Annotated in this window: 44 protein-coding genes and 1 rRNA gene (1 of these 45 running past the window's edge); 23 read left to right on the top strand and 22 right to left on the bottom strand. The window is 61.0% G+C overall.

Going from position 1 to position 57,671, the window contains the following annotated elements; translation table 11 throughout:
* Positions 1 to 258: the 5' end (the start) of a response regulator transcription factor gene (locus TRP66_RS21955; RefSeq protein ID WP_333407153.1), read on the bottom strand. 306 nt of this gene lie to the left of the window's left edge; only the first 258 of its 564 coding nucleotides appear in the window; its start codon is at positions 256 to 258; its stop codon lies beyond the left edge, outside the window.
* Positions 255 to 1,514 carry an ATP-binding protein gene (locus TRP66_RS21950; protein ID WP_333407151.1) on the bottom strand — a complete coding sequence of 420 codons (1,260 nt, stop codon included), beginning with the start codon at positions 1,512 to 1,514 and terminating at the stop codon, positions 255 to 257. The genes TRP66_RS21955 and TRP66_RS21950 overlap by 4 nt, the downstream gene beginning before the upstream one ends.
* Before the next feature lie 192 nt (positions 1,515 to 1,706).
* Between TRP66_RS21950 and TRP66_RS21945 the strand changes: the two genes are divergently transcribed.
* The 11 genes from TRP66_RS21945 to TRP66_RS21895 all read left to right on the top strand — a co-directional run bounded on the left by TRP66_RS21945 (position 1,707) and on the right by TRP66_RS21895 (position 16,817).
* Positions 1,707 to 2,420 (top strand): SIMPL domain-containing protein, encoded by a 714-nt coding sequence (locus tag TRP66_RS21945; RefSeq protein WP_333407149.1) that lies wholly within the window; start codon positions 1,707 to 1,709, stop codon positions 2,418 to 2,420.
* Between the two features lie 234 nt (positions 2,421 to 2,654).
* Positions 2,655 to 4,235, top strand: a complete 1,581-nt coding sequence (locus TRP66_RS21940; RefSeq protein ID WP_333407191.1) for an HET-C-related protein — start codon at positions 2,655 to 2,657, stop codon at positions 4,233 to 4,235.
* A gap of 88 nt (positions 4,236 to 4,323) precedes the next feature.
* Positions 4,324 to 5,925 carry an ABC transporter substrate-binding protein gene (locus TRP66_RS21935; RefSeq protein WP_333407147.1) on the top strand — a complete coding sequence of 534 codons (1,602 nt, stop codon included), beginning with the start codon at positions 4,324 to 4,326 and terminating at the stop codon, positions 5,923 to 5,925.
* Positions 5,926 to 6,188: 263 nt separating this feature from the next.
* Complete coding sequence (locus tag TRP66_RS21930) at positions 6,189 to 7,811, top strand: ABC transporter substrate-binding protein (RefSeq protein ID WP_333407145.1); 1,623 nt, start codon at positions 6,189 to 6,191, stop codon at positions 7,809 to 7,811.
* Between the two features lie 255 nt (positions 7,812 to 8,066).
* On the top strand, positions 8,067 to 9,665 hold the full coding sequence (locus TRP66_RS21925) for an ABC transporter substrate-binding protein (RefSeq protein WP_333407143.1): 1,599 nt from the start codon (positions 8,067 to 8,069) through the stop codon (positions 9,663 to 9,665).
* 160 nt (positions 9,666 to 9,825) lie between these two features.
* Positions 9,826 to 11,202, top strand: a complete 1,377-nt coding sequence (locus TRP66_RS21920; RefSeq protein WP_333407141.1) for an OprD family porin — start codon at positions 9,826 to 9,828, stop codon at positions 11,200 to 11,202.
* 62 nt (positions 11,203 to 11,264) lie between these two features.
* Positions 11,265 to 12,860, top strand: coding sequence for an ABC transporter substrate-binding protein (locus tag TRP66_RS21915; protein WP_333407139.1), 1,596 nt, complete (start codon positions 11,265 to 11,267; stop codon positions 12,858 to 12,860).
* 71 nt (positions 12,861 to 12,931) lie between these two features.
* Complete coding sequence (locus TRP66_RS21910; protein ID WP_333407137.1) at positions 12,932 to 13,942, top strand: ABC transporter permease subunit; 1,011 nt, start codon at positions 12,932 to 12,934, stop codon at positions 13,940 to 13,942.
* 10 nt (positions 13,943 to 13,952) lie between these two features.
* Positions 13,953 to 14,864: an ABC transporter permease subunit gene (locus tag TRP66_RS21905; protein WP_333407135.1), complete on the top strand. Its 912-nt coding sequence runs from the start codon at positions 13,953 to 13,955 to the stop codon at positions 14,862 to 14,864.
* A gap of 10 nt (positions 14,865 to 14,874) precedes the next feature.
* The gene (locus TRP66_RS21900; RefSeq protein ID WP_333407133.1) at positions 14,875 to 15,843 is read left to right on the top strand and encodes an ABC transporter ATP-binding protein; all 969 of its coding nucleotides are present in this window, start codon (positions 14,875 to 14,877) and stop codon (positions 15,841 to 15,843) included.
* Positions 15,843 to 16,817, top strand: a complete 975-nt coding sequence (locus TRP66_RS21895) for a peptide ABC transporter ATP-binding protein (RefSeq protein ID WP_333407131.1) — start codon at positions 15,843 to 15,845, stop codon at positions 16,815 to 16,817. Before TRP66_RS21900 ends, TRP66_RS21895 begins: the two co-directional genes overlap by 1 nt.
* A 65-nt stretch (positions 16,818 to 16,882) precedes the next feature.
* Here TRP66_RS21895 and TRP66_RS21890 read toward each other — a convergent pair whose 3' ends face one another.
* Positions 16,883 to 17,578, bottom strand: a complete 696-nt coding sequence (locus TRP66_RS21890) for a hypothetical protein (protein ID WP_333407129.1) — start codon at positions 17,576 to 17,578, stop codon at positions 16,883 to 16,885.
* A complete protein-coding gene (locus TRP66_RS21885) occupies positions 17,575 to 18,762 on the bottom strand; it encodes an alpha-xenorhabdolysin family binary toxin subunit A (protein ID WP_333407127.1) in 1,188 nt (395 codons plus the stop codon). The genes TRP66_RS21890 and TRP66_RS21885 overlap by 4 nt, the downstream gene beginning before the upstream one ends.
* A gap of 319 nt (positions 18,763 to 19,081) precedes the next feature.
* Here TRP66_RS21885 and TRP66_RS21880 point away from each other — a divergent pair, with 319 nt between their 5' ends.
* Together TRP66_RS21880 and TRP66_RS21875 are read left to right on the top strand one after the other, a co-directional pair.
* Positions 19,082 to 20,272 carry an alpha-xenorhabdolysin family binary toxin subunit A gene (locus tag TRP66_RS21880; RefSeq protein ID WP_333407126.1) on the top strand — a complete coding sequence of 397 codons (1,191 nt, stop codon included), beginning with the start codon at positions 19,082 to 19,084 and terminating at the stop codon, positions 20,270 to 20,272.
* Positions 20,273 to 20,313: 41 nt separating this feature from the next.
* A complete protein-coding gene (locus TRP66_RS21875) occupies positions 20,314 to 21,312 on the top strand; it encodes an alpha-xenorhabdolysin family binary toxin subunit B (protein WP_333407124.1) in 999 nt (332 codons plus the stop codon).
* Positions 21,313 to 21,361: 49 nt separating this feature from the next.
* Here TRP66_RS21875 and TRP66_RS21870 read toward each other — a convergent pair whose 3' ends face one another.
* On the bottom strand, positions 21,362 to 22,525 hold the full coding sequence (locus TRP66_RS21870) for a type III PLP-dependent enzyme (RefSeq protein ID WP_333407122.1): 1,164 nt from the start codon (positions 22,523 to 22,525) through the stop codon (positions 21,362 to 21,364).
* A 500-nt stretch (positions 22,526 to 23,025) separates the two neighbouring features.
* Between TRP66_RS21870 and TRP66_RS21865 the strand changes: the two genes are divergently transcribed.
* Positions 23,026 to 24,150 (top strand): DUF3472 domain-containing protein, encoded by a 1,125-nt coding sequence (locus TRP66_RS21865; RefSeq protein ID WP_333407119.1) that lies wholly within the window; start codon positions 23,026 to 23,028, stop codon positions 24,148 to 24,150.
* Between the two features lie 59 nt (positions 24,151 to 24,209).
* On the opposite strand, the gene TRP66_RS21860 is transcribed toward TRP66_RS21865, so the two are convergent.
* Genes TRP66_RS21860 through TRP66_RS21845 form a run of 4 tightly spaced genes read right to left on the bottom strand, consistent with a single transcriptional unit; the run spans position 24,210 to position 27,676 of the window.
* Complete coding sequence (locus tag TRP66_RS21860; RefSeq protein ID WP_333407118.1) at positions 24,210 to 25,376, bottom strand: osmoprotectant ABC transporter ATP-binding protein OsmV; 1,167 nt, start codon at positions 25,374 to 25,376, stop codon at positions 24,210 to 24,212.
* On the bottom strand, positions 25,373 to 26,026 hold the full coding sequence (locus TRP66_RS21855) for an ABC transporter permease (protein ID WP_333407116.1): 654 nt from the start codon (positions 26,024 to 26,026) through the stop codon (positions 25,373 to 25,375). The genes TRP66_RS21860 and TRP66_RS21855 overlap by 4 nt, the downstream gene beginning before the upstream one ends.
* A gap of 13 nt (positions 26,027 to 26,039) precedes the next feature.
* Positions 26,040 to 26,933, bottom strand: coding sequence for a glycine betaine ABC transporter substrate-binding protein (locus TRP66_RS21850; protein ID WP_333407114.1), 894 nt, complete (start codon positions 26,931 to 26,933; stop codon positions 26,040 to 26,042).
* Between the two features lie 29 nt (positions 26,934 to 26,962).
* A complete protein-coding gene (locus tag TRP66_RS21845; protein WP_333407112.1) occupies positions 26,963 to 27,676 on the bottom strand; it encodes an ABC transporter permease in 714 nt (237 codons plus the stop codon).
* Positions 27,677 to 28,009: 333 nt separating this feature from the next.
* Here TRP66_RS21845 and TRP66_RS21840 point away from each other — a divergent pair, with 333 nt between their 5' ends.
* A complete protein-coding gene (locus TRP66_RS21840; RefSeq protein WP_333407110.1) occupies positions 28,010 to 29,593 on the top strand; it encodes a peptide chain release factor 3 in 1,584 nt (527 codons plus the stop codon).
* Positions 29,594 to 29,641: 48 nt separating this feature from the next.
* On the opposite strand, the gene TRP66_RS21835 is transcribed toward TRP66_RS21840, so the two are convergent.
* Together TRP66_RS21835 and TRP66_RS21830 are read right to left on the bottom strand one after the other, a co-directional pair.
* Positions 29,642 to 30,538 carry a LysR family transcriptional regulator gene (locus TRP66_RS21835; RefSeq protein WP_333407107.1) on the bottom strand — a complete coding sequence of 299 codons (897 nt, stop codon included), beginning with the start codon at positions 30,536 to 30,538 and terminating at the stop codon, positions 29,642 to 29,644.
* A gap of 122 nt (positions 30,539 to 30,660) precedes the next feature.
* Positions 30,661 to 31,245, bottom strand: a complete 585-nt coding sequence (locus TRP66_RS21830) for an NAD(P)H-dependent oxidoreductase (RefSeq protein ID WP_333407105.1) — start codon at positions 31,243 to 31,245, stop codon at positions 30,661 to 30,663.
* Positions 31,246 to 31,426: 181 nt separating this feature from the next.
* On the opposite strand from TRP66_RS21830, the gene TRP66_RS21825 reads away from it, so the two are divergent.
* Positions 31,427 to 31,762, top strand: a complete 336-nt coding sequence (locus tag TRP66_RS21825; protein WP_333407104.1) for a putative quinol monooxygenase — start codon at positions 31,427 to 31,429, stop codon at positions 31,760 to 31,762.
* Here TRP66_RS21825 and TRP66_RS21820 read toward each other — a convergent pair.
* The gene (locus tag TRP66_RS21820; protein ID WP_333407103.1) at positions 31,716 to 32,480 is read right to left on the bottom strand and encodes a sulfite exporter TauE/SafE family protein; all 765 of its coding nucleotides are present in this window, start codon (positions 32,478 to 32,480) and stop codon (positions 31,716 to 31,718) included. The genes TRP66_RS21825 and TRP66_RS21820 overlap by 47 nt on opposite strands.
* Before the next feature lie 104 nt (positions 32,481 to 32,584).
* Between TRP66_RS21820 and TRP66_RS21815 the strand changes: the two genes are divergently transcribed.
* Complete coding sequence (locus TRP66_RS21815; RefSeq protein WP_333407101.1) at positions 32,585 to 33,472, top strand: LysR substrate-binding domain-containing protein; 888 nt, start codon at positions 32,585 to 32,587, stop codon at positions 33,470 to 33,472.
* Between the two features lie 87 nt (positions 33,473 to 33,559).
* On the opposite strand, the gene mnmH is transcribed toward TRP66_RS21815, so the two are convergent.
* Entirely contained in the window at positions 33,560 to 34,648 is a 1,089-nt protein-coding gene (mnmH, locus tag TRP66_RS21810; RefSeq protein ID WP_333407099.1) for a tRNA 2-selenouridine(34) synthase MnmH, read from the bottom strand.
* A complete protein-coding gene (gene selD, locus TRP66_RS21805; protein WP_333407097.1) occupies positions 34,648 to 35,682 on the bottom strand; it encodes a selenide, water dikinase SelD in 1,035 nt (344 codons plus the stop codon). Before selD ends, mnmH begins: the two co-directional genes overlap by 1 nt.
* A 348-nt stretch (positions 35,683 to 36,030) precedes the next feature.
* Between selD and TRP66_RS21800 the strand changes: the two genes are divergently transcribed.
* The 4 genes from TRP66_RS21800 to phnE are packed head-to-tail and all read left to right on the top strand — an operon-like array spanning position 36,031 to position 39,276.
* A complete protein-coding gene (locus TRP66_RS21800) occupies positions 36,031 to 36,882 on the top strand; it encodes a putative selenate ABC transporter substrate-binding protein (RefSeq protein WP_333407095.1) in 852 nt (283 codons plus the stop codon).
* Positions 36,879 to 37,676, top strand: a complete 798-nt coding sequence (locus tag TRP66_RS21795) for a phosphonate ABC transporter ATP-binding protein (protein ID WP_333407093.1) — start codon at positions 36,879 to 36,881, stop codon at positions 37,674 to 37,676. The genes TRP66_RS21800 and TRP66_RS21795 overlap by 4 nt, the downstream gene beginning before the upstream one ends.
* Positions 37,677 to 37,684: 8 nt before the next feature.
* The gene (locus TRP66_RS21790) at positions 37,685 to 38,512 is read left to right on the top strand and encodes a PhnE/PtxC family ABC transporter permease (RefSeq protein ID WP_442965246.1); all 828 of its coding nucleotides are present in this window, start codon (positions 37,685 to 37,687) and stop codon (positions 38,510 to 38,512) included.
* On the top strand, positions 38,509 to 39,276 hold the full coding sequence (gene phnE / locus TRP66_RS21785; RefSeq protein ID WP_333407089.1) for a phosphonate ABC transporter, permease protein PhnE: 768 nt from the start codon (positions 38,509 to 38,511) through the stop codon (positions 39,274 to 39,276). Before TRP66_RS21790 ends, phnE begins: the two co-directional genes overlap by 4 nt.
* Positions 39,277 to 39,283: 7 nt before the next feature.
* On the opposite strand, the gene ggt is transcribed toward phnE, so the two are convergent.
* Positions 39,284 to 41,011, bottom strand: a complete 1,728-nt coding sequence (gene ggt, locus TRP66_RS21780; RefSeq protein ID WP_333407087.1) for a gamma-glutamyltransferase — start codon at positions 41,009 to 41,011, stop codon at positions 39,284 to 39,286.
* Positions 41,012 to 41,219: 208 nt separating this feature from the next.
* Between ggt and TRP66_RS21775 the strand changes: the two genes are divergently transcribed.
* Positions 41,220 to 41,981, top strand: a complete 762-nt coding sequence (locus TRP66_RS21775) for a response regulator transcription factor (protein WP_442965245.1) — start codon at positions 41,220 to 41,222, stop codon at positions 41,979 to 41,981.
* A 29-nt stretch (positions 41,982 to 42,010) separates the two neighbouring features.
* On the top strand, positions 42,011 to 43,348 hold the full coding sequence (locus TRP66_RS21770) for an ATP-binding protein (protein ID WP_333407083.1): 1,338 nt from the start codon (positions 42,011 to 42,013) through the stop codon (positions 43,346 to 43,348).
* A gap of 124 nt (positions 43,349 to 43,472) precedes the next feature.
* Here the strand turns inward: TRP66_RS21770 and TRP66_RS21765 are convergent, their stop codons facing one another.
* From TRP66_RS21765 to rrf, 7 genes are all read right to left on the bottom strand, one after another.
* Entirely contained in the window at positions 43,473 to 45,443 is a 1,971-nt protein-coding gene (locus TRP66_RS21765) for a TonB-dependent receptor domain-containing protein (protein ID WP_333407081.1), read from the bottom strand.
* A gap of 90 nt (positions 45,444 to 45,533) precedes the next feature.
* Complete coding sequence (mmsB, locus tag TRP66_RS21760; protein WP_333407079.1) at positions 45,534 to 46,421, bottom strand: 3-hydroxyisobutyrate dehydrogenase; 888 nt, start codon at positions 46,419 to 46,421, stop codon at positions 45,534 to 45,536.
* A 29-nt stretch (positions 46,422 to 46,450) separates the two neighbouring features.
* On the bottom strand, positions 46,451 to 47,974 hold the full coding sequence (locus TRP66_RS21755) for a CoA-acylating methylmalonate-semialdehyde dehydrogenase (RefSeq protein ID WP_333407077.1): 1,524 nt from the start codon (positions 47,972 to 47,974) through the stop codon (positions 46,451 to 46,453).
* 151 nt (positions 47,975 to 48,125) lie between these two features.
* Positions 48,126 to 50,216: an exodeoxyribonuclease V subunit alpha gene (gene recD / locus TRP66_RS21750; protein ID WP_333407075.1), complete on the bottom strand. Its 2,091-nt coding sequence runs from the start codon at positions 50,214 to 50,216 to the stop codon at positions 48,126 to 48,128.
* On the bottom strand, positions 50,213 to 53,902 hold the full coding sequence (gene recB, locus TRP66_RS21745) for an exodeoxyribonuclease V subunit beta (protein ID WP_333407072.1): 3,690 nt from the start codon (positions 53,900 to 53,902) through the stop codon (positions 50,213 to 50,215). Before recB ends, recD begins: the two co-directional genes overlap by 4 nt.
* Positions 53,899 to 57,375 carry an exodeoxyribonuclease V subunit gamma gene (recC, locus tag TRP66_RS21740; RefSeq protein ID WP_333407070.1) on the bottom strand — a complete coding sequence of 1,159 codons (3,477 nt, stop codon included), beginning with the start codon at positions 57,373 to 57,375 and terminating at the stop codon, positions 53,899 to 53,901. Before recC ends, recB begins: the two co-directional genes overlap by 4 nt.
* Before the next feature lie 217 nt (positions 57,376 to 57,592).
* Positions 57,593 to 57,671, bottom strand: a 5S ribosomal RNA gene (rrf, locus tag TRP66_RS23755); the annotation flags it as partial.

Genomic DNA, 57,671 nt, shown 5'->3' with positions numbered 1-57,671 from the left:
CATGTCCGGATCGAGTTCCAGCAGTTTGGGCAGCAGCACCAGCCCCGAGTCGCCGTCCATCTTCAGGTCCAGCGCGGCGAACTCAGGAATGTCCTGCTGGGCCAGTGCCAGCCCTTCTTCGGCAGAGCCCGCGGTACTGACCCGGAAACCGCGTCGGCCCATGGCACGCGCCATGACCCGGGTGAACGTCGCGTCGTCATCTACCAGCAGCAGATGCGGCAGTTCTTCGCCATCGACCTGAATGTCTTCGTCACTCATGCTTCTTCTCCTCGTGTATCACGGGGCAGGCGCAGCTCGGTCAACGTACCGCCCTCCTCATGACTGTAGAGTTTTACCGAGCCACCCGCACGGGTGACGCTGGCCTTGCTCAAAAACAGACCCAGGCCGAAGCCTTTGCCCTTGGTGGTGAAAAACGGCTTGCCGATCTGTTCGGCGATGGCGACCGGCACGCCCGGACCATGATCGCGGATGCTTACCCAGACCTCGGCAGCATCCCAGTCCAGACTTACCCCAAGATCGTCGGGGCAGGCATCGGCGGCGTTGTTGAGCAGGTTGAGCAGCGCCTGGGTCAGATCCGGTGGCGGCGACAGCATGGGTGCGTCGCCCTTGCCCAACTGCTGGAAGCGATAGCTGACTTCAGGTCGCATCAAATGCCAGCGATTCAGTGACTCGTCCAGCCAGCGGGTCACCGGCTGGTGCTCGACGGCCATACGGCGATTGGCTTCGGCAGCCCGGACCAGTTGCTGCAGGGTGTGCTTGCACTGCTTGACCTGTTCCTGAAGGACGCCGAGATCGTCGCGCAGCTGCGGATCGCTGTGCTCCTGCTGCATTTCATTGAGCAGTACGCTCATGGTCGCCAGCGGCGTGCCCAGTTCATGCGCGGCGCCTGCGGCTTGAGTCGCGACCGCCAGCAATTGCTGGTCGCGCAAGCCTTCCTCCCGGCGCTCGCCGCGCAGCTGCTCCTGACGCCGCATCTCTTCGGCCATCTTCGCCGCGAAAAAAGTGATGACCCCTGCGGCCAGCGCAAAACTCAGCCACATGCCGTAGACCTGCATGTTCTCGCGCGCGCTGGGGTAGGTTTCCAGCGGATAGGAGCGCACCATCAGCAGGGTATAAAGGCTCAAGGCGAAGCCCGACAGGATCAGCGAATAACGCCACGGCAAGGTCGCGGCGGCGATGGTCAGGGGCACCAGATAATAGGAAACGAACGGATTGGTGGACCCGCCGGAGTAATAAAGCAGGGCGCTATGGATCAACAGATCGAGCGCGAGCTGCAACGCATATTCCTGTTCGGTAAGCGGCAACGAGGTGCGCAGTCGCAGCGCCGTCAGCACGCACAGTACCAGGGAACAGCCGAGCGTGATCGACAGCTGCAGCCACGGCAGGGGCATCACATCGAGCAGCCATGCGATGCCAACCGACCCGGCCTGGGCGGCCAGCACCAGAATGCGGATGAATGTCAGGCGCCACAGGTTTTGCCGAGTGGCCGAAAGCGTTTGTATGGGGGCGAGCATAAGCTCTCCTGATGACCGCGACAGCGAATCGCAGCGAGTATAACCAAGCGTGGCGCAAAACTGGCAAAGTGCGTCAAAGCACCACAGGCCTGAGCCCTCGGTCCAGCCTGGAACCGCCAATCCTGACAACAGTCTCATGGGTTTGCGCCGAGCGACGTTGTGTCGCAGGCGCTACGATAACAAGGAGTCACCATGTTCAACCTTCGCCCCGCCGCCACGCTTCTCGCCCTGGCCGCCACGGCCGCCGTCAGCCTTCCCGCGCTGGCTGAAGCGCCGCGTTACAATCAGATTTCCCTGCGCGCCGAAGTGAATCAGGAAGTGCAGCGCGATCTGATGCTCGTCACGCTCTATACCGAAGCGCAGGACAGCGATCCGGCCAAGCTGGCCGCGCAGATCACCGAAACCCTGAACAAGGGTCTGGCCCAGGCGCGACAGGCCAAGGACGTGAAAATCCGCCAGGGCAATCGCAACAGCTACCCGATCTATGACGACAAAGGCCAGAAGATCACCGGCTGGCGCGAGCGTGCCGAACTGCGTCTGGAAAGCACCGACTTTGCCGCGCTTTCCCGCCTGACCGGCGAGCTGCTGGGCGAACTCAAGATGGGCGGCATGGACTTCTCCATTTCCCCTCCTGCGCGCAAGGCCAGTGAAGACGCCTTGCTCAAGGATGCCGTCAGCGCGTTCAAGGCGCGGGCACAACTGGTGACCGAGGCGCTCGGTGGCACCGGCTACAAGCTGGTCAACCTGAACCTCAATACATCGGGTTATCCACAGCCTTACCTGCGTGCGCCTTCGATGATGATGAAAGCTGCCCGCGAGGATGCCGCGCCGACGCCGGATATCGAGGCCGGTACCAGTCAGGTCAACGTGGCCGCGGACGGGGTGATCGAGGTCGCCGTTCCCTGACCGCTACGGGTCCTGCAACCCACGGCGGCAATCTGATTGCCGCCGTTTTCCCTGCCTGGCCAGATCCTTTTGCCCGCCCCTCCGGCACGGCCTCCTACAGTGCCAGGCGCCCAGTCTGATTTTCAGAATCCCCTTCGAAGCCCAACATTCATACCGCACGTTTCGGTTATCGACTCGGCATCCGGTCGCCGATGCGTGACCCTCAATACCCTACTTATTATCAAGGAATCATGGATGAATCCTTCTGCAAAGACAGCCCAGGCTGTATCCGCTCCTGATGCTTCAAACCCCATTGAAACTCGTCCCGTTGAAACGCGTATCCCTGTGCCGCTTCCAATGGCAGCGCGGTTCGAAGCCGGCAAGGGCAGTGAGGAGCATGCGACTCATGGCACCATCGAAAAAGTGCTGGAGACTGCTGGCTTCAGCCATAACGAGACACGCGCCATCTATTACGGAAACTGGCTGCGCGATTATTCTCAGTTGCTTGACCCCAAGATCGTCCGCGCAGCCGACATGCCGAAGAATTTTCCGGACGTGTTGTCTCGCGAAGCGCTGACGAGGATTGTCGACATTCTGGCTGTCAGGGAATTCACGGACCTGATGAAAATCGACCGTTCTCGCTTCATCGTGACGCCAGAGCGTCTCGGGGTTTACCGGGCAAGCGAACATATCGACAACCCGAAGGCGGTCAACCCGAGCCCGGCAAATCCGAAAGATCGTGACCCGGACTTCGAGGATCCGGTATTGCCCGGCGACCCTCTGCTGGAAGTCGATTCGGACACATCGATGAAGCGCTACATCAAGCGCTCGGCCGACGTCATGAGCGACATGCTCACATCCGCCACGAATGCCGGCTTGAAGTCCACCGACGGCCTTCGGGCCATGGGCTCGGCGCTGCACATTCTCGAAGACTTTTTTGCCCACTCCAATTTCGTCGAACTGAGCCTGATCAAGGCCGGCTATACCGATGTGCTGCCTTGGACGTCGCAAGCCCCCTGCAAGCACCGGCTGCCGCTGGTCACCGGCATGTTCGGCGGCAGCGACGTCATCGCCAGCCTTGCCGCACCCTTGGGCAAGATCCTTTTTTCCAGTGAGCAGAAGCCCTTCGAAGCCACGAGAACGGGGGAGCGCTCCGAGCGGGACCAGATCATACTCATCCTGCTGAGCGAACACTCCAATCCCGCCCTGCTCCAGGCCTACGAGACCTTTCTGGCGGCGCGGGACAAATGGGCCGGTCTTCCGTTCGCCAGTCAGGTAGAGCAGTTCTATCATTTCACCAGCCTGCCCGGGCGCATCGTCAGCTCTGCAATTGGCACTGTGATGCAAGGACTCGCAACCTGGTTCGGCAACAGCATCGATGATATGCAGACACTGCTCGGCGACGATCCCAATACCAGCGGATCGACCGACCCTTCCCATTCCCAGCTTGCCAAGGATCATGCAGAGCACCCTTTGCATCTGTTGGCCGCCGAGCTGGCCCGCAAAGCGGTTCTGGACGTCGGCCAGGCAGTGCTCGCCATGGCGCACGGCAAGCAGGACGCCGAGCATCCGGCAATCCTCGCCACCCGGTATTTCACCCATCCTATGGATAGCGAGTGGCAGGACGGGATCGTTCGGCAATGGGCCAGCAAGCATCCGGAGAACGTCAAACGGGCTACGCAGAAAAGCGACCTGCTAGACGGCCAGAAACGCCTTCAGAAAAGCGCGCAAGATGCTTTGAGGAGATTCAACTCTGAAAGCTCAAGCTTCATGAATACCTTCTTCGAGAAAGTCGCTGACCTCAAGGATTTCTGGGACAGAATCACCGGCAAATGACGCCCTTGGTCCAGCAGACGGACCGCAGTGACGTTTCCATGGTCTACTCGGGAACCGGCGCGACACCGCCTTATCTCGAGAGGACCTCATGAGCCATAACCTTCTGAAGCCGCTGGCGGTGGCGACCGCCCTGCTCGCCTGCACACCTCTGGCTCAGGCCGCGACCACGCTGGTGTACTGCTCGGAAGCGAGCCCCGCCGGGTTCGATCCCAGCCAGTACACCAGCGGCACGGATTTCGACGCTTCGGCGGAAACCGTCTTCAACAGGCTGACGCAGTTCAAGCGGGGCGGCACCGAGGTGGAGCCCGGTCTGGCGACAAGCTGGGAAACATCCGCAGACGGCCTGAGCTACACCTTCCATCTGCGTGAAGGCGTGAAATTCCATACAACGGACTATTTCACGCCGACCCGCGATTTCAATGCCGACGACGTGCTGTTCACTTTCAATCGCCTGCTCGATCCCAACCATCCGTTTCGCAAGGCCTACCCGTCCGAGTCTCCTTATTTCACCGACATGGGCCTGAACACCACGCTCAAGAGCGTCGAAAAGATCGATGCGCGGACGGTGCGCTTCAACCTGAATAACGTCGACGCGGCCTTCATTCAGAATCTTGCGATGAGCTTTGCCTCGATCCAGTCAGCCGAATACGCCGACCAGTTACTCAAGGAAGGCAAGGCACAGGACATCAATCTGCGGCCCATCGGCACCGGCCCCTTCGTATTCAAGCGCTATCAGAAGGATTCGCAGATACGCTACGCGGGCAATACCCAGTACTGGAAACCTGAAGACGTCAGGCTCGCCAACCTGATCTTTTCCATCAACAGCGATGCCGCGGTACGTCTGCAAAAGCTCAAGACAGGCGAATGCCATGTCAGCGGCTACCCGCGCCCGCAGGACATCGAGCAGATGCAGCAGGACCCGAAACTCAAAGTGCTCAGTCAGCCGGGCTTCAACCTGGGCTTCCTTGCCTACAACGTCAGCCACCCGCCACTGGACCAGCTCAAGGTGCGGCAGGCGCTGGACATGGCCATCGACAAGCCGGCGATCATCAAGGCTGTCTACCAGAGCGCGGGGGTGCTGGCACAGAACGCACTTCCGCCCGCACAGTGGGGTTTCGATCCGGACATCAAGGACGCGCCTCATGATCCTGTCCGGGCAAAACAATTACTCAAGGAAGCCGGTGTCGCGCCCGGCACCGTGATCGACCTCTGGGCCATGACTGTGCAGCGGGCCTCCAACCCCAACGCGCGCATGTCGGCGCAGATGATCCAGGCCGACTGGGAAAAGATCGGTATCAAGGCCAACATCGTCAGCTATGAATGGGGCGAATACATCAACCGCGCCAAGGCCGGCGAACATGACGCCATGATCTACGGCTGGACCGGCGACAACGGCGATCCGGACAACTGGCTTGGCGTGCTGTACAGCTGCGCGGCGATCAACGGAAGCAACTACGCCAAATGGTGTGATCCGGCCTATGACAAGCTCATCCAGCAAGCCAAGGTCAGTAACGACCGCGAACAGCGCATCGAGCTGTATCGCAGGGCGCAAGCGCTGCTCAAAGCCCAGGTTCCGATCACTCCGATTGCCAACTCGCGGGTCTTCCAGCCGATGCGCCAGGAAGTGCAGGATTTCAGGATCAGTCCGTTCGGGCTGACGCCCTTTTATGGCGTCGGTCTAGGAAAATAATGCCCCAATCAAGCCCCGATCGGGTGCAAACGCCACGTTCGGCCGTACCCGTTTGGTGCGCGGAAAGGTCTGAAATGGACTTCGCAAACGTTCAAATGTGTCAAGAATTATACTTTCGCGACATTCCTGTACGTGCGTGCCACTCTTTGCGGCGTCTTTGACGTCAACATCTTGATTTGGGTATGGCGTCTGCATAAGTATCGGCGGGACGACTCATGAGGTCGGTCCCTCTAACCAGAAAAATGACAACAACTGAGGCCACCATGCTCAAACACGCGGTCATTCCATTCCTTGTCGGTGCAGGTCTGCTTGCCGGCGCTCCATTCGCCCACGCCGCCTCCAACCTGGTGTTCTGCTCTGAAGGCAGCCCGGCGGGCTTCGACCCGGCTCAGTACACGACAGGTACCGACTTCGACGCGTCGGCGGAAACCGTCTTCAACCGGCTGGTGCAGTTCGAGCGTGGCGGCACCGCGGTTCAGCCAGGTCTGGCGAAGAGCTGGGATGTCTCCGAAGACGTACTGACCTACACCTTCCATTTGCGTGAAGGCGTCAAGTTCCACACCACGCCATATTTCAAGCCGACCCGTGAATTCAACGCGGACGATGTGCTGTTCACCTTCAACCGCATGATCGACAAGGACATGCCGTTCCGCAAAGCCGCCCCGACCGAATTCCCGTATTTCACCGACATGGCGATGGACACCAATATCGCCAAGGTGGAGAAAGTCGACGATCACACCGTCAAGTTCGTGCTCAAGACCGTGGACGCGGCGTTCATCCAGAACATGGCCATGAGTTTCGCTTCGATCCAGTCCGCCGAATACGCCGATCAGTTGCTCAAGGAAGGCAAGGCCGCGGATATCAACCAGAAGCCGATCGGCACCGGCCCGTTCGTGTTCAAGAGCTACCAGAAAGATTCCAATATCCGTTTCACCGGCAACAAGGATTACTGGAAGCCGGAAGACGTGAAGGTCGACAATCTGATTTTCGCCATCACCACCGACCCGTCGGTGCGCATGCAGAAGCTCAAGAAGAACGAGTGCCAGATCACGGCGTATCCACGTCCGGCCGACCTGGAACCTTTGAAGGCCGACAAGAACCTGAAGATGCCTGATCAGGCCGGCTTCAACCTGGGCTATATCGCCTACAACGTCATGGACAAGATCAAGGGCAGCGATCAGCCCAATCCGCTGGCGCAGCTGAAAGTTCGCCAGGCCCTGGACATGGCGGTCAACAAGCAGCAGATCATCGATTCGGTGTATCAGGGCGCTGGCCAGCTGGCCGTCAATGCCATGCCGCCGACCCAGTGGTCCTATGACACCAGCATCAAGGACGCGGCTTACGATCCCGAGAAAGCCCGCGCGCTGCTCAAGGAAGCCGGCATCAAGGAAGGCACCGAGATCACCCTGTGGGCCATGCCGGTGCAGCGTCCATACAACCCGAACGCCAAGCTGATGGCCGAAATGCTCCAGTCCGACTGGAAGAAGATCGGCATCAACGCCAAGATCGTCAGCTATGAGTGGGGCGAATACATCAAGCGCGCCAAGGCCGGCGAGAACGGCGCGATGCTCATCGGCTGGAGCGGCGACAACGGTGACCCCGACAACTGGCTGGGCACGCTCTTCGGCTGCGACGCGCTAAATGGCAACAACTTCGCCAAATGGTGCGACAAGCCGTTCGATACCTTGATCCACCAGGCCAAGGAAACGCCGGATCAGGCCAAGCGCACCGAGCTGTACAAACAGGCGCAGCATCTCCTCAAGGACGCCGTGCCAATGACGCCTATCGCGCACTCCACGGTCTATCAGCCCATGCGCAGCACTGTGCAGGATTTCAAGATCAGCCCCTTCGGTCTGAACTCCTTCTATGGCGTCAGCGTGAAGTAATCGACGTCGACAGCGCCGTTTTTGCGGCGCTGTCCGACTGCGGATACTGGCGGGCAGGCGGGAAAGCGGCCATCAGAAGCGTTTTCCTACTTTCTCGACGACGCTTTCCTACATGTTCTGCGGCCTCCGAGCCTATTTACCGTTTGCTTGTGCCGACATAACGTCGCGGTCGCTTCGTGCATGTTGTTCGGGCCAAGCCTGTTGGCCGCGCAGAAAATGAGCCTCCGGCTCGTCCTTTGAAGGATGGAAATCATCATGCGTAAATCATTAGCCGTGACCTCGCTGCTGGGTCTGGGGTTGTCCGCGCTGACTTCGCAGGCTCAGGCCGCGAGCAGTCTGGTCTTCTGCTCCGAGGCCAGCCCCGCGGGTTTCGACAGTGCCCAATACACCGCGGCGACCGACAACGATGCTTCCGAGCCGATCTACAACCGCCTCACCGAGTTCAAGCAAGGTGATACGTCGGTAGTGCCCGGCCTTGCAACCTCCTGGGACGTCTCGCCCGACGGTCTGGTCTACACCTTCCATCTGCGCGAAGGGGTCAAGTTCCACAGCAACAAGAACTTCAAGCCCAGCCGCGATTTCAACGCCGATGATGTGGTGTTCACCTTCAACCGGATGCTCAAGGCCGATCACCCGTTCCGGGTAGCCTACCCCACCGAATTCCCTTACTTCACGGGCATGGGTCTGAACACCAAGATCAAGTCGATCGAGAAGACCGGCCCGCTGACCGTGGTCTTCACCCTCAACACTGTGGACGCTGCTTTCGTACAAAACATCGCCATGAACTTCGCGGGCATTCTATCCGCCGAGTACGCCGACTACCTGATGACCAAAGGCGATGTGCGCGACATCAACCAGCAGCCCATCGGTACCGGGCCGTTCGTGTTCCAGCGTTATCAGAAAGACTCGCAGATTCGTTATCGCGGCAACAAGGAATACTGGGACCCGAGCCGGGTCAAGATCGATCAGCTGATTTTCGCGATCAACACCGACGCATCGGTGCGCATGCAGAAGCTGCGCAAGAACGAATGCCAGGTCACGCTGAACCCTCGCCCCGCGGACCTGGAAGGACTCAAGGCCGACAAGCAGTTGAAAGTGCTGGAGCGCCCCGGCTTCAACCTGGGCTATATCTCGTACAACGTTCGCCATGAGCCGCTCGGCAACCTGCAAGTGCGCCAGGCGCTGGACATGGCGGTCAACAAGCCGGCAATCATCAATGCCGTTTACCAGGGCGCCGGCCAGCTGGCGGTCAACGCTATGCCGCCGACCCAGTGGTCCTACGATGAAACCATCAAGGATGCGCCCTACAACCCCGAGAAAGCCAAGGAACTGCTGCGCGCTGCGGGCGTGAAAGAGGGCACCGAACTGACCTTGTGGGCGATGCCGGTTCAGCGTCCCTACAACCCCAACGCCAAGCTCATGGCTGAAATGCTCCAGGCGGACTGGGCCAAGGTCGGGATCAAGGTCAAGATCGTCAGCTACGAATGGGGCGAGTACCTCAAGCGCACCAAAAATGGCGAGCACGACATCTCACTGATTGGCTGGACCGGCGACAACGGTGACCCGGACAACTGGCTCGGCACGCTCTACAGCTGCGCGGCCATCGGCGGCAACAACTACTCGATGTGGTGCGACGAGAAATACGACCAGTTGATCAAGGCCGCCATCGCGACCACTGACAAGAACCAGCGCACCGACCTGTACAAGCAGGCCCAGCAATACCTCAAACAACAGGTGCCGATCACCCCGATCGCGCACTCGACCGTCAACCAGCCATTGCGCGCCGAAGTTCGGGATTTCCACGTCAGCCCGTTCGGCCGCAACAATTTCTCCGGCGTCAGCATCGCCGACTAACCCGTCAATCAGCGCACTGCCCGCTGCCCTTTCAGGGGCAGCGGCAGGCGTCGTTTGCCCGTTCGGAGCCGTTTCATACAGGGCCGGCCGGCTCTGTAGCACCCAAGCCAGATCAAAAAAAACTGGCGTTTTATAAAGAAGTAAACAGGAGCTGTTGATCGTGAAAACCACTGGTACTGCGTTACTGGCGTTATCCCTTTCATCGTTTGGAGCTATGGCGATTGCAGATGAGGGCAGCCACAGTTTTGTACCTACGCAATTGAGCACCACCAGCCTGCAGGCTGACGCACAAGGATTCTTCGAAGACCAGCATGTGACAGGCACCACCCGCAACTGGTACTCCAACGAACTTCGCCGTCGCGACGACAGGTTCAGCTACCAGAAGGACGGCGTGGCGACATCGACTCCGCGGCGGATCAACTGGGTTCAGGGCACCATCGTCAATTACAGTTCGGGGTTCACCCAGGGCACGGTCGGCTTCGCGACCGAGCTTGCGCTGTACAACGCAATCGCGCTGGACCGTGATCGCAAGGACCTGGCCGGTGGCGCCAACCGTACCCTGACCGAAAACGACGGTGACGCAGTTGGACAATGGAGCAAGATGGGTCTGGCCAACGTCAAGGCGCGGGTGTCCAACACTACTCTGACCATGGGCCGCCAGTCGGTGAACACACCGGTCATCGCCTTCATTGGCAACCGCGCGCTGCCGTCGAGCTTCCAGGGTTTCGCCCTGCAGAGCGACGAATTCAACAATCTGTCGCTGCAAGCGGGCAGCTTCGACCGCGTTTCTCCTCGTACCGAGCAGAGCCTGTCGCGGTTCCGTTCCGAATACGCCAGCTCCGACGCCACGGCCGACCGGCTGGACATGCTCGGCGGCGACTACAAGCCCTTCGATAACCTGACCGCCAGCCTCTACGCCTCCAATCTGGAAGACTTCTGGAAGCAGTACTACTTCGGCTTTACTCATGAGATCGGCAACAGCGATGCGTTGAGCCTGAGCACCAACCTGAACTACTACAAGACCAAGGATGCCGGCCAGAGCAAGCTGGGGCCAATCGACAACGATACCTACAGCCTGTCGTTCACCGGCACGCACAAGGCGCACAGCCTGAGCATCGCTTATCAGGAAGTGGCCGGGGACGAGTACTTCGACTATGCCCATGAAACCAACGCGATCTTCCTGGCCAACTCCCTGCTTTCAGACTTCAACGGACCGAACGAAAAGTCGTTGCAGATAGGTTACGTGCTGAACATGGCCGAATACGGTGTGCCTGGCCTGAAGTTCAACATCTACCAGGCACGTGGCTGGGGTATCGACGGTACCCACTACAAAGGCAGCGCCTATGACGTGCGCAACATGGACGGCGAGACTCATTACGAATACGGGATCGGCACTTCCTACGCTGTCCAGTCCGGGCCGCTCAAGGCCACGGCGATCCGCGCTACCTACACGACGCACCGGGCAAGCGAGTTCCAGGCCGACGGCAATCTGAACGAACTGCGGGTGGTGACGACCATTCCGTTCAATATCCTGTAAGCAGTGAATCCGGGCCGTGATCCGGCCCGGACTCCACCGCAGGCAATGCAAGGAGGTTTCCTTTGAAAAAGCTCGTACTGCGCGCCTCGATTGCCGTGGCGCTGTTGAGCGCCGCCGCGACAGTCTCGGCCCGCCCCTTGGTGGTGTGCACTGAGGCCAGTCCCGAAGGCTTCGATATCGTGCAATACACGACAGCCGTCACGGCCGACGCCTCGGCGGAAACCATTCTCGAACGGCTGGTCGCCTTCGCGCCCGGCACCACCGACACGGTGCCGGGGCTGGCGCAAAGCTGGGACATCAGCCCGGACGGCCTGACCTACACCTTCAGGCTGCGGCCTGGGGTGAAATTCCAGACGACCGATTACTTCAAGCCCGGCCGCGACCTGAACGCCGACGACGTGGTCTGGAGTTTCCAGCGCCAGCTGGACCCCCAGCACCCCTGGCACGCGCTGTCGCTGGTCGGCTACCCGTATTTCGAAAGCATGGGTTTCAAGGAGCTGCTCAAGAGCGTCGAGAAAATCGACGACCTGACGGTGAAATTCACCCTGACCCGATCCGAGTCGCCCTTCCTGCGTGACCTGGCGATGCCGTTCACCTCGATCTACTCCGCCGAATATGCCGACCAGTTGCTCAAGTCCGGGAAAACCGCGGACCTGAACAGCAAACCCATCGGCACCGGCCCGTTCATCCTGACCCGCTATGCCAAGGATGCGCAGGTCCGCTATAAAGCCAACCCGGACTACTGGAAGGGCGCGGTTCCAAGCGAGGCGCTGATCCTCGCCATTACCCTGGACAACAACACCCGGCTACAGAAGCTCAAGGCGAACGAATGCCAGGTTGCGCTATATCCCAAGCCTGACGATATCGCCAATATCAAGGCCGACCCCAGCCTGAAAGTGGACGAGATGGAAGCGATGATGACCAGCTACGTCGCCATCAATACATCACACAAGTATCTGGACGATGCGCGGGTGCGCCAGGCGATCAATCTGGCCTTCGACAAGCAGTCCTACCTCAAGGCGCTGTTTGGTGAGGGCAAAGCCACCGCCGGCGTAGGCCCTTATCCACCGACCATGCTTGGCTACGACCACGAGAGTCCTAGCCCGGCCTACGATCCGGAGAAAGCCCGCGCGCTGCTCAAGGAAGCCGGCGTGCCGCAGGGACAGGTCTTCACCCTGTTTGCCCGCAATGGCGGCGCGGTGACCAACCCCAACCCGCTGGTCGGCGCGCAGATGCTGCAAGCGGACCTCGCCAAGGTCGGCATCAAGCTCGATGTGCGGATCATGGAATGGGCGGAAATGCTCAAGCGTGCAAAGAAAGGCGAGCATGATCTGGTCTTCGCCGGCTGGGCGGGTGACAACGGCGATCCGGACAACTTCCTGACGCCCAACCTGAGCTGCGACGCCGCGAAGAATGGAGAAAATTACGCACGTTGGTGCAATAAAGCGTTCGAAGATGCGATTACAAGGGCTCGCCAGACAACCGATTCCGCCGAGCGCGCTTCGCTTTATAAGCAGGCCCAAGTTGTGTTCAATCAGGAACAACCGTGGATCAGTCTCGCTTATCCGAAACTGTTCGTGGCAATGCGCAAGAATGTCGAGGGCTTTCATATCAGCCCGCTGACCAATAACAATTTCACCTCGACCGGGGTGAAGTAGAACCAACCACCGCCCGCGTCCCACAAGGACAAGGGCGGTATGCCTGACCGGCTGATGAGGTACACAACCCGATGTTTAGTTTTATTGCCCGCCGGGTGGGGTTACTGATCCCCACCTTCTTCGGCATCACCTTGCTGACCTTCGCCTTGATTCGCCTGATTCCGGGCGACCCTGTCGAGGTCATGATGGGCGAACGCCGGGTCGATCCGGAAATGCACGCCCAGGCCATGGAGCGTCTCGGTCTGAACAAGCCGTTGTACGCCCAGTACATCGATTACGTCGGCAAGCTCGCCCAGGGCGACCTCGGCGAATCGCTGCGCACCCGCGAAAGCGTCTGGAACGAGTTCACCTCGCTGTTCCCGGCGACCCTCGAACTGTCCCTGGCGGCCTTGATCTTCGCCGGCATCGTCGGTCTGCTGGCCGGGGTGATCGCAGCGCTCAAGCGCGGGTCGTTGTTCGATCATGGCGTGATGGGCATATCGCTGGCCGGGTATTCGATGCCGATTTTCTGGTGGGGTCTGATCCTGATCATGTTCTTCTCGGTGAGCCTGGGCTGGACCCCGGTATCCGGGCGAATCGATCTGCTCTACGACATCCAGCCGGTCACCGGCTTCATGCTGATCGACACCCTGCTCAGCGATGAAGAAGGCGCTTTTCTCGATGCGCTGCATCACCTGATCCTGCCGGCCATCGTGCTCGGCACCATTCCGCTGGCGGTCATCGCCCGAATGACGCGCTCCTCGATGCTCGAAGTGCTGCGGGAAGACTATGTGCGCACCGCGCGCGCCAAAGGCCTGTCGCCGGCCCGGGTGGTGTTCGTCCACGGTCTGCGCAACGCGCTGATTCCAGTATTGACCGTGTTCGGCCTGCAGGTCGGCACACTGCTGGCCGGTGCGGTCCTGACCGAAACCATCTTTTCCTGGCCGGGCATCGGCAAATGGCTGATCGAAGCCATCGGCGCCCGTGACTATCCCGTCGTACAGAACGGCATCCTGCTGATCGCCTGCCTGGTCATCCTGGTCAACTTCGTGGTGGACATCCTCTACGGCTTTGCCAACCCACGCATTCGCCATCAGCGCTGAGATCATCGATATGAGCACACCTACTCCTGTCACAGCAGTCGATCAAAGCCTGCTCTACCCTTCTCCGTACAAGGAATTCTGGCAAGCCTTCGCCAAGAACAAAGGCGCGGTCGCCGGCCTGATGTTCATGGCGCTGATCGTGTTCTGCGCGGTGTTCGCGCCCTGGGTCGCGCCCCATGAACCCAGCGAGCAATACCGCGACTTCCTGCTGACCCCGCCGGTCTGGCTGGAAGGCGGTCAATGGCAATTCATCCTCGGCACCGACGAGCTGGGTCGCGACCTGCTGTCGCGCCTGATTCACGGCTCGCGCCTGTCCTTGCTGATCGGGTTATCGTCGGTGGTCATGTCGCTGATACCCGGCATTCTGCTGGGCCTGCTGGCCGGCTTCTTCCCGCGCCTGCTCGGCCCGTCGGTCATGCGCCTGATGGACATCATGCTCGCCCTGCCCTCGCTGCTGCTGGCCGTGGCCATCGTGGCGATCCTCGGCCCAGGCCTGATCAACACCGTGATCGCGATCGCCATCGTCTCGCTGCCGTCCTACGTGCGCCTGACCCGCGCCGCCGTGATGGGCGAACTCAACCGCGATTACGTGACCGCCGCCCGACTGGCCGGCGCCACCTTGCCGCGACTGATGTTCATCACCGTGTTGCCCAACTGCATGGCGCCGTTGATCGTTCAGGCCACTTTGAGCTTCTCGTCGGCGATCCTCGACGCCGCGGCGCTGGGCTTCCTGGGCCTGGGCGTGCAACCGCCGACGCCCGAGTGGGGCACCATGCTGGCCTCGGCCCGCGACTATATCGAGCGCGCTTGGTGGGTAGTAAGCCTGCCGGGTCTGACCATTTTGCTCAGCGTGCTGGCTATCAACCTGATGGGCGACGGCCTGCGCGATGCGCTGGACCCGAAACTCAAGAACGCCATCTGAGGAGATTCGCATGTCACTTCTGGAAATCAAGAATCTCAGCGTTCGCTTCGGCGACGCCAAGGCCGTTCCTGTGGTGGACGGTCTCTCGCTGCGCGTCGACAGAGGCGAAGTGCTGGCTATCGTCGGCGAGTCGGGTTCGGGCAAATCGGTGACCATGATGGCGCTGATGGGCCTGATCGACTCGCCGGGCATCATCACCGCCGACTCCCTGACCTTCGATGGCACCGATCTGCTCAAGGTCAGCGCGCGCCAGCGGCGCCGTATCATCGGCAAGGATCTGGCGATGGTCTTTCAGGACCCGATGACCGCGCTGAACCCCAGCTACACCGTGGGTTATCAGATCGAAGAAGTCTTGCGCCAGCACCTGGGCATGTCCGGCAAAGCCGCTCGCCAGCGCGCCCTGGAGCTTCTGGAGAAGGTAGAGATTCCGGGCGCCGCCGCGCGTCTGAACGCCTACCCGCATCAGCTTTCCGGCGGTATGAGCCAGCGCGTCGCCATTGCCATGGCAATTGCCGGCGAGCCCAAGCTGCTGATCGCCGACGAACCGACCACAGCCCTCGACGTGACCATCCAGGCACAGATCATGGATCTGCTGCTCAGCCTGCAAAAAGAGCAGGACATGGCGCTGGTGCTCATCACTCACGATCTGGCGGTGGTTGCCGAAACCGCGCAGCGGGTCTGCGTGATGTACGCGGGCCAGGCCGTGGAGGTCGGGCATGTACCGCAACTGTTCGACATTCCCGCGCACCCGTACAGCGAAGCGCTGCTGGCGGCGATTCCCGAGCACAGCATGGGTGCCGAGCGTCTCGCCACCTTGCCGGGCATGGTCCCCGGTCGCTATGACCGGCCGCAGGGCTGCCTGCTCTCGCCGCGCTGCCCCTATGTGCGTGACAACTGCCGCACCGAGCGGCCCGGCCTCGACCCCAAGGCGCAGAGCCTTGCGCGTTGCTTCTATCCCTTGAACCAGGAGGTGGCGTGATGAGCGTCGTACTTACCGCCCGCGACCTTACCCGTCACTACGAAGTCTCCCGCGGCCTGTTCAAGGGCCACGCCACGGTGCGAGCCCTGAACGGCGTGTCCTTCGAACTCGAAGCCGGCAAGACCCTGGCCGTGGTGGGTGAATCGGGCTGCGGCAAATCCACCCTGGCCCGGGCGTTGACCTTGATCGAAGAACCCTCTTCGGGTTCGCTGAAGATCGCCGGCCATGAGGTCGCCGGTGCCACCAAGGCGCAACGCAAGCAATTGCGCCGCGACGTGCAGATGGTCTTTCAGAGCCCTTATGCCTCGCTCAATCCTCGGCAGAAAATCGGCGACCAGCTAGGCGAACCCTTGCTGATCAACACCGACCTAAGCCGCGCCGAGCGCCGCGAGAAGGTCCAGGCCATGATGAGCCAGGTAGGTCTGCGCCCCGAGCATTACCAGCGCTACCCGCACATGTTCTCCGGCGGGCAGCGCCAGCGTATCGCGCTGGCCCGGGCGATGATGCTGCAACCCAAGGTGCTGGTCGCCGACGAGCCGACCTCGGCCCTCGACGTGTCGATCCAGGCCCAGGTGCTGAACCTGTTCATGGATCTTCAGCAGCAGTTCAACACCGCCTATGTGTTCATCTCGCACAACCTGTCGGTGGTGCGCCATGTCGCCGATACGGTACTGGTCATGTATCTGGGCCGGCCGGCGGAAATGGGTCCCAAGGAGCAGATTTACGAGCGTCCGCTGCATCCGTACACCCAGGCGCTGCTGTCAGCGACTCCGACGATCCATCCCGACCCGTCGAAGCCCAAGATCAAGATCGTTGGCGAGTTGCCAAACCCCCTGAACCCGCCGAGCGGTTGCCCGTTCCACAAGCGCTGCCCGTACGCAACCGAACGCTGTGTCACGGACGTTCCGGAGCTGCGGCTCGTGGACAATCGCCACGTGGCCTGCCACTACGCAGAGCAGTTCGTACCGGCCTGACCTGAGCGACAACCAACGCGCGGTGCCCCGGCACCGCGTCGTTTTTTCGCATTCCCAATCCATCCTCAGTCCAGCCACGCTTGGCGAACCGTCCACATATAGTCACCAAGCTCGTCGACCCGCTGCTGAAACCCGCTGGCGACCTGAACGGCGTCCTCCCCCGTATCGAATACGATCTGGCAGAAAAAGCGTACCGGGACCAGCATCCGTTCGACTTCCTCCAGGTAATCGCTCCGCGCTCCGGCCATGTTCATCGCCCCTTGCAGGTCCTCCAGCAGAAAGCCGAGCTCACGTCTGCGCGGCGGGTCCAGAAGCGGATCTTCAAGCAGCAGGCGGGTGCGCTTCATCTGTTCCCCGACATCCACCAATACTGCGCTTTTCAGCGCGGACAGCGCCTCGTCCAGAAACCCAAGAGAACTGCGAACCGATTCCACCAGCCCGTACATCTCGGCGACAGCCTCCTGCTGATACCGCAGGAACGCGAGATTCTGCTCAGGCGTGCGCGCACCATGATCCAGCTGCCGTAGTGCCTTCGTATAGGTACGCATATCGAATGCCTGGAAAGTCGTGCGAACTTTATCGAGAAATTCGAGCGTCTTTACGTCGGCACGGTCCATCGCACTGAGAATCGCGAGCTGCTGCGCGCGCAACCGACCTTCGTCCGACGAATCGACGCTGCTCCTTATTGCCTGTCGATGACGACGAATGGCCGCGAAATCCGGCTGTGGGAACACCGGCCTACCGATCGCATGCGTATTCATGGACGTGCCTCCAGAACGGCGCAATCGAAGGCGACAAGAAGATTCCGGGAGTAATGTTTTACCTCGCCCCAGGCAGCGATCATTGTCTTCAGCCGTGCGACGAATACCACAAGGAAAGTCGCGTCATCCACGTTCTGCAAGCGTTTTGCCGAACCATCGATATAGGTTTGTATGAGTATCCACAGGCTTTCCAGATTGGAGGCGCCCATGACCGCCGCGTCTACCCTCACCCGCAAGTCCTGAAAGAGCGTGTGCAACTGGGCCAGTGACGCCAGCAACGCACTGTGCTGACGAATCTCCTTCACCAGCGCCCGCTTGCGATGCAGCAGCGATTCCAGGCCCGTCATATGCGGAAACGGGGAGTCGGGCACGAACAGCGCCTGGGCAAAAGACGCCAGCGCCCATTGCTGTTCAAGAAAATCCTGAAAGCTGTCGCTCCTGGCTTCAATTTCCCGGTCCAGGGTCTCCAGCTCGGCATTCAGCTCGGCCAGTCTTGCGTTTTTGTTGCTGCGACGGATCAGGGTCATCTTCAACCCCAGGGACGGACTTATGCGGCTCTTGAGTTCCCTTTTGAAAGCGGATAAATCGGCATTCACCGTCGATGTGTTGCGGCTGCAATCGGCGATGACAATGCACAGGTCCTGTACCAGTGCCTGCAGGGTCGCAATGCGATTTCTATCCCGATCGGTCAAGTCGACTACAGGCATTTCGGCAATGCCCCCGGGGGGCAGGTCGCCTACTGTTCCGACGGCACTACGGTAGCCTTCAAGTCCCTCCACAAAGGTAACCAGCGCTTCGCCGCTGCTCTTCAGGGCATCCGAGAAATACACCAGGTCGGTTCCAGCGTTCTTGATACCGACTTCCAGTGCAGACCAGGTTCGCGCATGGTCCTTGACCGTCTGATAGAGGCTCTGGATGTCAGCCGGTTCAAGTCCCGGGCTATCCGCTTGCTCATAACCCAGCAACTGACGAGTCTGCTCCAGACCCGAGGGTAGCTCCAGCGCCCAGTTCACGTACCGCCGGACCGCACGGATGTCGTTTGCCGACACGATGAGGCGCGACTCCTGCCCATCTTCACTGCCGTGGCCGACCAGGGCCTTTACATACTGAGTGGCGACACTGTTCAAACGCTCGACGATTGCTCCTTCGTTTTCTTGCATATGACCTTCCTTGTTTAAAGACACAGTTAAGTACCTTGAGATCGAATAGCCTTGCGGCAATGCCTAGAGACTAATACTTGTAAATCGCCATGCACAGCCGCTTCCGTAGATAAACGCTGTAGGAATTTCCCATAAATTAAAAAAAATAACATGTTAACACCCGCGCCTTCGCCAACTGGGCAAGACAACTCAGCGTCACACTTCCACCCACTCAATCTGTCGAATTCCTACATAACTCCGGGAAATAGATCGCTGACACTACCTTGCACGCGCTGATAACTTCCTCACCACCAAAAGGCAGAGACATTTCGGCACTGCCGACACCTATAGAGGAAGCGTTATCATGATCAGCTCCGAGGCTGTTGCTGTCCAACATATACCCGAAAACACTGTTGACCTCGCCCACGTCACGGATGAACAGATCGATCAAGCAATCAATGGTCTTATCGAGATGGCAGAAGGCTCTCATCCCGACATTGTCAGAGAGCCAGGCTTGTTTCTGACTGATCCGGACTTAGAGAAAATAAGGACATTTGTTCGACATGCCGATTCGCTTCCGTACACCGAGTCCGAGGTCATTTCCTATCTGGGCTACTCTGATGGCTTTATCAAAGGGCTGGAACCACGCGACTTTAAAAACCTGTACGGCGAGATCCATAACACCGCACAATTCTGGGAGACTGCTGAAACTCACATGCAGGCGGCCGCGGCAACATTTATCACTTTCCATACCGAGCTGAAATCGCTGAGTGCGGATATCTTTGCGCACCCCCTGATGCGCGGCGCAAGCGCTGAAGAGAACAGCGTAGGCGATGTCTCGGCCCTGGAGACAGGGCTCGTCCACGGCCAGCTGCCGTCGCTGATCGAGCTGACCGGGGAGTTGCTCACTACCGTTGAATCCCACAGGAAAACAGCGGCTCGAGTCAGGAACCTTCTCACGTCTTTTCGAAAGGGCCTGCGCAGCATAAAAGATGACGTTTATCTGATGCGACAGCGGGTTGTAAGCAACGAAAGCGGTGACTTGCTGCTCCAGCTTCAAGAACGCGTCGATCTTCTCGACCAGCGCATTCAGGAACGCAGGAAAACCTACGACACCTACACCGATTACATCTGGGTAGGTGCCTGGTGGGGACCGATTGGCTTGATTATCAGCGGTACTATCTACGGCATCAAAGCAAGTGAGGTGAAAGCTGAATTCACCGCGCTTATCGAAGACAAGAAAGCACTGGATGCCCAACTATCCAACCTGAACAAGGGTATCGGCGCGCTGCTCGGCCTTGAAACCGACCTGGAAAACCTTGAGCTGCTGACTAATGAGGCACTCAACGGAGCCGCAAATATCGAGCAGACCTGGATCACCTTGTATCAACATATAGTCGACTCGGTGGAGCGCCTGAAAGACACGACAACGACTACCAGACTTTTTATATTCAAAAGCAGAATTTCCGGCATGTTGAAGCATTGGGAAGCGGTCAGTGAGAAAGCCAAAAAGCTCATGACCAGCCTTGCTCAACATAACCTCATTCTTCCCTGACTATTTTACGGACGCCCTGAATTTCGTCCTGGAGCCTTAACATGAGCATAAGTTACTTGAGCGCGCTACCTCGCTACACGACACCCGACATCAAAGTCATCCACACCACCCGAACAGAGCTGGAGCGAAAACTTTCGCTGGGCGAGACATTGTATCTCCAGCCACTGGCAGTGGGACTGACCGCTCTTAAAAAACAGATCCACGCCGTCGAAGATTATGTTTTAGAACTATTGACCGCTGTTCCCGTAAGTTTGCGGACACAGACGATCAGCGAGTTGCTGGGAGAGATGCAGGCCGCTGCTGGTCTCGCTTCTGCGCCGAGCACCAGTGCAAAGGTGGCCCGCTATCAGAACGAACTCAAAGAGCTGATTGATTACCGTTTGAACATCCTGAATAACCGGGCTGGCACCTTGAGTATCCTGCTCGACAACCTGACCGAGTGGACGATGGAGGACGCCGCGCACTTTATCTCCGAGCACGAAACCCAGAGAGCCAGGCAGCAAGAGATTCTTGACAGGCTCACGGCGCGACGCGTCGAGTTACAGGCGGACAAACAGAAAATCAATGATGCAATGCGGGTTTACGAAGAGCTGACTGTTCTGGACCGGTGGACACCCATTCTCAAAGACCTGCTGAAAGTCAAACCGAGTAGCGCCAACCTGATGGTGCTTCAGGCCGGCGTGGTCGGGGTCAAGAACATTCTGCAGATCGCCGCGGAAGCCGTCCGCTACGAAGATCTGGTCGATGCGCAGGCCCGCGCTCATGAATTGCTGATCCAACAGCAGGAGCAGATAACCCAGTACAGAACACAACTGAGCACTCTGAACGCGCGTACTCGTGAGTTGCGTAACATCGAAGGTGTCGAAGCACTCAAGCAGCGCTACGAACAGGAAGTGCGCAAAGTGGCTGATGCTCTGAATACGTTCCTGACATTGCGCCAGCGCTCGGATGAGCCCGTCGACGAACTTGCCCGCGTCTTCGTGACACAGGCAAATGCCTTGTCCAGCTGGCTGCTGGACCTCAAGAGGAATTGGAAATAATCGAACAAAAAACCCGCGATCACTCGCGGGCTTTTCGATAGCGCTGGCCTTACAGGTAGAAGGCTTTCAGCGGCGGGAATCCGTTGAATTCCACAGCGCTGTAGCTGGTGGTGTAAGCGCCCGTAGACAACCAGTACAAACGGTCGCCGATGGCCAAGTTGAGCGGCAGGCCGTATTTGTAGTTCTCGTACATGATGTCGGCGCTGTCGCAGGTCGGCCCGGCGATCACCACTTCTTCCATTTCGCCCTTCTTTTCAGTCCAGATCGGGAACTTGATGGCTTCGTCCATGGTTTCGATCAGGCCGGAGAACTTGCCCACGTCGGTATACACCCAGCGCTCAACGGCGGTACGCGATTTGCGCGCGACCAGTACCACTTCGCTGACCAGGATGCCGGCGTTGGAAATCAGCGAACGGCCCGGCTCCAGAATGATTTCCGGCAGGTCGTCACCGAAGTCTTCCTTGAGGAAGCGGATGATTTCCTCGGCGTAGGTTTCCAGGCTGTTGGTACGGGTGATGTAGTTGGCCGGGAAGCCGCCGCCCATGTTGATCAGCTTGAGTTCGATGCCGTCTTCTTCGCGCAGACGCTCGAAGATCACCTTGACCTTGGCGATGGCCGCGTCCCAGACGCTGATATCGCGCTGCTGCGAACCTACGTGGAACGAGATGCCATACGGCACCAGGCCCAGGTCGCGAGCCAGGATCAGCAGGTCCATCGCCATGTCGGTCTGGCAGCCGAACTTGCGCGACAGAGGCCAGTCGGCCGTGGTCGAGCCTTCGGTGAGGATCCGCACGTAGACCTTCGAACCCGGCGCGGCCTTGGCAATGTTGCGCAGGTCGGCTTCGGAGTCGGTTGCGTACAGGCGCACGCCCTTCTCGTAGAAGTAGCGAATGTCCTTGGACTTCTTGATCGTGTTGCCGTAGCTGATGCGCTCGGGGCCGACGCCGCAACCCATGACCTTGTCCAGCTCATAGATGGAGGCGATGTCGAAGCTCGACCCCTTGTTCTTGAGCAGTTCGATGATCTCGACCGCCGGGTTGGCCTTGACCGCGTAATACACCTTGGCAAATTCGAAACCTGCGCGCAGGTCATCGTAGGCCTTGCTGATGATCTCGGTATCGATCACCACGAACGGTGTTTCTTGCTTGTCGGCGAACGCCTTCATCTTCTTGAAGGTTTCGCTGGAGTAGTAGTCTTCGACCTTGATCGGCATGCTCGGGGACTCCATGAGGCAGACAGATGGATAAATGGGTGCTCGGGCCTGTCATCGATGACTCGCCCTGTGAACGTCCTCCGTATCCCCACTTTGGTTCGCCTACTTCCCAAGGCATGTCGCCGAAAGCAAAAAGGCCACGGAGGCTCGCCTCCTTGGCCTTGCTGTCTCGTCGTCAGTACTTGAGCCGGATGGATCGTTTCCAGCTTGGACGTTCGGCGCGAACTGTAGGACCTGAGGGGTTCAAGATCAACAAAAAATGTCGCGTTTTTATATACGTCGATCCGGCGGTCCTTCGCACCCACTTGATTAACCGACCTGCGTGACAGGCTGATGTTCCTTGAAGCGTGGTAATGGCCTGTCGGCCCTACAGGCTGATCCATCGTCTGGCAGCGTTCCGTCCCGGCTACCGACCAACGCTGTGAACTAGCAGTTCCGACAGGTGCGGACCGCGCACTACCCTGGACATAATCATTTCATCCAGTCAGAGGACTCTCGTCATGGAACGGCCAGCCCCCAATTCGCCTCAAGCCGATACTGTCAACGCCGGAGAGGTCCCTACCTCCGGTCCCTATTTATCTTCGGTGTATGAGCAGAACGAAGCGGAACTCATCTACGTGGAGCAGTACGTACCGCGTAGTGGAGACAACCTGTACATCTACTGGTCAGGTTGTGATTTCCATTTCGGCCCTAGAGGCGGCTATGCCGGGATACAGCATCAGAACAACAAATTGATCGGCGGGCAGGTGTTTACCTATAACAACATCTGTTCGGTCTGGGACCTCGCTACCGAGCCTGACGAAGCTGAAGTTCGTCTCGACTATGGAGCTCCGGGTCTGCATTCCAGTCACTTTGGAGGCGAAGGCACCGGCTTGCACACCTCACACCCCATGCCTTGGCATCCCGATCAATGGTATGGCCTTGTGATACGGCGCTGGCACATTCCTGGCGAAACTGTAACGCGCATGGCGATGTTCATGTATTCGTACGCTGACCAGCGTTGGACGCATTACATGTCCGCTTCAGTACCCGACGGCGATGTGTCCTTCACCGGCACCCGGTGCAGTGCGTTTCTCGAACGCTACGCTGGTAATGCGCTAGGTTATCGTGGCATCTATGGTCAGCATTTCCGGATGGGCAAGAATGGGGTGTGGCAGAAACCCTTGTATTACGAAGCGAGTGCCGGAGGTGATCCGCACACATGGAACGCGAAGCTGGTGGGCGCGAACGAACAACCTGGGGATGCCAACATCATGCTTGAGGCAGGCGGCTACTTCGATAACGACAAGACCTACATCGGGCTCGAACCCAATCAGTTCGATTATCGACCGAAGGTTGTTATAGCCCCGCAAGTGACCACGTTTTACGCCGAATATACACCGGGAGTAGTGCATGCAAACTGGACCATCGCTTCCGACAGGCCTCCACAACTCAGCCATCAGATAAATATTCATGAATTGCACTCGGGACTGATCATCGCTACCAATTCCGATATGAGCCCCCATAAGCGCAGCACAGCCTTCCAGACGCACGCACTGCCTTCAGGAACTTACGTGGCCAATGTGATCATCAAGGATATTTTTGATTCAACGTCCGCGATGACTGCCCAGTTTACGGTTGCGTGACACCCGGCCTTTCTACCACGGCCCATACCGGGCGCTCTGGCACCGGGTACGGGGTACCCTCAGCCCTGCGCTTCAGCCGCCAGCTCCGCCGGCGACACGATATTGGTCTTCATCCCTCGCGAACGGCCGGAGCTCAGGTAAGCCGCAATCGACTCCTGGGTCACTTCACCGAGGAACACGCATTCGGCATCCATCACCGGCAGCCAGGAGCGGTTGAACTCGTACATGCGCGACAACAAAATGCGCAGGTGTTCGTCGTAGGCTGCCGTCGCGTTGAATTCCTGGAGGAACTGCGCGCAGGTGCCCTGCTGGCGATGCAGGTCGCGACGACGCACGTAGCCCAGGGCCTTGTTCTCGGCGTCGGTGACCACGATGTAGCGACGGTCGTTTTCGTCCATGACTTCCAGCGCGTCGGCCACCGGCGTCTCCGGGCTGACGGAGGGGGCGTTGTCCGCGGCGTCTTCGGCCTTGACCAGCAGCAGGCGCTTGAGGGTGCTGTCCTGGCCGACGAAGTTGCTGACGAAGTCGTCCACCGGATGCGCCAGCAGTGTGTCGGGATGGTCGATCTGCAGCAGCTTGCCGCCGCGGAAGATCGCGATCTTGTCGCCCAGTTTGAGCGCTTCGTCGATGTCGTGGCTGACCATGATCACGGTCTTGTTGAGCGCCCGCTGCATCTCGAAGAACTCGTTCTGGATCATCTCGCGGTTGATCGGGTCGACCGCGCCGAACGGCTCGTCCATCAGCAGCAGCGGTGCTTCCGCCGCGAGTGCGCGGATCACGCCGATGCGCTGTTGCTGGCCGCCGGACAGCTCGCGCGGATAACGATGCAGGTATTGCTTGGGTTCGAGCTTGATCATGCTCATCAGCTCGCGTGCACGGTCGTGGCAGCGCTGCTTGTCCCAGCCCAGCAGTTTCGGAACCACGACGATGTTTTCTTCGATGGTCATGTTCGGGAACAGGCCGATCTGCTGGATCACGTAGCCGATGTTGCGACGCAGAGTCACCTCATCAAGGCCAGTGGTGTCTTCGCCGTTGATCAGCACCTTGCCGGAGGTCGGCATGATCAGGCGGTTGATCATCTTGAGCGTGGTGCTCTTGCCGCAGCCCGAAGGCCCGAGGAAGACGCAGATCTCGCCTTCGTTCACAGTGAGGCTGACCGAATCGACAGCCTTCACTTCTTTGCCGTTGCTCTGGAAAGTCTTGGAGAGGTTCTGTAGTTCGATCATTTCAAAAGCCCTTTTGGAGTCAGCGTGCGTTGCAGCCATTGCAGGAAGAGATCGGCGACGATGGCCAGGATGCTGACCAGTACCGCGCCGACGATCAGCATCGACATGTCACTGCGGCTGATTGAAGCGAGAATGAGTACGCCAAGACCGCCCGCGCCGATGGTGGCGGCGATGGTCATGACACCGATGTTCATCACCACGGCGGTGCGAACGCCGGCGAGGATCACCGGTACGGCGATCGGCAGTTCGACCATGCGCAGGCGCTGCCCGAAGGTCATGCCGATGCCCTTGGCCGCTTCGCGGATGCCAGGTTCGACACTGGTCAGCGCCAGGTAGGTATTGCGCATGATCGGCAGCAGCGAGTAGAGGAACACCGCAGTGATCGCCGGTAGCGGTCCCAGCCCCTGGCCGAACTTGGAGTAGAACGGCAGCAGCAGGCCGAACAGCGCGATCGACGGCACGGTCAGCAGCACGGTCGCCACCGCTTGCAAAGGACCTGCGATGGCCGGAAAACGGGTCATCAGGATGCCCAGCGGTACGCCCACGAGAATCGCCAGGGTGACAGCGATGCCGACCAGGGTGATGTGCTGCCGGGTCAGGTCGATGACCTGCGCCCAGTCCATGTGGGAGAAGGCACTCAAGAAATTCATATCCTCTCCTTGTTCAGTTCAGGGGGTGCTGGCGCAGAAATTCCGCGGCGACACTGGATGGGCTCTGGTGATCGACGTCGACCTTGGCGTTCAGCGCGCGCATGGTCGCGTTGTCCAGCAGTGCCGCCAGCGGCTTGAGCAGGTCGGCCAGTTCCGGATGGGCATCCAGGTAGTCCTTGCGGATCACCGGCGCTGCCGTGTAGTCCGGGAAGTAATGCTTGTCGTCTTCCAATACCTTGAGCTTGAACGCGTCCAGGCGGCCGTCGGTGGTGTACACCAGGCCGGCGAATACCTGACCGTTGCGCATGGCGGTGTAGACCAGGCCGGCGTCCATCTGACGAATGTTCTCGCGGCCCAGGTTCATGTCGTAATGCTTGACCAGCCCGAGCAGACCGTCGGAGCGGTTGGCAAACTCGGTGTCGAGCGCGACGATATGGCCTTTGTCGGCTTCGTCCTTGAGCACTTTGGTCAGGTCGCTGACGCTGTTGAGCTCAGGGTATTGACGGGCGATCTTGTCCGGCAGGCCAAGGGCATAGGTGTTGCTGAACTTCGAAGGCGCGAGCCAGACCAGCCCCTTCTTCGCGTCCAGTTCCTTGACCCGCGCGTAGCTCTGCTCGCTGTCGAGGCGTTCGGTGACGTGGTTGTAGGCCACCAGCGAAACGCCGGTGTATTCCCACAGCAGGTCCAGCTGGCCGGTTTCGTGAGCGCTGCGCGCCAGGCTGCTGCCCAGTCCGCCGGTGATCTGTACGTCGTAGTTTTTGGTACGCAGATACTGGGCGGTGATTTCGGCCAGCAGGGTCTGTTCGGTGAACACCCGGGCGCCGATGCGCAACAGCGGTTTGTCGGCCGCCTGGGCGAACAACGGCAGCAGCAGGGCAAGCCCGAGAAGCATGCATATCTTTTTCATGAAAAATCCTTTCCTTCGGCGGCTCGGGTTCAGCGACGCAGGCCGCGTTCCAGCCAGATCCGGCTGAACAGAGTGACCAGCCCGTCGAGCACCAGTGCCAGCAAGGCGGTGCACGCGGCGCCGAGCATCAACTGCGGCTGGTTGTTGAGGCCGATGCCGGGAAAGATCAGGCTGCCAAGGCTGTTGGCGCCGATCAGGAATGCCAGTGGCGCGGTGCCGACGTTGATCGCCAGCGCGACCCGCACGCCGCCGATGATGATCGGCACGGCGTTGGGCAGCTCGACACGCAACAGGACCTGGCGTGGCGTCATGCCGATGCCGGTGGCGGCTTCCTTGAGCGAGCCCGGAACGTTTTTCAGACCTTCATAGGTGTTGCGCACGATGGGCAGCAACGAAGCGAGAAACAGGGCGAAGATGGCGGGGCCGCTGCCGATCCCGAGGATACCGAGAGCGATGGCCAGCACAGCGAGAGGAGGGATGGTGTTGCCTATGTTGAAGATCTGCATGAAGCGTTCAGCGCGGCCGACCATGCCAGGTCGGCTGAGGACAATGCCCGCCGGAACCCCGACGACCACGGCCGCCAACATTGAAACCGCTACCAGGAACAAATGGGCTTGCAGGTAGAACAACAGATCATCTTTGTAACGTTCGAACGTATCGATGCCGATCCAGTGGACCAGCAGGGCCAGGAGTACGATGGTAATCGCACCTCCGATCAGCCCCTTGCCATAGCGATTAGCCACGGGCGGACTCCTTATTTCAGTCGGCGAACATGTCGATCCGGCGCCCGGAGTGTGGGGCCGGCCAGTGCGTTCGCGAAGAGCAGCGGGTGGGTCGCCAGAACGTCGGCGAAACACGCGCCATGAGCGCAGCTTCGTCAAGCTAACTTGCTGATTTTTCAGCCCTTGATCTCAGCCACGCGGCGGCGAGTGCAAGGGAATGGACGTCTCCACAGCCGGAAAGGTTCCCATGCGAGACAGCATTTGGCCACCCCTGATTGACTGAACGGTTCGGTTCCTGGCACGAGTTGAGCTATAATCTGCGCCCTTTTTTGACTCTCTTTCGGGCGATTTCTCATGACCCAACAGGCCGCCGAAGTCGCGAAACGCCGCACCTTCGCCATCATTTCTCACCCGGACGCCGGTAAAACCACCATCACGGAAAAGCTCTTGCTGATGGGCAAGGCTATCTCTGTTGCAGGTACGGTCAAGTCCCGTAAGTCCGATCGTCATGCCACGTCCGACTGGATGGAGATGGAAAAGCAGCGCGGCATTTCCATCACGACCTCGGTCATGCAGTTTCCCTACCGCGAGCACATGATCAACCTGCTCGACACCCCGGGTCACGAAGACTTCTCGGAAGACACCTATCGAACTCTGACCGCGGTCGACTCGGCACTCATGGTGCTCGACGGCGGTAAGGGCGTCGAGCCGCGGACCATTGCGCTCATGGACGTTTGCCGCCTTCGCGACACGCCCATCGTCAGCTTCATCAACAAGCTCGACCGCGATATTCGCGACCCGATCGAACTGCTCGACGAAATCGAGGCGGTCTTGAAGATCAAGGCGGCGCCGATCACCTGGCCGATCGGCTGCTATCGCGACTTCAAGGGCGTCTACCACCTGGCGGGCGACTACATCATCGTCTACACCCCAGGCCACGGCCACGAGCGGATCGAGACCAAAATCATCCAGAACCTGGATTCCGACGAAGCCCGCGCCCACCTGGGCGACGAGTACGAGCGCTTCGTCGAGCAGCTGGAGCTGGTTCAGGGCGCGTGCCATGAATTCAACCAGCAGGAGTTCATCGACGGTCAGCTGACGCCGGTGTTCTTCGGCACCGCGCTGGGCAACTTCGGCGTCGATCACGTACTGGACGCCGTGGTGGACTGGGCGCCGATGCCGCTGGCGCGGGTCGCCAACGAGCGCAGCGTCGAGCCGCAGGAAGAGAAGTTCAGCGGCTTCGTGTTCAAGATCCAGGCGAACATGGACCCCAAGCACCGCGACCGCATCGCGTTCATGCGCATCTGTTCGGGCCGCTACGACAAGGGCATGAAGATGCGCCACGTACGCACCGGCAAGGACGTGCGGATCGGCGACGCGCTGACCTTCTTCTCGTCCGAGCGCGAACAGCTGGACGAAGCCTACGCGGGCGACATCATCGGTCTGCACAACCACGGCACCATTCAGATCGGCGATACCTTCACCGAAGGTGAGAACCTGGGCTTTACCGGCATTCCGCACTTCGCGCCGGAACTGTTCCGTCGCGTTCGCCTGAAAGATCCGCTCAAGTCCAAGCAGTTGCGTCAGGGCTTGCAGCAACTGGCCGAAGAAGGCGCCACCCAGGTGTTCTTCCCGCTGCGCAGCAACGACATCATCCTGGGTGCGGTCGGCGTGCTGCAGTTCGATGTGGTCGCCAGCCGCCTCAAGGAAGAATACAAGGTCGAATGTGCCTACGAGCCGATCACCGTCTGGTCGGCGCGCTGGATCGACTGCGCGGACAAGAAGAAACTCGAGGAATTCGAGAACAAGGCCGTGGAAAACCTCGCGCAGGATGGCGGCGGTCACCTGACTTACCTGGCGCCGACCCGGGTCAACCTGTCCCTGATGGAAGAGCGCTGGCCGGACGTGAAATTCCGCGCCACCCGCGAGCACCATTGATCGAGCGCGCGATGCCCCTGTGCCAGGCCCGGGGGCATCACGCGCCGTTCAGTGCGCGTATTCCTTGAGCTTTTCCTGCATGAAATCCAGAAAGCACTGGATGCGCAGCGCCAGCTGAGAGTTGCGGTAGTACACCGCATTGATCGGCTGGCGATAGCCGCTGTTCGCCTCGCCGAGCAGACTCACGAGTTGTCCGTCGTGAATGTCTTCGTGGGTCATGAAGTCCGACAGGCAAGCGATCCCCTCCCCCGCCAACGCCAGATGCCGCAAGGTATCGCCGCTCGACGCCGACAACGCTGGCTGGATGACCAGACGATCACCCTCCGCGTGCCGCAGCGGCCAATGGTTGAGCATTTCGACCTGCGTGAACCCCAGCAATGTGTGACGAGCGAGATCTTCGACCGACTCTGGAATGCCGTGCCTTTGCAGGTAGGCCGGGCTGGCGACGATGTTGAGTCGGCAGCTGCCCAGAAAGCGGGCATGCAGGGTCGAGTCGGGTAACGGACCGAGGCGGATGGCGATATCGGTGCTTTGTTCGAGCAGGTCGATGAACCAGTCATCGCTGTTCAGTTCGAGCTGGATGGCCGGATAGAGCCGCCTGAATTCGGCAATGTGCGGCACCACCGAATGCAGCATGAAGGGCGAAGCGGCATTGACGCGCAAGCGGCCGGCCGGGGTCTGTCGCGTCGAGGTCAGATGCTCTTCAAGGCTTTCCATCTGTTCGAGAATGGCGCGGGCCCGTTCCAGAAAGAACCGGCCTTCTTCCGTCAGATCCATCCGCCGCGTGGTGCGATTGATCAGCGTGGTTTCGAGCTTGGCTCCGAGACGCGACAGAGTCCGGCTGATACCGGAGGGCGTCTGCCCCATCTTCTCGGCGGCGGCGGAAATCGAACCGCTCTCGATGACCGAAACGAACACCTGCAACTCGTCGGACCTGGCTTTCACTGTTATCCCCTGTTCAGAACCCAGAGGATATTAACCTTGCCTTGCCTGTAGCGCATCGCCAGCAAGCTGGCTCCTACATGCGGTTCCCCGTAGGAGCCAGCTTGCTGGCGATCCACACAAAATCAGACCTCGAACACCTGCGCTAAGTGCGCCTCATAACGCTTCACATCATTCTCGATGTTCGGCACTTTCATGACGTCCACCGCCAGGAAGGTCGGCAGGCCGGTCATGCCCAGGAACTGGTTGGCCTTGTGGAACGGGAAGTACACAGCATCCACGCCCTTGGCTTCGAAGAAGTCGGCCGGATCATCGAACGCCTGCTGCGGCGCGTTCCAGGTCGCGGAAATCATGTATTGCTTGCCCTGCAGCAAACCGCCACTGCCGTATTTCTGCGACGCATCGGAACGGGTCCGGCCGTCGTTGGCGTACAGGCTGCCATGGCCTTCGGTGAACACTTCGTCGATGTATTTCTTGACGGTCCAGGGCGCGCCCATCCACCAGCCTGGCATCTGCCAGACAACGACGTCGGCCCAAAGAAACTTCTGCACTTCCTCGGCGACGTCGTAGCCGCCATCGATGAAGGTTTCCTTCACGTCGAAACCCGCGCGATCCATGAAGGCTACGCCTGCCTCATGCAGGGTGGCGTTGTAGCGGCCATCGGAATGGGCGAACTGCTTGCCGCCGTTCAGGAACAGTATCTTTTTCATGCAAAGCCTCTCGATGCTCGTCTCTGCCAAAGCCGGGACGGGTCATTAATTTGATGGGCGGCAGAATAAAGATCACACGCGCGATGAAAAAGCGCTCTGAGCGCAAAAAGCATTTGCGCAAGCGTCACGAATCAATCGGCCATTGTTGACTTAAGATAGCCCCGACATTTCAGGAGGCAGCATGAGCGCATTGCACGGTTTCATCCTTCACGCCTACACACGCCCGGAAAAATCCGCCGAATTCGAAGCCCTGTTCAGCTCCTACGTGGTAGCCAGCCGCAGTGAGCCGGGCTGCATCGAATACCACATGTTGCGCGACCAGGCCGATCCCACCGTTTTCATCTTTTACGAAGTCTGGGAATCCCAGGCGCATCTGGACGTGCACTCGGCGCTGCCGCACATGGCGAAATTTTTCGAGAACCGCATGGACTACCTTACCCGTGACTTCGAGATTCGCCGCATCGACATGATCAGCCCATCGTCAGCAAGTGCAGCCCCAACGCCCCCATCCCGATAAAGAACGCGCGCTTGAACATTGCGGCACTGATGCGGTGTCGCAGCCACTGGCCCAGCGCCATGCCCAGTAAAGCCGGCGCCAAGGCAAGCAGCGAAGCGCTGAATTCGCCGCCTGCCAGCGCGCCGTTCCACAACAGCCCGGCCGCCAGCGCCAGCGTGGACACCATGAACGACAGGCCCAGCGCCTGCACCAGCTCGTCACGCGCCATCCCCAGCGCTTGCAGATAAGGCACGGCGGGAATCACGAACACGCCGGTCGCCGAGGTGATCAGGCCTGTTACCAGGCCACATAGCGGACCAAGCCATCGTTCGGCGCTGGCCGGCACTCTGAACGTTGGCAGAAACAAGCCGCTGATGGCGTATAGCGTCAGTGCACCGCCCAACGCGCGGGTCATCCAGTGCTCGCCACTCATGCCGACCAGCAGCGAGCCTGCGCACGTACCGACAAACACCATCACAAGCATCGGCCACAAGCGTACGAGCAGGCCACGCAGATGCCCACCCGCCGCCAATTGCCAGACGTTGGTCACGGTGGACGGAATGATCAGCAGCGCGGCTGCCTGTGTCGGCAGCATAGCCAAGCCCAACAGGCCCATCGCAACCGTCGGCAGCCCGAGCCCGATGACGCCCTTGACCGCGCCGGCCAGCAAAAAGGTGACAAACACCAGCACGGACAGCTGCGGGCCGATGGTCTGGTAGAAATCCAGGAATGTATTCATACCGTGATCCTGCCTTCAGGCAGGTGGTTTGCAAAGCTGGCATATACTGAGCCAGCCTCAGGCATAGACTCAGGCACCCCATTTCCCGCAGACCCAGACCTGACATGCACTTCGACTTTATCGACCTCCGCCTTTTCCTCAACGTGCTTGAGACCGGCAATATCACCGCCGGCGCGGCGCGCAGCCATTTGTCGCTGGCCTCTGCCAGCGCCCGGATCAGAGCGATGGAAGCCTCTCTGGACAGCCCGCTGCTAGAGCGTTGGCGGCGAGGTGTCACGCCCACCCCGGCGGGCAAAGCGCTGGCGCAGCATGCGCGCCTGATCATGCGGCAGGTCGAACGCATGCAGGAGGATCTGGCCGATTACGCCCGGGGCTTCAAAGGACAGATTCGACTGCTGTGCAACACCTCGACCCTGAGCGAGCATTTGCCCGAGCGGTTGGCGGATTTTCTGGTCGCCCATCCGCACATCGACATCGACCTTCAGGAGCAACCCAGCCTGCGCATCCTGCATGCCTTGCGTCACGGCACCGCCGATCTCGGCATTATCAGTGATGCGGTGGATGCCAGTGATTTGCAGACGCTTGCGTTCTGCGCCGACCCCTTGAGTCTGGTCGTCCCTCAGGGCCATGCGCTGGAGAGTTCGACCTGTCCGAGCTTCGGCCAGATTCTCGATCACGATTTCGTGGCGCTGGGTGTTTCCAGCGCTCTGGGTATCTATCTGGAAGAACAAGCTCTGCACACCGGAAAGCGTCTGCGCATCCGGGTACGGGCCGAGGGCTTCGATGGCGTGTTGCGCATGGTCAGCCATGGCGCGGGTTTGAGCATCGTGCCGCAAGCTGCGGTGGATCGCTGGCGGGGGCCAAGACGTTTCATCGCCTTGCGCCTGGACGAGACATGGGCGAATCGCAGATTGCTGCTGTGCAGCGCGGATTTCGCTGCCTTGCCGGGTTATGCACAGGCGCTGGTGAAAGCGTTGAGGGGCGGTGTCTGACCTGATCGCCAGCAAGACGGATCGCCGCCCGCTGGCTCCTACAGCGCCCCGTAGGAGCCAGCTTGCTGGCGATAAACGATAACGCGGTTACCTACCCCTCAGATACCCCACCACCTCCGCCTGATTTCCGGCAAACTCGATCCGGGAAGATTTCTTTTCGCGCTGGTAGACATACATCGGGTCGTAATACTCGCCCAGCAGGCCTTCAATCCAGCCCCGGTGCAACTCGACCGATCCGCTGCGCTGCTGCTCGTCCAGCGCCGCTTGCATGATCGCCAGCAGGCGCTGGTGACGTTCCCCGCCCAGGCGCTTGTGGATGTTGTTCAGACTTTGCAGCAAGCGCTCGCTGAACAGGCTGAAACCGCTTTCCTCGCCCTTGACCTCGTTGAACTCGGCGCACAAGTCGGTCACGTAATCCTTGAGGATGCGCTCGACCCGATTCTCAAAACTGTCCTCCAGCCATACCAGCGGATAATCCTGCATGCCTTGATGCAGCTCCAGCGGCACGTTGCAGCTGCCGACCAGACGGCTTTCGTCTTCCAGCACGAACTGTTCGATACCGGCCGCGCGCTTCTTGAGGATATCGATTGCCAGACGGTTCTCGAAATCGATCTGCGCCGGCTGGCCGGTGGCGCGCTTGCCGAAGCTGGAGCCGCGATGATTGGCGATGCCTTCCAGATCGAGGCTGTTGGGCAACTGCGCCAGCACTTCGGTCTTGCCAGTGCCGGTCATGCCGCCGAGCACGACGAAATCGCACTCGCTGATCGCCGCATGCAAGGTGTCGAGCAGGAAAGTCCGCATCGCCTTGTAGCCGCCGGTGACCAGCGGATATTCAAGACCTGCCTCCTTCATCCATTGCTGGACCGTATGCGAGCGCAGCCCGCCCCGGAAGCAGTACAGATAGCCATCGGGGTTGGCACGGGCGAACGCCAGCCATTCCTGTACCCGTTCTTCTTTCACGCGTCCGCAGACCAATTGATGTCCGAGCCTGATGGCCGCGTCCTGGCCATGCAGTTTGTAGCAGGTACCGACCTTCTGCCGCTCGATGTCGGTCATCAGCGGCAGGTTGATCACTCCCGGAAAAGCGCCTTTTGAAAACTCGACCGGGGCGCGGGCGTCCATCATCGGAACGTCGTCGAGAAACAGTCTGCGGTAATCGGTGGTGTTGCCTGACATCAAACCACCTCTACCGCATGACTCTGTCGCTCCACCAGGGTGCCGATCGGGCTCAGTTGCAGGCCTAGTTCTGCGGCCGCCGACAGGAACTCGTCCTGGCCTTCGGCCGTGACAGCGACCAGCAATCCGCCGCTGGTCTGCGGGTCGCACAGAAGGTCACGCTGGGCGTCGCTCAGGGCGGCGATCTTGTCGCCGTAGCTGTCGAAATTGCGCAAGGTGCCGCCGGGCACGCAGCCTTCGGCGATGTAATGATCGACACCGGGCAACCGTGGCACCGCCGCATAGTCCAGGCGGGCGGTCAGGCCGGCGCCGTCGGCCATTTCCACCAGGTGGCCGAGCAGGCCGAAACCGGTGACGTCAGTCATCGCGGCCACCCCGGCCAGCTTGCCGAAGCGGCTGCCCGGCTTGTTCAGCGTGCACATCCAGTCCCGCGCCAGGCCAATGTCCTGCTCGCGCAGCCTGGCCTTCTTTTCGGCGGTGGTGAGGATGCCGATACCCAGCGGTTTGGTCAGGTACAGGGTGCAGCCGGCCAGCGCGGTGTCGTTGCGTTTCATGTGCTTTTTCTGCACCACGCCGGTCACCGCCAGGCCGAAGATCGGCTCCGGCGCATCGATGGAGTGACCGCCAGCCAGCGGAATGCCAGCGGCATCGCACACTGCCCGACCGCCGCGAATGACCTCGCGCGCCACTTCCGGCGACAGTACGTTGACCGGCCAGCCGAGGATGGCGATGGCCATCAGCGGGTCGCCGCCCATGGCGTAGATATCGCTGATGGCGTTGGTCGCGGCGATGCGTCCGAAATCATAGGGGTCGTCGACGATCGGCATGAAGAAGTCGGTGGTCGACACCACGCCGCGCTCATCATCCAGAGCGTACACGGCCGCGTCATCGCGCGAGGCGTTGCCCACCCAGAGCCTGGGGTCCAGGTTCTGCGCACCGCTGCCGGCGAGAATCACGTCCAGCACCTTGGGGGAAATCTTGCAGCCACAGCCGGCACCATGGCTGTACTGGGTCAGGCGGATTGGCTCGCTCATCGCTACGCTCTCGGAGACTTGAAAACAGGGAGTGAAGTCTAGGGCGTGTGGTCGGGGTAGCGCAAACCGGGGCAGAGTGTAAGAGGCGACACCTCCTGCGTTTGTAGAACCGCTGTCGCGAGCTTCGCTCCCTCCCACAGAGATTGCAGCGACCTCTCTCTCGTGGGAGGGAGCGAAGCTCGCGACACAGACGGCACGGTTCGCCAGACGGATACCGTTCGCCGTGCCGAAGCGGCTGTTTTCCCGCTGGCCTTTCTCGGCGTGCTTCTTATAATCCCCGCACTTCCCGCGCGCGTCGGCTGATCCGCTGCGTTTTCGTTTTTTCCGCTATTGAACCGGAGAACTCTCATGCTCAAACGTACCCTGGCACTGGCTGCCGGCCTTGCCCTGTCCTTTTCCGCGCTAACCAGTCATGCCGCCGACGTGCTCCGGGTCTCGGCGATCCCCGACGAAGCACCGACTGAACTGCTGCGCAAGTTCAAGCCGCTGGGCGCTTATCTGGAGCAGCGCCTGGGCATGAAGGTGCAGTTCGTACCGGTCGCCGACTATCCCGCAGTGGTCGAGGCCCTGGCCACCGACCGGCTGGACATGGCCTGGCTCGGCGGCTTCACCTTCGTGCAGGTCAATCTCAAGACCGGCAACGCCCTGCCACTGGTACAGCGTGAACAGGATGCGCAGTTCACCAGCAAGTTCATCACCTCCGACCCGAGCGTGAAGTCCTTGGCCGACCTGAAGGGCAAAACCTTCGCGTTCGGTTCGGTGTCCTCCACATCCGGCAGCCTGATGCCGCGTTATTTCATGCTCAAGGACGACATCAAGCCCGAAACCTTCTTCAGCCGGGTCGCCTATTCCGGCGCCCACGACGCCACCGCGGCCTGGGTTCAGGCCGGCAAGGTCGATGCGGGCGTGCTCAACGCCAGCGTCTGGGACAAGCTGGTTGCCAGCGGCAAGGTCGACACTGACAAGGTGAAGGTGTTCGCCACCACGCCCACCTACTTCGATTACAACTGGACCGTGCGTGGCACGCTGGACCCGGCGCTGGCGCAGAAGATCAAGCAGGCGTTCCTCGATCTGGACCCGGCCAATCCCGAGCAGAAAGCCATTCTTGATCTGCAGGCGGCCAGCCGTTTCATCGAAACCAGCCCGGCCAACTACAAGGGCATCGAAGAGGCCGCGCGCGCCGCCGATCTGTTGAAATGACCCTGCGTCTTTCCGGGATCGACTTTCGTCATCCCGATGGAGCGCTGGCGCTGCGCGGCGTGGACTTGCACGTCGCGCGCGGTGAGCGGGTCGCCATCATCGGGCCGTCCGGCGCGGGCAAGACCACGCTGCTCAATGTGCTGGCGAGCGCGCTGCCGCCCAGCGCCGGCGAGCTGCAACTGCTCAACGCGAACCCCTGGCGGCTGTCGAGCCGCCAGCGTCAGCGTCTGCGCAGCCGGATCGCGTTGATCCATCAGGCACCGCCTCTGCCACCACGGCAGCGAGTCGTCACGGCGGTACTGGCCGGCAAGCTGGGGCAATGGGGGCTGGGCAAAAGCCTGCTCAATCTGTTGCATCCGCTGGATGCCCCGGGCGCCCGAAACGTGCTTGCTCGCCTGGACCTGGCCGACAAGCTCTTCGACCGGTGCCAGCAATTGTCGGGCGGACAGTTGCAGCGCGTGGGCATCGCCCGGGCCTTGTATCAGGCGCCCGAGGTGATGCTGGCCGACGAACCGGTTTCGGCGATGGACCCGCGGCTGGCTGACCACACCCTGGGACTGCTGTGTGCCCATGCCGTCGAGCACAAGGTCACGCTGATCGCCAGCCTGCATGCGGTGGAACTGGCGCTGGCGCACTTCCCCCGCGTCATCGGCGTGCGCGACGGACGCGTGCATTTCGATCTGGCGGCGGGTGAGGTCGAGCGCGAACATCTCAACACCCTCTATGCCAATGAACAACTGGCCCCGCGCCCGAGCGCCGCAGCGCCCGCGCCCTTAGTGGCGCCGCGATGCTGAACGTGGGATTGCTCGCCCGTGACCGCCGCGACCCTGCCGCCGGACCACGTCTGTTGCTGTGTGTGCTGGCAATCGCGCTGCTGTGGCCGGGCATTCGCTTGGCCGAGTTGAATCCGTCGGTACTGCTGGACCCGGAAAACACCCGAACCATGGGCGCTTTCGTCGCTGGCTTCTGGCCGCCCGCGCGTTCGGCGGAGTTTCTCGAATTGCTGCTGGACGCCACCCTGCAAACCCTGGCAATCGCCACGGCCGGCATGGCGCTGGCCCTGGTGCTGGCGGTGCCGGCGAGTCTGCTTGCCAGCCGTGCGCTGTCATTGTCGGCGGCTTCCCGTAACGGGCGACCGGCCTGGCCGGGCCAGTGCATTCGCTGGCCGGCGCGTGGCGTGCTGATATTTCTGCGCAGCGTGCCGGAAATCGTCTGGGCGTTGCTGTTCGTACGCGCCGTGGGGCTCGGTCCTACCGCTGGAGTACTTGCCATCGCAATCACCTACGCGGGGATGCTGGGCAAGGTCTACGCGGAAATCTTCGAGTCGGTGGACCAGCGCCCGGCTCAAGCCCTGTTGCGCGCCGGCAGCGGCCGCATCGCCGCCCTGGCCTACGGCATCCTGCCCAGCGCCGCCGGCGAGCTGACGTCGTACACCGTGTATCGCTGGGAATGCGCGGTACGCGCCTCGGTGGTGATGGGCTTCGTCGGCGCGGGCGGGCTCGGGCAGCAGATCGACCTGTCGATGCGCATGTTCGCCGGCGCCGAAGTCGCGAGCATGTTGCTGACGTTCCTGTTGCTGGTGCTGGTAGCCGATCAGCTCAGCCGCCTGCTGCGCTCGAGGTTTACATGAGACGCGCGGTCAACCTGATGTTGCTGCTGGCGATTGCCGCCGCTGTCGTCGGCTCTTTTGCGTATCTGGGCCTGGATATGCTCGGCATCGGCGGCGGCGACAGCCTGACGCAGATGAGTGGTTACGCCGCGCGTTTCATGAGCCCGGACCTGAGCACCGCGCATTTGGCGGCAATTGTGCACGGCGCGCTGGAGACCCTGGCGATGTCGGCGCTCGGCACACTGCTGGCGGCGATCTTCGGCCTGTTGCTGGCACTGCCCGCCGCCGGTCGCCTTGGCTGGCCGCTGCGTGGTTTCAGCCGTCTGCTGCTCAATGCGTTGCGGGCGATACCTGAACTGGTGTGGGCGGTCTTGATGGTATTGGCCGCGGGGCTGGGACCGAACGCGGGCAGCCTGGCGCTGGCGCTGCACACCACGGGCGTACTGGGCCGGCTGTTCGCTGAAGCGCTGGAAAACACGCCGCAGCAGCCTGCCGCAGCGATCCGCTTGCAGGGCGGCAGCGCCTGGCAGGCGTTCTGCTACGGGACATTGCCCAATCTCTGGCCGCAGTTGCTGGCGTACAGTCTCTACCGCTGGGAAAACAACATCCGTATGGCGAGCATTCTCGGGCTGGTGGGCGCCGGCGGGCTGGGGCAGATGCTGTACGTCAACCTCAGCCTGTTCCAGGAAGCCCAGGCCAGCACCGTGATTCTGGCGATGCTGGTGCTGGTCTTCGCGGTGGATGCGCTGAGCGGCTGGAGCCGTCAGCGCTGGGTGCGCGGCTGAGCCGGGATCAATATCCCAACGACAGCCCGGTATTGCGCCGAGGGTCGTTGGCCCCGTAGAACCGGTTCTTGCCTACTGGCTCGCCGCCCAGTGCTGGCGCACCCACCAGAATCGCCGCGACGTGATTGAGCGGTTGTGGAGCCGCGAACTTGTGACCCCAGCTTTCGAGAATCTTCAGAGTGTCCGGGCTGACCGCGAACGTATCCAGGTTGGTTTCCTCCGGCTGCCATTGCTGATGGAAGCGCGGGGCGTCGACAGCCTCCTGAATATTCATGCCGTAGTCGATCACGTTGAGCATGGTCAGTAGGGTCGCGGTGATGATGCGACTGCCGCCCGGCGTGCCGACCACCATGACGGTCTTGCCGTCCTTGGTGACGATGGTCGGGCTCATGGACGACAGCGGCGTCTTGCCCGGCGCGATGGCATTGGCCTCGCCCTGCACCAGCCCGTACATGTTGGGCACGCCGACCTTGACGGTGAAATCGTCCATTTCGTCATTGAGAATCACGCCAGTCTTGCTGGCCATGACGCCCGCGCCGAACCAGTCGTTGAGGGTATAGGTGACCGATACCGCGTTGCCCCATTTGTCCACGATGGAGTAATGCGTGGTGTTGTTGCCTTCATGGGGCGCGACGCCCGGCTTGATTTCGTTTGAGATCCCCGCCTTCTGCGGATCGATGGCTGCGCGCAGCTTGGCCGCGTACTCGCGGTTGAGCAGATGGTCGATGGGGTTTTTGACGAAATCCGGGTCGCCCAGATAGCTGTTGCGGTCCACGTAAGCGTGGCGCATCGCTTCAATCTGATAATGCATGGCCTGCGCCGAGCGGAAGCCGAGGTCCTTCATCGGGTAGCCTTCGAGGATGTTCAGGATCTGGCAGATCACCACGCCGCCTGAGCTGGGCGGCGGCGCCGACACCACGTGATAACCCCGGTAGTCGCACTCGATGGGCGCCAGTTCGCGGGTCTTGTACTTGTCCAGATCGGCCTGGGTGATGATGCCCTTGCCGGCCTGGCTCGAATCCACCAGCGCCTTGGCGACCCAGCCTTTGTAGAAACCGTCGCTGCCTTTGCCGGAAATTTCGCGCAGGGTCTTGCCGAGATCTTTCTGCACCAGCCGTTGCCCGACCTGCATCGCCTCGCCCTGGTGCAGGAAAATCGAGCCTGAGTCGGCCATATCGGCTTTGAAGACGTCCGTTGCGGTGGACAGCAGATCGACATCCCCCTGTTCGAGCACGAAGCCGTCTTCGGCCAGCTTGATCGCCGGGGCGATCAGATCCTCGCGCTTGAACGTGCCGTACTTGCTGCGCGCCAGCTCCATGCCCGAAACGGTGCCCGGCACGCCGACGGCCAGATGCCCGCGGGAGCTGGCCTCCGGAATGACGTTGCCCTGCTTGTCCAGGTACATGTCCGCAGTGGCCGCCAGCGGTGCTTTCTCGCGGAAGTCGAGGAAGGTCTTGCGACCGTCTGCAAGCTGAACGGTCATGAATCCACCACCACCCAGGTTGCCCGCCGCCGGATAGACGACTGCCAGCGCGTAGCCCACCGCGACCGCCGCATCCACGGCGTTGCCGCCATCCTTGAGCACGTCGACGCCGACGCGGGTGGCCAGATGCTGGGCCGTCACGACCATGCCGTTTTCAGCGGCGACCGGCGCCTGCGAAGCAGCCTGGACTGGGAAATGGAACAGGATGACAGCTGCCGCGATCAGCGATCTGGCAAAGGGCTCGAACTTCATGGCGAATCTCTTCTTTTTTTGATGATGGGATGTAACAGACCTTTTCAAAGTAGCGGGTCATGAGCGGTTTATCGAATGCACTATCTGACAGAAGGGTCTGATGGCGACGCCCGCAAGGCAAATGGGATACCATCGCGCCCATCAATGAGAATCATCCACGCAGCCGGTCGCGGGGGATGGCTTCGCTGGCTTTGCAGGACTTTCAATGATCTCCGCTGTACCTCAACCCCCGACAGCGCCGCGTATTCTGGTGGTCGACGATCACCGCAAGATCCGCGATCCGCTGGCCGTCTACCTGCGTCGCCATCTGTTCGACGTGCGCACTGCCGAGGACGCGGCGGGCATGTGGCAACTGCTCAAGCAGCAGACGTTCGATGCCGTGGTGCTCGACGTGACCTTGCCTGACGGTGATGGCTTCGAGCTGTGCAGCCGTCTGCATCGCAAGGACAGGTTGCCGGTGATTCTGCTGACCGCTCGCGACACCTGCGCCGATCGGGTACGGGGTCTTGATCTTGGCGCCGATGATTATGTGACCAAGCCATTCGAGCCTCGCGAACTGGTGGCGCGGATCAACAGCGTGTTGCGCCGTCGTAGCGCCGATCGCGCTTCTTCGAGCGCCGCGTTGGCGCCACTCCCGGCATCCAGCGGGCGCCATGAATTCGCGGGGCTGAGTTTCTGCAATGCCACGGCGACGCTGGTGCGTCGCGACGGCTCTTGCGTGCGATTGAGCACGGCCGAAAGCAGGTTGTTGAACGTACTGCTTGAACATCCCAGGACCGTACTCGGCCGCCAGCGTCTGATCGACCTGACGGCGCGGCCGGGAAGCGAAGTCTTCGACCGCGCCATCGACCGGCAGATCAGCCGTCTGCGCCGCAAGCTGGACGATAATCCGGTCGAACCCGAGCTGTTGAGAACCATCTGGGGCGACGGCTACCTGCTGGCCGCCGATGTGGTTTCACACCCGCAGTGAAAGGCTTCGGACTGCTCTGGCCCCGGCGCATGACCGGGCAACTGGGCATGCTGTTGCTGCTGGCGCTGCTCGCTTCCAACGCGATCGCCATGCTGTATCTGCAACGCACCGGCGCGCTGATCCACCCGCTGTCGCGAACCCTGGCGGTGGAGCGGCTGATCACCGCCTGGCATGCCGCGCAGGGACTTTCCGCGCAAGACGCGTCGAGCCTGCTTGCGGCGATGCAAACGCCCGATTCGCATTTCTGGGTCGCCGGCAGCCCCGTGGCCGATGACACGGAGATGCGGCCTGAAGAACTGCGCCTGGTGGCGGACCTGCGCAAGCGCGTGAAACTGCCGGCCGATACGGTGGTCGGCATGCAACTGGAACGCATCAGCGGCGGCCCGGCCCGCGAGCATGTGTTCGTCGCGGCGGGATGGGCGCCGTTGAAGCTGCGCACCAGCATCGACCTGCACAATGGCGAATATCTCAACGCCATCCAGCACCCGGCCGGAGGTTATGAGTGGGGCCGGATGCTGGCCTACACCCTGCCGGTCACGACGATACCAATCTTGTTGATCGTGATCTTTTTCATGCGCCGCATCGTCGAGCCGGTCAAGACGCTGGCGCATGCGACCGAGCGCGTCAGCCGGGGCGAATGGATACCGCCACTGCCACTCTCCGGTCCGCAGGAGTCCCGCGATCTGACCCACGCGTTCAACGTGATGCAGGAGCGGATCGCCCGGCATGTGGAAGGGCGTACCCGGATGCTGGCTGCTATAAGCCACGATCTGAACACGCCCATCACCGAGTTGCGCCTGCAAATGGAGTTGCTGGAAGACGGGCCCCAGCGCGACGACATGCTGGAAAGCCTCGACGAATTGCAGGCCATGGTGCGCGAAACATTGAATTTCGTGCGGGGTGATGCGGTGCAGGAAGCGACCGTCGAGATATCCCTGACGACAATGCTCGACGACCTCGCCAGGCGCTACGCCAGCATGGGCAAGCCCATAGGCTGGCAGCGCGGCATGGATATCCGTTGTCGGTGCCGGCCGCTGGCGTTGAAACGGGCGCTGACCAATCTGATCGATAACGCGCTGTGCCATGCCGGCGACGCCAGCGTCCGCTTGTGGTCGGAGGAAGGAGAGATCCATCTCGAAGTACTCGATCACGGTCCCGGCATCGAGCCGGCCTGGCTGGCTCAGGTGTTCGAGCCGTTCGTGCAACTGAGCCATAACGGCGCGAACCGGACCCAGGGCGGCGGCCTGGGCCTGGGCCTGGCCATCGCACGTTCCTGCGTTCAGGCCCATGGCGGCGAACTGATCCTGGAAAACCGTCCGCCGGCAGGGTTGTGTGCAATGATCCGGCTGCCGGCGCAGCCCCTTTAGGAAGCCGTTCGGTCAGACTCCGCATAACCTTCGTCGCGAGCTTCGCTCCCTCCCACTGGAATGGGGTGCCGCGAACTCTTGTGGGAGGGAGCGAAGCTCGCGACGGGGCCAACGCGGTCTCGGCTCAGAACCGCAACGTAGTGCTCGCCCACAGCGTACGGCCATAATTCACGGTGCCGTAGGTTTCGTCGTCCAGGCGCTTGTCGGTCACGTTGTACAGCGCAGCGTTCAGCGAAATGTTGCGTGTCAGCTCATAGGAGCCGCCAATGTCCGCGGTGGTGTAGCCCGGCGCGGGCTCGCCGCTCAAGGTCGTGCCGTACTCCTTGCCGTAATAATTGGTCGCCGCCCACAGCTGTGTCTTGTCGTTGAGCTGCCATTCGGCGCGCACGTTGGCCTTTTGCTTGGGCGTCAGCGCCAACGGCGCTCCGGCGTTGGCGCCGCTTTTCTGTTCGGAATCGGTGTAGGTGTAGTTACCCTTGAGCGCAATGTCCGGCGTGATCTCCCAACGACCGTTCAGCTCCACGCCCTTGATCACCGCCTTGTCGACGTTAACGCGCTCCATGATGACGTAGCCGTTCCATACCTCGCTGGTCGTGACTGTCGACAACTTGTCCTGGAAGTCGTTGTAGAACACGGTCGCACCAGCCGACAGGTCGTTGCGATTGGACCATAGCGCGGAGAACTCGTAGTTGGTGCTGGTTTCCGGTTTCAGATCCGGGTTACCGAACATCACATAACGATTACGCCGCAGGTAGGAATAGTCCGCGACCACTGCACGCAATTCCGGCGCCTTGAAGCCTCGCGCCACGCCGCCCTTGAACGTCCAGTCGTCGGTGGCGCGCCAGACGCCATACACCCGCGGGCTGAAGTGCACGCCGTATTCTTCGTGATGGTCCATACGCAGGCCGATGGTCAGCGAGAAAGTGTCGGTCATCGACCACTCGTTCTCGGCGAACAACGCTTTCTGCACGACAGAAAATTCGTAATCCTTGCGATCTCCCAGGCCCTGGTTCCAGTCAGTCACCGTGGTGTCGTTCCATTGCAGGCCGGCGGTGGTGATATTGCGCTCGGTGGGCATCACCAGCTTGGCATCGAACACCGTGTTCTCCACCGTTGGCTTGCGCCCGAGAATATCGGTCTGATCGGCGCTGGCCTTGCCTTCGCGGCTGGATTTCTCATAGGCCAGGGACACATCGGACGTCGCCCAGCCCCAACGGCCCTGATGGGAGATCGACCAGTGATCGCGATTGTTTTCCTGTTCCCGGGTTGCCCAGTTGTCGCTGAGCCCGTCGCCATTTTTCAATCGCTGCGCGCCTGCTTCCAGAAGAATGTCGTGGTCCGGCGTCGGGGTAATGGCCAGGCGAGCCGTCAGGTCCCGGTGATCTGCCTTGCTGTAGCCATTGGTCAGTTCGACGTCATCGTCAGCCTGGCGATCCAGATACCGACCCCAGACCTGCAAGCCCAGCAAATCTTCCTTGATCGGTCCGCTGAGGTAGAACTGCGACTGCCGCGCGTTGCCCTGATCACTGTGCTGGCGTGCCGAGTAATCGTAAGTGAAGGAACCACCCCACTCCGGCGTGACCTTGCGGGTGATGATATTGATCACCCCGCCGATGGCGTCCGAGCCGTACAGCGATGACATCGGGCCGCGAACCACTTCGATCCGTTCGATGGCTTCAGCGGGCGGAATGAAGCTTTGCTCGTAGCCGCTATTGCCATTGACCCGCGATTCGCGAGCGCTCTGCCGTTTGCCGTCGACCAGGATCAAGGTGTAATCGGCGGGCATGCCTCGAATCGAAATATCCGTCTCGTTGGCACCGCCGTTGACGGTCACGCCTTCGACGTCGCGTACTGCGTCCGTCAGATCACGGAAGGATTTCTTGCGCAGTTCATCGCCGGTGATCACGGTGATGGAAGCCGGTGCGTCTTCCAGATTCTGCTCATAGCCTGCGGCGGTGACCACCACGTCCTCGATGGACAGGACGTTGGCCGTCTCGATCACGTTCTCCGCAGCCTGCGCCTGGCCCGAGGCTGCGCACGCCAACGCAATTTTAACCAGGACGGCGACTGGCCGCAGACGAAGAGCAGTGTGCATGTAGCTTCCTTACGATTCGAGGTAAAAGCGAATCGTATGCATCTACATTCACGAAGGTTGGACAAGATGTGACAGGTTTGCCGTCGAGATCTATTCCTTGCGGCGATAGCTCTCGATGATGGCCGAAAAATCCCTGCCACCTTCGCCGCGCAAGCTCATCGCCTGATACAGCTGATGTGCCAATGCGCCCATGATTACCGGCTGCCGGGCCGAACGCGCCGCATCCGTCGCCAGCCCCAGGTCCTTGAGCATCAGCTCGGCGCCAAAGCCGCCTGTGTAACCGCGCGAGGCCGGTGCCGTCTCGACGATCCCGGGCCAGGGGTTGTAGACCTCCGAACTCCAGCAGCGCCCGGTGGAGGTATTGATGACACCCGCGAGCACTTCGCTGTCGATGCCCAGGGCATTGCCCAGCGCCATGGCCTCGGAAATCCCGATCATGGAAATCGCCAGCAGCATATTGTTGCAGATCTTGGCGATCTGCCCGGTGCCCACCTCGCCGCAGTGCACGACATTGCGGCCCATCTGTGTCAGCACCGGTTTGAGCAGTTCGAACAGCTCCGGCGCGGCGCCGACCATGAAAGTCAGGGTGCCCGCCTGAGCGCCGCCGGTTCCTCCCGACACTGGCGCATCGCCGAGCAGAACGCCCTTGTCCGCCGCCAGTACCGACAACTCACGAATGGTCTGCGGGTCGATGGTGCTGCAATCCACGGCTGCGGCGCCGGCCCTCATTCCTGCCAGTACGCCGTTTTCACCCAGATAGACACTGCGAACGTGGGGTGCGGCCGGCAGCATGGTGATGACCAGCTCGCAGCCCTGAGCGGCCTGCCGAGGCGACTCGCTTACCACGCCGCCCAGGCGGGACAGCTCGGCGAGTGTCTCCTTGTTCAGGTCAAATAATTGCAATTGATGACCGGCCTTGATGAGGTTGCGGGCCATGGGCGCGCCCATGTTGCCCAGACCGATGAATGCGATTTTCATAAGGATGTCGCTCCGTTCGGCTGCCGGGATCAGCGCAGATTGATGGTGGTGTTCACGCCATGGCTGACGCTGTCATCGTCGAACCAGCGACTGGTGACGGTCTTGGTCTGCGTGTAGAACTGCACGACCTGTTTGCCGTACGGACCCAGGTCGCCCAGCTTGGAACCGCGCGATCCAGTGAAACTGAAAAACGGCACAGGCACGGGAATCGGAATATTGATACCCACCTGCCCCACGTCGATTTCACTCTGGAATTTGCGCGCGGCAGCCCCGCACTGGGTGAACAGGCCGGTGCCGTTCCCGAAAGGGTTGGCGTTGACCAGGGCAATGGCTTGATCCAGGGTATCGACTTCCATCACCAGCAGGACCGGGCCGAAGATTTCCTCGGTGTAGATCCGCATATCGCCCGTCACTCCGGAAAACAGCGTAGGCCCAATGAAATTTCCCTGCTCGTAACCCGGCACGCTGATGTTTCGACCATCGAGCTCCAGCGTCGCGCCTTCCCGTACCCCGCTATCGATCAGCTCGATGATGCGCTGTCTGGCCTTGCGCGAAATCACCGGCCCGATATCGGTGCCAGGTTCGTTTCCGGCATTGACCTTGAGCTTTTGCGCCAGCGCCTTGAGGTCCGGCAGCCATTGCCCGGCCGCGCCGACCAGAACCACGACCGAGGTCGCCATGCAGCGCTGTCCCGCCGCACCAAAACCGGCACCGACCAGGGCATTGAGGGTCTGCTCCCGATGAGCGTCGGGCAGTACCACGACATGGTTCTTCGCGCCCATCATGGCTTGCACTCGTTTGCCGTGCTGTCCCGCCAGGTTGTAGACATGAGTGCCGACGGCGGTCGAACCCACGAAGGAGATGGCCTTTATATCCTTGTGGGTGCACAGCGCGTCGACCACCGCTTTCCCGCCATGCACGACGTTCAGTACGCCCGCCGGAACCCCGGCTTCCACCGCCAGCTCCACCAGCAGCATGGTGGATAACGGATCCTGCTCGGAAGGCTTGAGCACGAAGGTGTTGCCGCAGGCGATCGCCATGGGAAACATCCATAACGGAATCATCGCCGGGAAGTTGAACGGTGTGATGCCTGCGCATACACCAAGGGGCTGCCTGAGCGTGTAAGTGTCGACTCCACTGGCGACGTTCTCGGCGAATTCGCCCATTTGCAGCGTGCCGATGGAGCAAGCGTGCTCGACGACCTCGAGCCCGCGGAAGATATCGCCTTCGGCATCGGCAAGCGTCTTGCCCTGCTCGGCGCTCAATACCGCGGCAATACGCCTGGAATGCTCGCGTACCAGCGCCTGAAACCTGAGCATGACGCGCATCCGGGTGCCAATCGGAGTCTGTCGCCAATCGGCGAACGCCAGCTGCGCCGCCGCCACCGCGGCATCGACTTCGGTTGCGGTGGCGAAAGGAACCCGAGCCAGCACTTGTTGGGTCGCGGGGTTGACGACATCCTGCCATTCACTGCTTTGTGATTCGACGGCTTCGCCTCCAATCAGCAGCTTCACACGAGTGATCATTTTATTATTGTTTTCCGAAGCGTTCATGACGGGGCTCTCTAGGAAAGGGCTGTCTAGGACAGGGCTCTCGAGGGTCGAGACCAGCCTGCCCGAGCGGCACAGGTTCTGGTCACCTGGCAGGAGTATAGATAGGCCTGCGACGACCGCCTGTCGATGCGCGCCCATGACGCCGCGCCGATTACAGTTCGAGCATGAGCCCGCTCAGGCGCTTGACCTTGCGCCGCAAGGCTTCTTCGAACACCCCCTGGCGCGGTTCGATGAGGCTGAACCAGTGCTTGGCGCGGGTGATGCCGGTGTAGATCAGCTCCTTGGTCAGCACCGGATTGAGTGCTTCGGGCAGGATCAGCGCGGTATGGGCGAACTCCGAACCCTGGGATTTGTGGACCGTCATGGCGTAGACCGTCTCCACGTCGGTCAGCCGGCTCGGCAGCACGAAGCGCACTCCGCCACTGCCATCGTTGCGCGGAAAAGCGACGCGCAACACTTGCCTGCCGGCCCCGTCGCGCTCGGGCAGGCGCAGGGTAATGCCGATGTCTCCATTCATCAGCCCCAGGCCGTAGTCGTTATGGGTCATCAGCACTGGACGGCCTTCGTACCACTGATGCTCGCTCTCGATCAGGCCCGCGTTGTACAGCGCGTGGGTGATACGCTGGTTCAGCCCTTCCACGCCCCAGGGTCCCTTGCGCACGGCACACAACAACTGAAAACTGTCGAAAGCGTTCAAGACCGCGCGGGCCCAGACCGTCCAGCATTCGTCCTCCAGACCAGCCCCCGCCTGGGGACGCTCGTCGGCAAGCACCGCGAGATATCGTCGATAGCCCTGCGGCCCGTCCACCCCGCCGTGACCTTCAAGAATCAGTCGCTCGAACTTGCGGTCCTGCTCGCCTTTCAAGGCAAGCGCGTACAGATCCTGGTAGGTCTTCGCAGCGAGTAGCGCACGGGCTTCCTGATCGCGCTGCTGATTGACCAGCCGCGCTAGCTGGCCGATGCCACTGCCCTGTCCGAAGCGTCGCGAGTGGCGCAGCATCACGACTTGCTGAGCCAGCGGATGGGTTTGCGCGTCGCCGGGCAACAAAGGACTCTGGCTCAGATCCTCGCCGCTCACTTCTTGCAGCCATGCCTGGGTCTGAGGACTGTAATAGCCGTTTTCGGCGTCCCGACACAGGTCGCCCAGCACCGCGCCGGCCTCCACGGACGCTAACTGATCCTTGTCACCGAGCAGCACCATGCGTGCATGAGGCGGCAGCGCGTCCAGCAGATTGGCCATCATCTCCAGGTCGATCATCGAGGCTTCGTCCACGACCAGCACGTCCAGCGGCAGCGGGTCGCCGGCATGGTGCCGAAAATGCCGGGTGCCGGGGCGGCTGCCGAGCAGACGGTGCACAGTGGTCACTTCGCTGGGAATCTTCTGCCGTACTTCTGGGCTGACATCCAGGCTCTGCACTTGCTGACTGATGGATTCGGTCAGGCGCGCCGCGGCCTTGCCGGTCGGTGCCGCCAGCCGGATGCGCAAAGGGTGTCTGCTGGCCACGGCCGGCGCCTGCAACAGCGCCAGCAAGCGCACTACCGTGGTGGTCTTGCCGGTGCCGGGCCCGCCGGTAATGATGCTGAATGCCCGTCGAGTGGCAATGGCACAGGCCAGCTTCTGCCAGTCGACCTGCGCGCCCGGAGCAGAACCGACTTTGCCGAACAGCGCTTCCAGACGCTGCGGCAAGTCGGCCGGTGTCGGCTCCCCGGCTGCCAGCCGTTGGCGCAGCGCGGCGGCGATGCGTCGTTCGTAGGTCCAGTAACGACGCAGATACAGGCGCCGGTCAGCGAGGACCAGCGGTTTGCGCATCGCTTCGGCGCTGTTGTCCGAGCCATTCGCCACCAGAACGCTCGCCGCCAGCGCGTCGCACCAGTGCGCGCCCTGCACCGGAGCAAGCACTTGTGATGGCAAGAGCATCGGCGTGTTCTGCACATCGCCTTCAGGCGGCAGAGACAGGGCGAAGTCGGGCTCTTTCAGGGTTTCGTAAAGGTCGAGACAGACATGACCATGCCCTAGCTGATGGCTGGTCAGCGCGGCGGCAATCAGCACCAGCGGGTCGGAGTTCGGGCTGAGGTCGTCGAGAAAAGCCACGAAGGCGCGGTCCAGCGCGCGCAGCCAGCCGCGCTCTACCCAGCGGTCGAGCAGCAACAGAAGATCCGCGCTGCGCGTGAGCGGCTGCAACTGCGCCAGGGAGTCCTCGCCAAGGGCGCTGGGCTTGAGTTCGAAGAACGAGCGGCTCATGCGAAGTCCTCATGGGAGTGGGCGATCGCCGGCTTGCCCTGGAACATCAGATCCAGCGCTTCGATCAGTTCACGGGGCGGACGCGTGAACCAGGCTCCCTGGCTGGGCGCCCGGCTGCCCCGCAGGAACAGGTAAACGGCACCGCCCATGTGTCGGTCATAGTCGTAGTCGGCCAGTCGGGCCTTCAATTGGCGATGCAGCGCCAGCAGATACAGGACGTATTGCAGGTCATAACGGTTATCGAGAATCGCGGCTTCCATGGCCGCCTCGGTGTAGGCACCGTCGTCGCTACCCAGCCAGTTGGACTTGTAGTCCGCCACGTAATAGCGCCCCTGGTGCTCGAAGGTCAGGTCGATGAAGCCCTTGAACATACCGTTCAGCGAGACGGTTTCGGTCCCCGCACGGGGTGCGTTGTGATGTGTGTAATGGCGAAGGAGCGCATCCAGTCGCGCGACGTCGACCTGATGGCTGGCAAACCAGAATTCCATCTCGACCCGATACTGGTTGGGCCGATCCAGCGCACCCAGTGCAACCGGTGCCTGATCGCCGAGGCGTAGCGGCATATTCAGAAGCTCGCGCAGCCAGTCCGACAGCGTGTCGATCCATCCTTCCCAGCCACGACGATTGCAGCGTCGCGCCACCGCATCCTTGAGCAGCTCAGGCTGGCTGGCCGCGCGCGGAAAACCTTCATTGCCGGCCCATTCGAGCAGACCGTGAAGGAAGGTGCCGGGATTCGGCCCCCGTGGAAAACGATGGATGTCGCTGCCCGCCGCCAGCACGTCGCGCGGCGCATCCGGGTCCAGCCGCTCGTCATCGAAAAGTTTCTGGGCCTGCGGACTGTCCGGCGACTGATCAGCGCCTGCAATAATGGTGTCACCGATTCGCAGGGCGCTGTAGGAAGCGATCCACCAGTTTTCCGCAGCACGGCGTTTGGGTTCCAGCGGCTTGAGCAACGGCGCTTCATTGCGCGGTGGACTGAACGTGAACGGCTCGGGCTCGGGAAGCTGCTCCATCGCTATGCCCTCGCAGTTTTGGGCCAATGCGTCGAGCCAGACTTTCAGCTCCACCGATTCAGCCAGCACATCGCCGCCGCCCAGTAGATAACCCAAGGCCGATCGATGCAGGACCGATGCGTTGGCGTTGCCACGCTTGAGGTCGGCGATGCCCAGCCAGCAGGCGTGTTCCGAGCGGGTCAGCGCGACGTAGAGCAGACGCAGGTCCTCGGCCAGACGCTCATCGTCGGACCGCTGAATCAACTCTTCGTTGGGCTGCAGGCTGATGTGCGCCCGACCGTCCGCGTCGTGATAGACCAGCGGCAGACGACTCCCGTCGACCGGCTTGGCCGAGCAGATGAATGGCAGGAATACCAAAGGATATTGCAGCCCTTTGGATTTATGGATGGTCACGACCTTGACCAGCTGCTCGTCGCTTTCCAGGCGTAGGACCTGTTCTTCCCCGGTTTGCCCGGACAGCGCGAGATGCTCGGCGAGATGGCGGATCAAAGCCTGCTCACCGTCGAGTTCCGCGGCGGCCTGTTGCAGGAGTTCCGACAGGTGCAGCAGGTTGGTCAATACCCGCTCGCCATCCGGACGCTCGATCAACGTCTGAGGCAGAGCGAAATCGTGCAGCAAACGACGCAGCATCGGTAGCACACCCTGGGTTCGCCATATGCCGCGGTACTCACGGAACTGCATGACGCGTTGTTCCCAGGCCAGCTCATCCTGATTCAGTCGTTCCAGTTCGCTCAATGGCAGGTCAAGGGTGATGCAGGCCAGCGCGGCACGCAGAATGCGTTCGGCATCGGGGTCTGCGCAGGCCTTGAGCCAGGCCAGCACATCCTGGGCTTCCTGGGCGGAGAACACCGAATCCTTGTCGGACAGATAAACGCTGCGCACGCCTCTGGCGGTCAGTTCATTGCGTACTGCCTGGGCTTCCTTGCCGTCGCGCACCAGAATCGCAATGTCGGCTGGCAACAGACCGCGCAGCGGCTGATCGGCCCTGGCAAAACCTGCGCGCCCTTGTTGCCCGGCATTGAGCAGGCGAACGATTTCGCTGGCGCAACTGGCCGCCAGTTGCTGCCGGTAAGTCGCGCCGGAAACCGGCTGATCGGTCTGCAGGTGCCACAGCGTCAAAGCTGCCAGCGGGCGGTCGTCCAGCGCCAGATGCTCCTTGCGTCCCTGGGCAAGGGCCTTACCGAATGGGACCGGGTTGGCGCCGTCCTGCCGGAAAAGAAACGCGCCTCGCCCCTGTGGACGCTGCTCGGCGCGGTCGAACACGTGGTTGACCGACTCCACCATCGCATGGCTGGAGCGGTAGTTGGTGTCCAGCGTGTGCCAGCGCCCGGCCGTTGCGCTCCGCGCTCGCAGATAGGTATAGATGTCAGCGCCGCGAAAGGCGTAGATCGCCTGTTTGGGGTCGCCAATCAGGAACAGGCCGGTCTGCTCGTCGTTTTCTTCGAGACGGTAGATGCGTTCGAAAATCCGGTACTGCACCGGGTCGGTATCCTGGAACTCATCGATCAACGCCACTGGAAACTGCTCGCGGATCAAAGTCGCCAGACGCTCGCCGCCTGCGTCCTGCAATGCGGTGTCCAGTCTGAGCAGCATGTCGTCGAAACCCATCTCCGCGCGGCGACGTTTTTCTTCCTCGAAACGCGTGCTGACCCACTGCGCAGCATGCTGCAGTACGGCGGCGTCGGGCCTGGGCAGTCCGTCCAGCGAAGCTTTCAACTCCAGCATCGCCTCGAAAGCCGGGTGCGACGGCGCGCTGCTCTTCCAGGCCTCGGCTATGCCGTCCGGAGTCAGACGCGTGAAGCCTGTGCCCAGATCCAGCGCTTCGATGGCTTCATCGGCTGCCCAGGCCGAAAGCTTCTCGAACCACGGCCGGAAATACCTCTCCTGGATTTTTCGGCCGTCGACGGCTTTACGGGCCACGCCGTCCTGGAAAATTGCGAGCAGTTCCTCGGTCCAGTTGCTCCAGGGCGCCTTGAGCGATTGAAGCGCCTTGCGGCGTTCCAGCAGCGATGCGGCAATCAGTTCGGCGGGATCCTCGCTCGCGCTGGTACGCTCACGGCCGAACAGACCTCGTACCCTGGGCAACAGCGCAGCCGGGCCACCCCAGTTGTCACGAACCCATTTCAGGGTGTCGCCGCTCATGGGATAACAGAAGCGCCGCCAGTAATCGCGCAACACTTCGCCGAGCAATTCACTGTGGTCGGTTTCGAGGGTCTGGGTGAACAGACTGCCGCTGTCGAAGGCATGCTCGCGCAGCATGCGCTGACACCAGCTGTGAATAGTCGATACAGCGGCTTCATCCATCCACTGCGCCGCGATGTCCAGACGGTTGGCGCAGCTCGGCCACAGCTCAGGCGCGAATTCGTCGCGCAGTCTGTCGATCAGATCGTCTGGTGCTTCGATCTCTTCACGGAAGAACTGCGCGGCTTCCGCCAGACGCGTGCGGATCCGGTCGCGCAGTTCCTTGGTAGCGGCATCGGTAAAGGTGACTACCAGAATCTGCGGAGGCAACAACTCGCGCCCGAACCCCGCATGCTCGTCCCCGTGCCCGAGGACCAGCCGCAGGTAGAGCGCGGAGATAGTGAAGGTCTTGCCCGTGCCGGCGCTGGCTTCGATCAGCTGGCTGCCCCGCAGCGGGAAGCGCAGCGCCAAGGGAATTGATTGCTGACTCATGCGCGGGTCTCTCCAGCGGATATCGACTGCCACGACGCGTCGTACAGCGGCTTGTAAAGGGTTTCACACCAACCGGCGAATTCTTCGCTGTCCATCAGGGCATCAAAGTCAGGAAACTGGCGATACAAGGCAGGGCTTTCCCGCCGTTCGCCGTCGCTGGTCAAACCGTCACCTTCATAGGCCTTGCGTGCCGCGGCCTCAGCCTTGTCAGCCGGCTGGCCTAGCCAGGCGAACGCGGTTTTCACGGCGACCGGGAGCGGTTGGCGCATACCGTGTTGCCAGGCCGTCAGCAGATCGTTCAAGGTTGCGCCGGCGGCCTCTTTGTCCAGCGCGTGCAGCATCAGGGTTTCATCGCTGGCCACCAGGGCCGTGCTGAGCGGCAACCCGCAGGCACAAGCCACCAGATGCATGACCCAGGGCCGGATCAGCCGATGCCACTTGCGCGTCTTTTTCGAACCGATGCCGTTGGGAATCACGCTGATGACCAGCAGTTGACCCTGGTCGTTGCGGCGGAGATTGCCCAGCCAGCCATCGACCGTCACACCACCATGGGCGTAGGTCATGGGCAGAGCACTGCTTAGCGACTCGGGCCAGAGGGTAATCAGGTCTTTGTAGCGCCCGAGTACGTCCGGCAGCGGCTCGATCAATTCTTCCTGCAAGCTCAAGCCGAATCCCGCCATGGGGAGCAGTCCGCTGCCTTGGAGTCTGACCCCGTGATCCTGCAATGCTGCATCGATGTCATCGGCCCCGTTCAGCGCAGCGGCGAGCAGACTCTCGCTCAAGCCATAACGTTGCAGCGCATCGAGTACGAACGGTTCTTCGTCCACCAATGGCGCTTGGGCTACCTCAAAGTGGACTTTAAGACGCTGACTGAAGAAATGCTTGACCGGGTTCCTCAGAAAATCCTGCAATTGCGCAACGCTCAAAGGCTCGTCCTGCTCATGAGGCGGCAAAGGAGAATCGCGGGACACTCTCGTGGTGTTTTCGTGAAGCAGACGCCATTCGCTGGCGAAGCTGAACAGGCTGTTTCCAGCATGGAAATAGCTGGCGCTGAAAGGTTGCAAAGGGTGTTCGACCGTAAGCGCCTTCAGCAGTCGCTCACCCGCTTCCTGCCTGCCACTGGCTTCGCTTTCGTCGGCGAGGGTCCAGCCTGCCGCGAGATGGTCGCGCAACTGGCCTATCAGCACCGAAGCGGGGCGCTCAGTGTTGTCGCGAATGCTGCGTCCGATCCAGCTGACGTACAGCTGGTCTTGCGCCGAAAGCAGCGCTTCGAGCAGCAGGTAGCGGTCATCCTCACGCCGCGAGCGATCGCCTGGACGGTAGTCGCTGCCCATCAGGTCGAAGTCCAGCGGTGATTGTGCACGAGGATAGTCGCCGTCGTTCATGCCCAGGAGACATACGACCTTGAAGGGAATCGCACGCATGGGCATCAGTGTGCAGAAATTGACCGAGCCTGCCAGGAAGCGTTGCGATAACCGTCCCTGATCGAGCCCCGCGAGCCAGGCTTCACGTACCACGGTCAGCGGCAACTCGTCCGACAAACCAACAGCCTCGCACGTCTCCAGCCAGGTTTCGCGCAGGGTTTCGAGCTGGCCCAGTAGATAGTCGTCATGTTCGCTGTCTGCCTGGAAGAAGACTTGCAACAACGTTTGCAGACGCTCACCCCACACAGAAGGCGTCGCGGCGCTGGACAGTTCGGTATGCGCCGCCTCCAGAGCGTCGACCAGAGCCACGAGCGGTCCGATCAGGGCGGCGTCCAGCCCACCGATTTCGTCATAGGGTTCGATTGCGTCGTAAGCGCTTCCCGCTCCGACCGCGTAGCCCAGTAACATACGCCGAAGACCGAAATGCCAGCTGTTTTGCTCCAGGCTGTCGGGCAGCCCGAGGCCTTCCCGCTGCCGTGCGTTGAGTCCCCAGCGTATGCCTGCTCCTTCGATCCAGCGATGCAACGTGGCTAGATCGCGCTCCTGAATCCGGAAGCGTGCGCGCAGTGCCGGAACATCAAGCAGGTCGAGAATCTCGCTTACCGGGAAGCGACTGTCGGGCAATTTGAGCAGGTGTTCGACCGCGATGAGCAAGGGCTCCCGACCCCGCTGGCCCTGGTCCGCCAGGGTAAAGGGAATGAAGCGGCGATCATCGCGCTCCATCTGCCCGAAGACGGCCCGGATATGAGGGGCGTAGCTGTCGATCTCTGGCACCATGACGATGACATCACGTGGACGCAGTTGGGGGTCGTTGCTGAAACGGGCCAGCAACTGATCGTGCAGCACCTCGACCTCGCGCTGCGCGCTATGGGCTACATGGAAGCGTATCGATCGATCCGTGCGCGGATCGACGGCCGGCCAGAGCTCACGGGTTTCATCCAGCGGTCGCAGTTCGAGGATATCGTCCTGCAACTGATTGAGCAGAGTACGGGGTTCGCCTTCGCTGAACAGGTCGATCCGACCGTCCCTGAAAGCCGAGCGATAGCTGCCGGGGTCATCATGGCTGTCGAGCAGGTTTATGTAATCACGACCCTGCTTGCCCCACGCTGCCAGCAAGGGATGGGCATGCTGGTGCAGCGCTTCGGGATCGAGCACGATCGGCATGCCGGCCTTGCGCGCCTGTCGCTTGTACTGATGGCGCAGCAGATCCTTGTCGGCGACGATATCCGCCCAATGGTGACGACAAGGGTTGTGAACGCAGAGTAGAACCTGGCTGAAGCGAGCCAGTCCTGCCAGAGCCTCAAGCACCTGGGCCGGCAACGACGAGATACCGAAGACGATGACCCGAGCCGGCAGGCCCGCTGGGGCTTCGGTCAGAGTATGGATTTGCTCCATGAAGCGTTGATGCACGCCCGCCCGGCTCTGCGCCATGCCCTTTTCACCGACATCTTCGAGTAGCGCGCCCCAGAGCTCGGCCTGCCAGCAATTGGCAGCCGTCAGCGGCCTGGCTTCGCCCCTCACGTTGCGCAGCTGATGCCGTCCGGCGGCCCAGTCTTCCAGCCAGTCGGCGCGATAGACCTGGTACTGGTCGAACAAGTCTGCGAGACGTTCGGACAGCTGATAACGCTTGCGCATATCGCTGTCGGTCGTAAGAAATCGTTGCAGGGGCTCGAAATGTGGCCGATCGATAAGCTCGGGCAGCAGACGCATCAGGCGCCAGGTCAAGGGTGCCTTGTCGAGCATCGAGGTGGGAGGAATCTCATCGCGCCCAAGCACTAGTCGGTACAACTGCCACATGAAGCTGCCGGGCAACTGCACATCAATGGCTGCCGCGATCCCGCAGCCGCCTTGATCGTCATCCTGGGGATCTTCGGCCAGAGCCATCTTGAGCCACTGGGCGATACCGTTGCTTTGCACCAGAGCGATCTCGTTCTCCAGTGGGGCAAGCGGGTAGCGACGCATCCACGACACCACCAGACTGCGCAGTTCATCCAGTCGATTGCCGTGAACGACCATGAAACCGGCGCTGAGAGAGTTTGTGTCAGACATGCGTGCTTCCTGGATGCGGTGGACGAATCGCTAAGGCCGAACCTTAAGGGCAAGCGTGTGCGATTACCATACGGAATGTGCCTCGCAGTTTGTGCTGAAGGAACACAGCCTTTGTAGGCCCGGTCGTGGGCTCGGCCATATCGAGTAGAAGCGGCCTACAGATGCCGGAAAAGACAAAACCCCTGACTGCTTATGCAATCAGGGGTTTCGGAATGAATCTTGACGATGACCTACTCTCACATGGGGAAACCCCACACTACCATCGGCGATGCATCGTTTCACTGCTGAGTTCGGGA

It is taken from the genome of Pseudomonas sp. JDS28PS106, from assembly GCF_036706555.1.
Lineage (GTDB): Bacteria > Pseudomonadota > Gammaproteobacteria > Pseudomonadales > Pseudomonadaceae > Aquipseudomonas.
This window is presented reverse-complemented; position numbering and strand designations above follow the sequence as displayed.

What these genes read in the sequence shown, in the direction of transcription:
- ggt (WP_333407087.1), bottom strand. Translation starts at nt 41,011, where the DNA reads ATGAAGTTCGAGCCCTTTGCCAGATCGCTGATCGCGGCAGCTGTCATC.
- TRP66_RS21935 (WP_333407147.1), top strand. Translation starts at nt 4,324, where the DNA reads ATGAGCCATAACCTTCTGAAGCCGCTGGCGGTGGCGACCGCCCTGCTC.
- TRP66_RS21800 (WP_333407095.1), top strand. Translation starts at nt 36,031, where the DNA reads ATGCTCAAACGTACCCTGGCACTGGCTGCCGGCCTTGCCCTGTCCTTT.
- TRP66_RS21950 (WP_333407151.1), bottom strand. Translation starts at nt 1,514, where the DNA reads ATGCTCGCCCCCATACAAACGCTTTCGGCCACTCGGCAAAACCTGTGG.
- TRP66_RS21795 (WP_333407093.1), top strand. Translation starts at nt 36,879, where the DNA reads ATGACCCTGCGTCTTTCCGGGATCGACTTTCGTCATCCCGATGGAGCG.
- TRP66_RS21855 (WP_333407116.1), bottom strand. Translation starts at nt 26,026, where the DNA reads ATGAATTTCTTGAGTGCCTTCTCCCACATGGACTGGGCGCAGGTCATC.
- TRP66_RS21865 (WP_333407119.1), top strand. Translation starts at nt 23,026, where the DNA reads ATGGAACGGCCAGCCCCCAATTCGCCTCAAGCCGATACTGTCAACGCC.
- TRP66_RS21840 (WP_333407110.1), top strand. Translation starts at nt 28,010, where the DNA reads ATGACCCAACAGGCCGCCGAAGTCGCGAAACGCCGCACCTTCGCCATC.
- TRP66_RS21880 (WP_333407126.1), top strand. Translation starts at nt 19,082, where the DNA reads ATGATCAGCTCCGAGGCTGTTGCTGTCCAACATATACCCGAAAACACT.
- TRP66_RS21910 (WP_333407137.1), top strand. Translation starts at nt 12,932, where the DNA reads ATGTTTAGTTTTATTGCCCGCCGGGTGGGGTTACTGATCCCCACCTTC.
- TRP66_RS21890 (WP_333407129.1), bottom strand. Translation starts at nt 17,578, where the DNA reads ATGAATACGCATGCGATCGGTAGGCCGGTGTTCCCACAGCCGGATTTC.
- selD (WP_333407097.1), bottom strand. Translation starts at nt 35,682, where the DNA reads ATGAGCGAGCCAATCCGCCTGACCCAGTACAGCCATGGTGCCGGCTGT.
- TRP66_RS21850 (WP_333407114.1), bottom strand. Translation starts at nt 26,933, where the DNA reads ATGAAAAAGATATGCATGCTTCTCGGGCTTGCCCTGCTGCTGCCGTTG.
- TRP66_RS21925 (WP_333407143.1), top strand. Translation starts at nt 8,067, where the DNA reads ATGCGTAAATCATTAGCCGTGACCTCGCTGCTGGGTCTGGGGTTGTCC.
- recC (WP_333407070.1), bottom strand. Translation starts at nt 57,375, where the DNA reads ATGTCTGACACAAACTCTCTCAGCGCCGGTTTCATGGTCGTTCACGGC.
- recB (WP_333407072.1), bottom strand. Translation starts at nt 53,902, where the DNA reads ATGAGTCAGCAATCAATTCCCTTGGCGCTGCGCTTCCCGCTGCGGGGC.
- mnmH (WP_333407099.1), bottom strand. Translation starts at nt 34,648, where the DNA reads ATGTCAGGCAACACCACCGATTACCGCAGACTGTTTCTCGACGACGTT.
- TRP66_RS21765 (WP_333407081.1), bottom strand. Translation starts at nt 45,443, where the DNA reads ATGCACACTGCTCTTCGTCTGCGGCCAGTCGCCGTCCTGGTTAAAATT.
- recD (WP_333407075.1), bottom strand. Translation starts at nt 50,216, where the DNA reads ATGAGCCGCTCGTTCTTCGAACTCAAGCCCAGCGCCCTTGGCGAGGAC.
- TRP66_RS21930 (WP_333407145.1), top strand. Translation starts at nt 6,189, where the DNA reads ATGCTCAAACACGCGGTCATTCCATTCCTTGTCGGTGCAGGTCTGCTT.
- TRP66_RS21830 (WP_333407105.1), bottom strand. Translation starts at nt 31,245, where the DNA reads ATGAAAAAGATACTGTTCCTGAACGGCGGCAAGCAGTTCGCCCATTCC.
- TRP66_RS21825 (WP_333407104.1), top strand. Translation starts at nt 31,427, where the DNA reads ATGAGCGCATTGCACGGTTTCATCCTTCACGCCTACACACGCCCGGAA.
- TRP66_RS21820 (WP_333407103.1), bottom strand. Translation starts at nt 32,480, where the DNA reads ATGAATACATTCCTGGATTTCTACCAGACCATCGGCCCGCAGCTGTCC.
- TRP66_RS21860 (WP_333407118.1), bottom strand. Translation starts at nt 25,376, where the DNA reads ATGATCGAACTACAGAACCTCTCCAAGACTTTCCAGAGCAACGGCAAA.
- TRP66_RS21900 (WP_333407133.1), top strand. Translation starts at nt 14,875, where the DNA reads ATGTCACTTCTGGAAATCAAGAATCTCAGCGTTCGCTTCGGCGACGCC.
- phnE (WP_333407089.1), top strand. Translation starts at nt 38,509, where the DNA reads ATGAGACGCGCGGTCAACCTGATGTTGCTGCTGGCGATTGCCGCCGCT.
- TRP66_RS21905 (WP_333407135.1), top strand. Translation starts at nt 13,953, where the DNA reads ATGAGCACACCTACTCCTGTCACAGCAGTCGATCAAAGCCTGCTCTAC.
- TRP66_RS21770 (WP_333407083.1), top strand. Translation starts at nt 42,011, where the DNA reads ATGACCGGGCAACTGGGCATGCTGTTGCTGCTGGCGCTGCTCGCTTCC.
- TRP66_RS21895 (WP_333407131.1), top strand. Translation starts at nt 15,843, where the DNA reads ATGAGCGTCGTACTTACCGCCCGCGACCTTACCCGTCACTACGAAGTC.
- TRP66_RS21875 (WP_333407124.1), top strand. Translation starts at nt 20,314, where the DNA reads ATGAGCATAAGTTACTTGAGCGCGCTACCTCGCTACACGACACCCGAC.
- TRP66_RS21755 (WP_333407077.1), bottom strand. Translation starts at nt 47,974, where the DNA reads ATGAACGCTTCGGAAAACAATAATAAAATGATCACTCGTGTGAAGCTG.
- mmsB (WP_333407079.1), bottom strand. Translation starts at nt 46,421, where the DNA reads ATGAAAATCGCATTCATCGGTCTGGGCAACATGGGCGCGCCCATGGCC.
- TRP66_RS21945 (WP_333407149.1), top strand. Translation starts at nt 1,707, where the DNA reads ATGTTCAACCTTCGCCCCGCCGCCACGCTTCTCGCCCTGGCCGCCACG.
- TRP66_RS21870 (WP_333407122.1), bottom strand. Translation starts at nt 22,525, where the DNA reads ATGCCGATCAAGGTCGAAGACTACTACTCCAGCGAAACCTTCAAGAAG.
- TRP66_RS21815 (WP_333407101.1), top strand. Translation starts at nt 32,585, where the DNA reads ATGCACTTCGACTTTATCGACCTCCGCCTTTTCCTCAACGTGCTTGAG.
- TRP66_RS21940 (WP_333407191.1), top strand. Translation starts at nt 2,655, where the DNA reads ATGAATCCTTCTGCAAAGACAGCCCAGGCTGTATCCGCTCCTGATGCT.